Source organism: Bradyrhizobium sp. AUGA SZCCT0176, from assembly GCF_018130145.1.
Classification (GTDB): Bacteria; Pseudomonadota; Alphaproteobacteria; order Rhizobiales; family Xanthobacteraceae; genus Bradyrhizobium.
On sequence record NZ_JAFCMB010000003.1, the window covers coordinates 286183 to 343853 of the forward strand.

Annotated in this window: 50 protein-coding genes and 2 pseudogenes (2 of these 52 only partly in view); 20 read left to right on the forward strand and 32 right to left on the reverse strand. The window is 58.8% G+C overall.

Going from position 1 to position 57671, the window contains the following annotated elements:
* The 6 genes and pseudogenes from JQ600_RS09590 to JQ600_RS09615 all read right to left on the reverse strand — a co-directional run.
* Positions 1 to 501 carry the 5' portion of a TetR/AcrR family transcriptional regulator gene (locus JQ600_RS09590; RefSeq protein ID WP_249135779.1) on the reverse strand. The gene continues 132 nt to the left of window position 1, outside the view, so the window shows 501 of its 633 coding nt (coding positions 1-501); it begins with the start codon at positions 499 to 501; its stop codon lies beyond the left edge, outside the window.
* Between the two features lie 397 nt (positions 502 to 898).
* A complete protein-coding gene (locus tag JQ600_RS09595) occupies positions 899 to 1606 on the reverse strand; it encodes an SDR family NAD(P)-dependent oxidoreductase (protein ID WP_212263016.1) in 708 nt (235 codons plus the stop codon).
* A 643-nt stretch (positions 1607 to 2249) separates the two neighbouring features.
* Positions 2250 to 2441 (reverse strand): annotated as a pseudogene (locus JQ600_RS37555) (sodium:solute symporter family transporter); the annotation flags it as partial.
* Between the two features lie 441 nt (positions 2442 to 2882).
* A complete protein-coding gene (locus JQ600_RS09605) occupies positions 2883 to 3143 on the reverse strand; it encodes a hypothetical protein (protein WP_212489834.1) in 261 nt (86 codons plus the stop codon).
* Between the two features lie 82 nt (positions 3144 to 3225).
* Positions 3226 to 3459, reverse strand: a complete 234-nt coding sequence (locus JQ600_RS09610; protein WP_212489835.1) for a 4-oxalocrotonate tautomerase family protein — start codon at positions 3457 to 3459, stop codon at positions 3226 to 3228.
* 385 nt (positions 3460 to 3844) lie between these two features.
* Entirely contained in the window at positions 3845 to 4768 is a 924-nt protein-coding gene (locus tag JQ600_RS09615; RefSeq protein ID WP_212489836.1) for a LysR family transcriptional regulator, read from the reverse strand.
* A 120-nt stretch (positions 4769 to 4888) separates the two neighbouring features.
* On the opposite strand from JQ600_RS09615, the gene JQ600_RS09620 reads away from it, so the two are divergent.
* The gene (locus JQ600_RS09620; protein WP_212489837.1) at positions 4889 to 5878 is read left to right on the forward strand and encodes a nitronate monooxygenase family protein; all 990 of its coding nucleotides are present in this window, start codon (positions 4889 to 4891) and stop codon (positions 5876 to 5878) included.
* Positions 5879 to 6345: 467 nt separating this feature from the next.
* Here JQ600_RS09620 and JQ600_RS09625 read toward each other — a convergent pair whose 3' ends face one another.
* From JQ600_RS09625 to JQ600_RS09670, 10 genes are all read right to left on the reverse strand, one after another.
* A complete protein-coding gene (locus tag JQ600_RS09625; RefSeq protein ID WP_212489838.1) occupies positions 6346 to 7983 on the reverse strand; it encodes an HD domain-containing phosphohydrolase in 1638 nt (545 codons plus the stop codon).
* 923 nt (positions 7984 to 8906) lie between these two features.
* Entirely contained in the window at positions 8907 to 9311 is a 405-nt protein-coding gene (locus JQ600_RS09630) for a helix-turn-helix domain-containing protein (protein ID WP_212489839.1), read from the reverse strand.
* 1098 nt (positions 9312 to 10409) lie between these two features.
* Positions 10410 to 11498, reverse strand: coding sequence for a TRAP transporter substrate-binding protein (locus JQ600_RS09635; RefSeq protein ID WP_212489840.1), 1089 nt, complete (start codon positions 11496 to 11498; stop codon positions 10410 to 10412).
* A gap of 156 nt (positions 11499 to 11654) precedes the next feature.
* Positions 11655 to 12749: a mandelate racemase/muconate lactonizing enzyme family protein gene (locus JQ600_RS09640; protein ID WP_212263022.1), complete on the reverse strand. Its 1095-nt coding sequence runs from the start codon at positions 12747 to 12749 to the stop codon at positions 11655 to 11657.
* 111 nt (positions 12750 to 12860) lie between these two features.
* Entirely contained in the window at positions 12861 to 13346 is a 486-nt protein-coding gene (locus JQ600_RS09645; RefSeq protein ID WP_249135780.1) for a cupin domain-containing protein, read from the reverse strand.
* Positions 13347 to 13716: 370 nt separating this feature from the next.
* Entirely contained in the window at positions 13717 to 14427 is a 711-nt protein-coding gene (locus JQ600_RS09650) for an SDR family NAD(P)-dependent oxidoreductase (protein ID WP_212263023.1), read from the reverse strand.
* 151 nt (positions 14428 to 14578) lie between these two features.
* The gene (locus JQ600_RS09655; protein ID WP_212263024.1) at positions 14579 to 15514 is read right to left on the reverse strand and encodes a LysR family transcriptional regulator; all 936 of its coding nucleotides are present in this window, start codon (positions 15512 to 15514) and stop codon (positions 14579 to 14581) included.
* A gap of 394 nt (positions 15515 to 15908) precedes the next feature.
* Positions 15909 to 16277 (reverse strand): nuclear transport factor 2 family protein, encoded by a 369-nt coding sequence (locus JQ600_RS09660; RefSeq protein WP_212263025.1) that lies wholly within the window; start codon positions 16275 to 16277, stop codon positions 15909 to 15911.
* A gap of 91 nt (positions 16278 to 16368) precedes the next feature.
* Positions 16369 to 16998, reverse strand: a complete 630-nt coding sequence (gene wrbA / locus JQ600_RS09665) for an NAD(P)H:quinone oxidoreductase (RefSeq protein WP_212263026.1) — start codon at positions 16996 to 16998, stop codon at positions 16369 to 16371.
* 74 nt (positions 16999 to 17072) lie between these two features.
* Positions 17073 to 18035, reverse strand: a complete 963-nt coding sequence (locus tag JQ600_RS09670) for an enoyl-CoA hydratase/isomerase family protein (RefSeq protein ID WP_212489841.1) — start codon at positions 18033 to 18035, stop codon at positions 17073 to 17075.
* A gap of 466 nt (positions 18036 to 18501) precedes the next feature.
* Here JQ600_RS09670 and JQ600_RS09675 point away from each other — a divergent pair, with 466 nt between their 5' ends.
* The 3 genes from JQ600_RS09675 to JQ600_RS09685 all read left to right on the forward strand — a co-directional run bounded on the left by JQ600_RS09675 (position 18502) and on the right by JQ600_RS09685 (position 21806).
* Positions 18502 to 19422: a ketopantoate reductase family protein gene (locus JQ600_RS09675; protein WP_212489842.1), complete on the forward strand. Its 921-nt coding sequence runs from the start codon at positions 18502 to 18504 to the stop codon at positions 19420 to 19422.
* Positions 19423 to 19912: 490 nt separating this feature from the next.
* On the forward strand, positions 19913 to 20572 hold the full coding sequence (locus tag JQ600_RS09680) for a DsbA family oxidoreductase (protein WP_212263029.1): 660 nt from the start codon (positions 19913 to 19915) through the stop codon (positions 20570 to 20572).
* Positions 20573 to 20774: 202 nt separating this feature from the next.
* Complete coding sequence (locus tag JQ600_RS09685; protein ID WP_212263030.1) at positions 20775 to 21806, forward strand: alpha/beta fold hydrolase; 1032 nt, start codon at positions 20775 to 20777, stop codon at positions 21804 to 21806.
* A 165-nt stretch (positions 21807 to 21971) separates the two neighbouring features.
* On the opposite strand, the gene JQ600_RS09690 is transcribed toward JQ600_RS09685, so the two are convergent.
* Positions 21972 to 23153 carry a c-type cytochrome gene (locus JQ600_RS09690; RefSeq protein ID WP_312017250.1) on the reverse strand — a complete coding sequence of 394 codons (1182 nt, stop codon included), beginning with the start codon at positions 23151 to 23153 and terminating at the stop codon, positions 21972 to 21974.
* A 111-nt stretch (positions 23154 to 23264) separates the two neighbouring features.
* A complete protein-coding gene (locus JQ600_RS09695) occupies positions 23265 to 24971 on the reverse strand; it encodes a PQQ-dependent dehydrogenase, methanol/ethanol family (protein ID WP_249135781.1) in 1707 nt (568 codons plus the stop codon).
* Positions 24972 to 25295: 324 nt separating this feature from the next.
* On the opposite strand from JQ600_RS09695, the gene pqqA reads away from it, so the two are divergent.
* From pqqA to JQ600_RS09710, 3 genes are all read left to right on the forward strand, one after another.
* Complete coding sequence (pqqA, locus tag JQ600_RS09700; protein WP_212263241.1) at positions 25296 to 25376, forward strand: pyrroloquinoline quinone precursor peptide PqqA; 81 nt, start codon at positions 25296 to 25298, stop codon at positions 25374 to 25376.
* 653 nt (positions 25377 to 26029) lie between these two features.
* Positions 26030 to 26842, forward strand: a complete 813-nt coding sequence (locus tag JQ600_RS37560) for an alpha/beta fold hydrolase (RefSeq protein ID WP_409410652.1) — start codon at positions 26030 to 26032, stop codon at positions 26840 to 26842.
* 24 nt (positions 26843 to 26866) lie between these two features.
* The gene (locus tag JQ600_RS09710; protein ID WP_212263033.1) at positions 26867 to 27574 is read left to right on the forward strand and encodes a LuxR family transcriptional regulator; all 708 of its coding nucleotides are present in this window, start codon (positions 26867 to 26869) and stop codon (positions 27572 to 27574) included.
* On the opposite strand, the gene JQ600_RS09715 is transcribed toward JQ600_RS09710, so the two are convergent.
* From JQ600_RS09715 to JQ600_RS09725, 3 genes are read right to left on the reverse strand one after another with little or no spacing between them, the layout of a single operon-like run.
* Positions 27455 to 28870, reverse strand: a complete 1416-nt coding sequence (locus tag JQ600_RS09715; RefSeq protein WP_212489844.1) for a diaminobutyrate--2-oxoglutarate transaminase — start codon at positions 28868 to 28870, stop codon at positions 27455 to 27457. The genes JQ600_RS09710 and JQ600_RS09715 overlap by 120 nt on opposite strands.
* Positions 28867 to 29064 carry a hypothetical protein gene (locus JQ600_RS09720; protein WP_212489845.1) on the reverse strand — a complete coding sequence of 66 codons (198 nt, stop codon included), beginning with the start codon at positions 29062 to 29064 and terminating at the stop codon, positions 28867 to 28869. Before JQ600_RS09720 ends, JQ600_RS09715 begins: the two co-directional genes overlap by 4 nt.
* Entirely contained in the window at positions 29061 to 29687 is a 627-nt protein-coding gene (locus JQ600_RS09725) for an acyl-homoserine-lactone synthase (RefSeq protein ID WP_212489846.1), read from the reverse strand. Before JQ600_RS09725 ends, JQ600_RS09720 begins: the two co-directional genes overlap by 4 nt.
* A 215-nt stretch (positions 29688 to 29902) precedes the next feature.
* Between JQ600_RS09725 and JQ600_RS09730 the strand changes: the two genes are divergently transcribed.
* The 3 genes from JQ600_RS09730 to JQ600_RS09740 are packed head-to-tail and all read left to right on the forward strand — an operon-like array spanning position 29903 to position 32651.
* The gene (locus JQ600_RS09730; RefSeq protein WP_212489847.1) at positions 29903 to 30319 is read left to right on the forward strand and encodes a hypothetical protein; all 417 of its coding nucleotides are present in this window, start codon (positions 29903 to 29905) and stop codon (positions 30317 to 30319) included.
* A 10-nt stretch (positions 30320 to 30329) separates the two neighbouring features.
* On the forward strand, positions 30330 to 31634 hold the full coding sequence (locus JQ600_RS09735; RefSeq protein ID WP_212489848.1) for a hypothetical protein: 1305 nt from the start codon (positions 30330 to 30332) through the stop codon (positions 31632 to 31634).
* A 30-nt stretch (positions 31635 to 31664) separates the two neighbouring features.
* Positions 31665 to 32651 carry a DUF3616 domain-containing protein gene (locus tag JQ600_RS09740; RefSeq protein ID WP_212489849.1) on the forward strand — a complete coding sequence of 329 codons (987 nt, stop codon included), beginning with the start codon at positions 31665 to 31667 and terminating at the stop codon, positions 32649 to 32651.
* On the opposite strand, the gene JQ600_RS09745 is transcribed toward JQ600_RS09740, so the two are convergent.
* The 4 genes from JQ600_RS09745 to JQ600_RS09760 form a co-directional block, all read right to left on the reverse strand.
* Complete coding sequence (locus JQ600_RS09745; protein WP_212489850.1) at positions 32652 to 32852, reverse strand: hypothetical protein; 201 nt, start codon at positions 32850 to 32852, stop codon at positions 32652 to 32654.
* Positions 32853 to 32997: 145 nt separating this feature from the next.
* Positions 32998 to 34932, reverse strand: a complete 1935-nt coding sequence (locus JQ600_RS09750) for a hypothetical protein (protein ID WP_212489851.1) — start codon at positions 34930 to 34932, stop codon at positions 32998 to 33000.
* Between the two features lie 55 nt (positions 34933 to 34987).
* A complete protein-coding gene (locus JQ600_RS09755) occupies positions 34988 to 36355 on the reverse strand; it encodes a DUF2272 domain-containing protein (protein ID WP_212489852.1) in 1368 nt (455 codons plus the stop codon).
* A gap of 23 nt (positions 36356 to 36378) precedes the next feature.
* Entirely contained in the window at positions 36379 to 37452 is a 1074-nt protein-coding gene (locus tag JQ600_RS09760; protein ID WP_212489853.1) for a hypothetical protein, read from the reverse strand.
* Between the two features lie 299 nt (positions 37453 to 37751).
* Here JQ600_RS09760 and JQ600_RS09765 point away from each other — a divergent pair, with 299 nt between their 5' ends.
* A complete protein-coding gene (locus JQ600_RS09765; protein WP_212263044.1) occupies positions 37752 to 39551 on the forward strand; it encodes a RelA/SpoT domain-containing protein in 1800 nt (599 codons plus the stop codon).
* A 441-nt stretch (positions 39552 to 39992) separates the two neighbouring features.
* On the opposite strand, the gene JQ600_RS09770 is transcribed toward JQ600_RS09765, so the two are convergent.
* Positions 39993 to 42626 (reverse strand): P-loop NTPase fold protein, encoded by a 2634-nt coding sequence (locus tag JQ600_RS09770; RefSeq protein WP_212489854.1) that lies wholly within the window; start codon positions 42624 to 42626, stop codon positions 39993 to 39995.
* Between the two features lie 203 nt (positions 42627 to 42829).
* Entirely contained in the window at positions 42830 to 43117 is a 288-nt protein-coding gene (locus tag JQ600_RS09775) for a helix-turn-helix transcriptional regulator (RefSeq protein WP_312017251.1), read from the reverse strand.
* Positions 43118 to 43596: 479 nt separating this feature from the next.
* Here JQ600_RS09775 and JQ600_RS09780 point away from each other — a divergent pair, with 479 nt between their 5' ends.
* The 9 genes and pseudogenes from JQ600_RS09780 (at position 43597) to JQ600_RS09820 (ending at position 51092) form a co-directional block, all read left to right on the forward strand.
* Complete coding sequence (locus JQ600_RS09780; protein WP_212489855.1) at positions 43597 to 44055, forward strand: hypothetical protein; 459 nt, start codon at positions 43597 to 43599, stop codon at positions 44053 to 44055.
* Positions 44052 to 44204, forward strand: coding sequence for a hypothetical protein (locus JQ600_RS09785; protein WP_212489856.1), 153 nt, complete (start codon positions 44052 to 44054; stop codon positions 44202 to 44204). Before JQ600_RS09780 ends, JQ600_RS09785 begins: the two co-directional genes overlap by 4 nt.
* Before the next feature lie 92 nt (positions 44205 to 44296).
* Positions 44297 to 46417 (forward strand): AAA family ATPase, encoded by a 2121-nt coding sequence (locus JQ600_RS09790; protein ID WP_212489857.1) that lies wholly within the window; start codon positions 44297 to 44299, stop codon positions 46415 to 46417.
* Between the two features lie 456 nt (positions 46418 to 46873).
* Positions 46874 to 47230, forward strand: a complete 357-nt coding sequence (locus JQ600_RS09795; RefSeq protein WP_212489858.1) for a winged helix-turn-helix domain-containing protein — start codon at positions 46874 to 46876, stop codon at positions 47228 to 47230.
* A 60-nt stretch (positions 47231 to 47290) separates the two neighbouring features.
* On the forward strand, positions 47291 to 48076 hold the full coding sequence (gene modA, locus JQ600_RS09800; protein ID WP_212489859.1) for a molybdate ABC transporter substrate-binding protein: 786 nt from the start codon (positions 47291 to 47293) through the stop codon (positions 48074 to 48076).
* Between the two features lie 4 nt (positions 48077 to 48080).
* Positions 48081 to 48746 (forward strand): molybdate ABC transporter permease subunit, encoded by a 666-nt coding sequence (gene modB, locus JQ600_RS09805; RefSeq protein ID WP_212489860.1) that lies wholly within the window; start codon positions 48081 to 48083, stop codon positions 48744 to 48746.
* Between the two features lie 13 nt (positions 48747 to 48759).
* Positions 48760 to 49479, forward strand: coding sequence for an ABC transporter ATP-binding protein (locus tag JQ600_RS09810; RefSeq protein WP_212489861.1), 720 nt, complete (start codon positions 48760 to 48762; stop codon positions 49477 to 49479).
* Positions 49472 to 50308 (forward strand): xanthine dehydrogenase, encoded by an 837-nt coding sequence (locus tag JQ600_RS09815; protein WP_212489862.1) that lies wholly within the window; start codon positions 49472 to 49474, stop codon positions 50306 to 50308. Before JQ600_RS09810 ends, JQ600_RS09815 begins: the two co-directional genes overlap by 8 nt.
* Positions 50292 to 51092, forward strand: a pseudogene (locus JQ600_RS09820) (sulfite exporter TauE/SafE family protein). The gene JQ600_RS09815 and the pseudogene JQ600_RS09820 overlap by 17 nt, the downstream one beginning before the upstream one ends.
* Before the next feature lie 211 nt (positions 51093 to 51303).
* Here the strand turns inward: JQ600_RS09820 and JQ600_RS09825 are convergent.
* The 5 genes from JQ600_RS09825 to JQ600_RS36795 all read right to left on the reverse strand — a co-directional run.
* On the reverse strand, positions 51304 to 51978 hold the full coding sequence (locus JQ600_RS09825) for a hypothetical protein (RefSeq protein ID WP_212489863.1): 675 nt from the start codon (positions 51976 to 51978) through the stop codon (positions 51304 to 51306).
* Between the two features lie 454 nt (positions 51979 to 52432).
* Complete coding sequence (locus tag JQ600_RS09830) at positions 52433 to 53014, reverse strand: hypothetical protein (protein ID WP_212489864.1); 582 nt, start codon at positions 53012 to 53014, stop codon at positions 52433 to 52435.
* The gene (locus JQ600_RS09835; protein WP_212489865.1) at positions 53011 to 53508 is read right to left on the reverse strand and encodes a hypothetical protein; all 498 of its coding nucleotides are present in this window, start codon (positions 53506 to 53508) and stop codon (positions 53011 to 53013) included. Before JQ600_RS09835 ends, JQ600_RS09830 begins: the two co-directional genes overlap by 4 nt.
* A gap of 32 nt (positions 53509 to 53540) precedes the next feature.
* Positions 53541 to 56978: a tetratricopeptide repeat protein gene (locus JQ600_RS09840; RefSeq protein ID WP_212489866.1), complete on the reverse strand. Its 3438-nt coding sequence runs from the start codon at positions 56976 to 56978 to the stop codon at positions 53541 to 53543.
* 17 nt (positions 56979 to 56995) lie between these two features.
* Positions 56996 to 57671 carry the 3' portion of an alpha/beta hydrolase gene (locus JQ600_RS36795; protein WP_212489867.1) on the reverse strand. Its footprint extends 533 nt past the window's final position, so only the last 676 of its 1209 coding nucleotides appear in the window; its start codon lies beyond the right edge, outside the window — the gene reads right to left on this strand; the stop codon is at positions 56996 to 56998.

Sequence of the window (57671 nt, forward strand, 5' to 3'; positions counted from 1 at the left end):
GTGCGATGCAATCTCACCCTGCTCTTGAGCTTCGCGCAAGCATGTCGCTGTACGGTTCTGCCAGTCCTCGAAGACCGCGGTAAGTTGCCGACGGTAGTTCTCGGGTAGAGCCCCCATCTCTTGTCCCAAATTGCCGACCAGACAGCCGCGCGTGAAGGAATATCGCTTCATTCCAGCCTTTGATTCGGCAGTAAAATCCCGAAGACGCTGCAGCGGACGGCTCTTGCCGTTAAGCAGGAACCGATCCAGCCTGCGCGCGAAGTACTCTGCATAGGAGCGAATAAGCTCCGCGCCGAAGATCTCCTTGGATCCGAAGTAATGGTAGAATGACCCCTTCGGTACCGCGACGCTCTGGAGTATCTCCTCGATACCAGTAGCAGAGAAGCCCTTTTCCGTTAATGCGATCACTCCGGCGCGCATCAAGGCATCACGCGTGGCGCTGTAACCCGCTCCGACTTTTGGAGGGCGGCCCCGACGGCGAATAGGCTGAGAAGTCGTCATGATGATTTCATAGACCGATCGGCTAGAAAATGCAAGCCCGGGTGATTTCGGTCCGCTATAGCGAGATGACCGTCGGCGCGGAAAGCGGCCTGTGGCGGAACCTACGGTGCCTTGCGGCGAGACTATCATGCATCGAAGCCGCTGGAAGCGCGTCCGCGACACTCGATACGAATTGATTGGTTGCCGAACCATCATCGCCACTTGTGCGACTCCTACTAAAGACTTGCGGAAAACATGACCACAGGAGATCGGCGAATTTGGTCCCCCGCAGCGCCGAAAAACTGTCGAAGCGGAAAGCAGCTAGTTAGACGCACACATCTCAACCTTTACGCCGCAGCGAGCTTTGCCGAAGGAGGCCCTGAACGCAGGATGGTCCGAGCCGGATTCAGCGAAATGTTCAGAAGCCTACGTTCCGCCCGCCGTCTACGTGCAGTATCTCCCCCGTTACGAACGGAGCTGTTTCGAGATACATGATCGCTCCCGCAATGTCCGACACGTCCCCTATCCTGCCGACCGGGTGCAGTGTGGCGAGCAACGCGTGTCTCTCTTCGGGATGCATCGGTGTCTTGATAACTCCCGGGGCGACCGCATTCACCCGAATACCTCTCGATGCGTATTCAATCGCAAGAGAGGTGGTCGCGTAGTTCAATCCGCCCTTTGTCAAGGCTGCAAGAACAGCGGGTAGCTTCGAACTGGGTTGGTCGGCGAGACTAGCCGTGATGTTGACAACGTGGCCACTGCCTCGCTTCAGCATATGCTCGATCGCCCGCTGAGTGAGATAGAAGAAACCCGCGAGGTTAGTACCAAGCACCCGGTTGTAATCTTCGGCCGAGTAGTCGGTGAAAGGCCTTGCAACGAAAACACCGGCGTTGTTCACGAGCGTGTCGATCCGGCCAAACTTGGCAACGGCTTCTGCGACGACCAGGTCCGCGGTTTTCGGATCGGCGATGTCACCGATTATTGTAAGCACGTCCGGATCCCCCGAAGGCTTTATCGATCGTGACGTGGCAACGACGCGATAGCCCTTCCTGCGAAATTCCTTGACCACCTCGGCGCCGATGCCCTGCGACGCGCCGGTTACGATGATAACTTTGTCTTCGGCCATCGGCACCCCGTCATTCCGCTCCTCGGGATTGCGTCTGTTTACCCGCTACCCATGTAGGCCGGCGTAGACGCGGTCAGGTCCACCGACAATAGCCGCCGGCCGGGAGACACTCTTTCGCAACGCGGATGAATGCTGGTCCAATCGGATGGGGCGCCGCTTGCCAGGGCGAGATGAATGTGACTTGAGGAGGGCGTTCCAAGCTCCAGCGAAGCGCGGAGCTAACGGCTGCAGGCTGGGGAAGAACTTGTTCGTGTATCCGTGGACGTTAGACGACTCGCCAGACTTGGTTTCGCTCTTCGACCTAGAAACTACCCAGCAGACGGCGAGCGTGAGGGGGACCGTGAAGAGTGCCGGCGAGTCGTAAAAATCGCAGGACCCAAGTTCAACACTTTGGACCAAATTGTTGACCCCGTCGCAGTCAAAGCAACGGAAGAAATCAGGCCGAACGCGCCTCCGACGATCGCGCCACGTGTCGTGAGCCCGTCCCAGTAAATAGCCAATACCAACTGGGGAAAGTTCGAGCTGACTGCGATGGCCGTGGCGAGCGCAAGGAATTAGGCGACATTTTGTCCTTCGAACGCGAGTGCAAGCATTATTCCGAGCAGGCCCAACGCCATCGCAGCGATTCGCGAGACGTGAAGTCTCATGCCCTCGTTGAGTTGCCGACCAGGCCGGCGACGAGATCACTAGTGGCCGACGAGGCACCCGCTATAACCAATCCGGATGCAACTGCCAGGATGGTGGCGAATGCAACAGCCGAGATAAAGCCGGCCAAAATGCTTCCGCCGACGGCCCTCGCTAGATGGATCGGTGCTAGGTTATTTCCGCCATAGAGCGCACCGCTGGTGGTAGCATAGGCTGGATCGCCACCTGTGGGCCCATCTCAATCATGCTGCGCGTTCTCCTCTTCGTCCCCGGACGCGTAACCACCACGCATCAAGGCCCGCACAACATTCAGGATCACGGACGCAAACCGTGTGAAGATGTTTCACCTTGATGCGACATTGCGACGAATAGGTTCGCGCTTCACAATCAAATCACTGGTGCGGACGTCGATCAGTTGTGCGGGCGGGGACGGGACGCAATTGCCATGTGGATCGTCAACGACGATGTGAGTCCCCATGACGCCCGTCAATGTCGAGTCGGGATTTCCCCACATCACGCGACCTGCTTCGTGATGATTATGTGCAGAGCAGCATCACGATCACGAACAACGAGCAGATAATACCAAGCCCGATGCTCAGAACAAACAACGCGTCTTCCACCTGAGCTGACATCAATTCGTCCATTCGTCCACGCCCTCACCATGTGCGGGCATTTCCATAAGAGACGGAGGAAGAGGTCGGCCGCGTTCCTTGAAACGTTCGACCAGCTGATCCTTCGTGTGTGAAGGACCGGCATCGGTGATCCGTCCTTGCCGCAGGAGCGCGATGCTCCCACACGCAATAATGAACAAGACCGCAAAGAACTGCCCGATCAGACACGTCGCATAGAAAACCGAGACGCGCGCGGCCCTTTCGTCATTGCCGATGCGCAATTTCGCCTTGATCGATCCTTGGAACGAGTACTCAGGTAAGTAGCTTGCGCTCGCTTGGCAGCAACTGCTGCAAAGCGCCTGGCTACTTTTTTGCCGCTGCCCGCCGGCGATATTCGGGTGCAGGCAATCCGCCCCAGCCCCAGTTCTCCAATTCGACTTCTTCGACAATGACGAACGTCGATTCGAGGGGCTTGTGAAGAACGTCAAGCAGGAGGTTACTTGCTCCAGCGATCAGAGCGGCCTTTTCCTCGGCCGTTACTCGGTCACGTCCGGCACCAGACCCCTCCCGCGTAACTCGGATTGTGACGATCGGCATTGGGGCGCTCCTTCATGACCGGCGCTTTGAATCACTGTCCAAATACCTGCGCACACACTGCGTAACGTTTGTTCCAGCTCGCAGGTGCTGCCGGAGGCTTGCCTGAAGCCAACAACTGCAACGTAACACCAAGACACGAAGGCCAAAATGTCTGCCGTTAGGAAGTCACTCTTCCTGTAGACGGAAGAATGGCGCTCGTAGATGCCGGCGCGTGCCTGCGAAGCACAAGTCGACGCGGCCGGAGGATTCGCAACGCGGCGATTCGCGGTGAGGCATGATTAGCGTGCCCGGCGATGAAGGGAATTTGCAGGACGCGGCTGGTCGCTATCCAACGCGGATGCTCGCGTGTCCGGGGTGGACAGCTAAGGATTCGCGCCCGTCCCGATCAAGCTTTGCTTGCTTTTCTTAGCGAGGCTGTCTCGCTTCCTGGCGATAGAGACAGTTGCAACGCTCGCTCCATGAAGCATTGCAGCGCGGACGATACGAATGCATCGCGACGGTGGATGAAAACCGTCATGGCCTTTCCGGATTCTCCGCGAAGGGCGTGCCCGCGTACCTGGCCCGCCTCAGCAAAGGATTTGATGACGGCCCTGGGAAGAAGCGAAATTCCAAGTGACGCTGCAACGCAGCCGATGATGCCGTCCAGAGTCCCCATCTCCATCCACCTGATATCGACAGTTCCATGCTGAGCAAGAAGTTCCTGGATCCGGCGGCGATACGAACATCCGGCGCGGAAGACAATGACCTTTCGCCCGGCCGTTTGCGATAGATATTTCTTGAGCTGAAGGCGCGTTTGAACAGAAGGCGGCGTTACAAGGACGAGTTCTTCCTCCAATATCGGAATCGAGACAATATCCTCATGGACAAGGGGGCCACAAACGAACGCACCGTCGAGCTTTCGCGCCAGCACCAGGTCAATCAATGCTGACGTGGGCCCGGTCTCGATCTTAATATCAACATCCGGATACTGGGCAGCGTAGCTCCTCAGGATCGGCGGCAAGCGCAAAGCTGCCGTGGTTTCCATCGATCCTATCCGGAGATCACCCCGTGGCCCGGCTTCGGTAACGGCCTTCCTCGCCTCGGTGAGAAGATCCGCTATCCTTGTTGCGTATGGCAAAAGCGTGTTGCCGACGGACGTCAACACGACGCCCTTCTTGGAGCGGTAGAAAAGCCGAACGCCGAGTTTCATCTCCAGGGCCCGGATATGGGAAGTGACGTTGGACTGCACCGTGTTCAGCTCGGATGCGGCCCGCCCTATCCCACCAGCCACCGCCACCGCTGAAAAGAAAGCCAAATCGGTGCTATCCATTTTGGTCATCTCCAATTCAGATGAAGATCATCTAATCTTATCACTTTTTCGCTGTCAATTCACCTTCTACGATTGCGCATCCTGAGGCGCGGTCACCGCCATTTTCGAAAGAGAAGATAAATGAGCATTCAGACAAGGCTTACAGAGTTCTTTGCCATCGAGCATCCGATCATCCTTGCTCCAATGACGCCGGCAGCGGGCGCCGAGCTCGCCGAAGCCGTAACCGAAGCCGGCGCATTAGGCCTGCTAGGCGGTGGATATGCGGAGCGTGAGCAGTTTACGCGTGAATCCGCCAAGGTCCGACGGAAGGATATCGGCGCGGGGTTCATCACATGGGCGCTGGCGAAAGATCCAGGTCTCCTGGATGTCGCCCTCGAACAACACCCGCGCGCGATGATGTTGTCCTTTGCCGATCCCGCGCCGTTCGCGCGACGGATCAAGGACGCCGGCGTTCCCCTAATCTGCCAAGTGCACAACTTGGATCAGGCCCTTCGAGCTGCCGAGGTCGGCGCGGACGTGGTCGTTGCACAAGGAACGGAAGCAGGTGGCCATGGAATGATTGCAAGATCGACGATGCCGTTCGTACCCACGGTCGTTGATGCACTTGCGAGTCGCGCACCCAAAGTCATGGTTGCCGCCGCTGGTGGCATCTCGGACGGACGCGGCTTGGCCGCGGCGCTGATGCTAGGAGCAGACGGTGTGCTGATGGGTAGCCGGTTCTGGGCGACCCAGGAGGCCCTGATACATCCGAAGGCAAAGGCTAAAGTGGTCGCTGCCTCGGGCGACGAAACCGTTCGCACGAGCGTCTACGACATCGTGCGACGGCGAGAATGGCCATCCGGATACACCGGCCGCCTTCTCCGCAATGAATTCATCGAGAAATGGCACGGACGGGAGGCGGAACTCGAAGCGATGAAAAACGAAGAACTCGCTAGAGTCGAAACCGCTTGGGAAGCAGGCGACTACGATACGGCGAACGTAACCGTCGGGGAATCAATCGGACTGATCCAGGACATCCCACGAGCCGGAGAATTGGTGAAGCGCATTGCAGCCGAGGCCGAGTTCGCGCTCTCCCGCTATTCGCCAGGCTCTTTAGTCGTCGCTGCCTGACGAGGAGACCTTACAGGGGAGCCTGGACGCCGCCGAGGCCGCCATTGATGACAGATCTCCCACGCCGCCGCAGCTATGCGGCGGCGTGCGTTTTATGGGTCCCTCGAATGCCTTTGGGGAACGGCCTAACCTTCGCCCGCTCCATCCTGACAACCGCCGAGGTGATCGCAGCCTCGCCGAAAGCATCCCGTTCAAAAGAACGAACCCCAATGATTGTGCTCTCGAAGACGCCTGTTGCAAGGTGGACAAACCCATCCGGAGCGCTCCGTCGTGAGTGGGACTTTGATAGCGACATCGGCGCCCTTGTCCAGAGCACTCGCCTGCGTCTGCGCTGCTGATCTCGTTTTATTACGCGATTGCGGCACGATCTTCTTTTCTTACTTGCGCAATATCCTGATGACCCTCTCTTCCCTGAACTAGTTCGGCTGGTTGTCTGCCGTTCTTCCGCGGCCTGCCTGCCAGAACGATTACAAAAGCCCTAACGTTGAAGCCTTGAGAGTTGCGGCCGCGCGCGTTGAACAGTCCAACTTCCTGAAGATGCTCTCCACGTGAGTACGCACGGTGCTCGGACTTAGCCCAAGCACCCGCGCCGTCTCTTTATTGCTCGCTCCATAACTGACGTGACGCAGCACCTCTAACTCACGTTTGGAGAGAGATGCACGGTGCCCTTTCCGTTGGCCTGCCGTGCTCCTTGGGTTTAGACTTTCGGTAACAAGTTGACTAATCTCTGGATCAAAGCGTCCAAGCTGCGCTTCGCCTCTAATGTGCGCGGATGCCGATTCAGCCGATATTGCGGCTCGCCATGGTCGGTCGGAACGAAGCGCGACCCAAGCCGCTGCGACCGCTACAATGTGGCCCTCCACGGGAATCGATTGGCGAGCGCTCCCGCGAAAATATCCCGAGCCGTCGGCACGCTCATAGGTAAACGAGGCAATCTCCGCTGCCCGGTTAAGCCTATCAATCTGCTTGCCAGCGCGCAGCGTCCAATACGGAGCAAGACGGACCTTCTCCCACGCGGCTTCCGACAGCGGTCCCGGCACATTCCAGATATCGTTTGGCGTCGAGGCGCGACCTATCCCATGGATCAGGCCCGCGTGGTATACGTTGGCTACTTTGTCGGGGGCCAATCCGAGCCGCACGGAACAATCGGCCGCTGCGTTCGCCACCCGTCTTGAAAAGCCTGTCATCCAGGGAAGTTTGAGGTCAATAATATCGGCCACCAACTCGACGCTTGTCGCTTTTTTCATTTCTTCCGTTAGCAACATGTCATGTAGTTTAGCGCTTGGTTCTTGCTTAATCGCGGTCAACCAACGCTCCGCGTTCATCGTAACGTTGCGAACAAGCGCGAGCGGGTAGTTTACGCCAGCTCGGCGGGCAATCATTTGTAACGCTCGATCGATGCCATATACTCGGCTGAAGATTTCCAGATCCCCAGCTAACGAGACCATGAATACTGACGGCGGAATACGCTCTGCCTCCAGACGGTTAGGCATTCCACTCCCATCATAAGCTTCCCAGAGATGGAAAAGTGTTTGTTCTGTCGCCTCGTCAAGGTTCAGCATTCGCGCAACCTCTCTCGAGACTTCGCAATGAATCTGTGCAAGCGGAACCATGGTTCTGTCCATGCCACCCTTCTCTTGGACGAGCGCAGACCATTCGGGCCGAGCCGAAAGCATGGCCTCCCGCCCGGACACGTCGTCCCCGAAGAGCGCTGCAAATCCGTTGGCTGTTGCTGTGCAACCCGACCACCGAAGTAGCGCTGCTTGCCGAACCGCTCTGCGTTCGGCAGTGCTGCACTTTTCGGAGACGGCGATCTGGTCAGAAATCCACGCCGCGCGTATCGAGTGATCGATGGGCTGCCCCATGCTAAGGTCGCCCACAAAAGACAGCGCCCTTACAACGTCGAATACGCGGATCGAAGAGGCTGTATTCAATCCAATCAACAACGCTTGGTGGCTGTATTGCCTGGCGCCGCTCCTTCCCGCGTCTCGTTGATGTTCACATACGACATAATTTTCTCCTTGAGAAACGTGCGTTGCGGCGCCGTCGTTGGCGTTTGAGTTCAAAGGATCTCCAACAGCCAGTGCGAGGACCATCGTCGACATCGCGAAGGTCACCGACGTCGGACTTGGCTTAGCCCTCTGCGCATCAGCGCCCGGGCTTGGGGCGCAGTCGTCGATCCAGATACTTCCCATTATCGAGGTGGTATCTCGAACGTATGGCCACGGGACCATCTTGCCAACGTGATGGTCCACGATCCTTTGAGAAATGACGTTTCCTGCCGGTAACCAGAGCCCGACCCGACGTAAGGGACGAGAATTGCGGGAGCCAACCGGCATCAACGACACAGCTCGCTACGAATCTAACGGTCAGGGCTCCAGTCGGACGGCAAGAACGAGGATTGCTCGAACAGCTGATCAGAGCGGTGCCTCGCTGTCGTTCAACGATCTGGTACCATCGATTTCGTACCGACCGGCTCTATGGCCGCTCTATGCACTCAGCTAAAGGCGTAAATCACAATCGCGACGGCTGAATGCAATCACGTGCTTTTACAGCTGAAACCGAACTAGCGATCAACATTCCGCACTCTCAGCGGCGGAAGTGACCTCCATAGGTCACTGGAATGGCGACTTCCTCCCTTGACTTGCCGGGGTCTGTGACCCCGGCTCTTTTTTTGAGGCAGACAATTCCAACCGTGAACGATGCACGTTTCTTCCGAACACGGCGATGTTACTGAACAGGGTCTGCCGCACGACCGATGCGCCGGTTGCGACAACCGCGGCGCGACTACGCGTGCGACTCTCTTTACCTCAAGACTGTTCGTTGCGACGGCTATGTGTTTGGAGAACACGTCGCCGGCGTCCTTCGGGAGGTACTCTTCCGCACGTCGATCGAACTGTTCAACATCTCCAGTTTGAAGCGAGGGATCGGCAATGTCGACGAAGACACCGACTTTGGGCTTAGAGACGCGCTCCTCTTGACGAGTCTTCAAGAGGTAGGAGCACCTGGAATCTAATCCAGGGCCTTATCAGAACGCATTGTTTCTTCGCGCGCCGCTTTCCGTCAATCTTCCTGTCTCGGCCGCGCTTGCAGCTTGGCTTTTTAGCTTTTCGGCGACTTTGACGACCGCTTGGATTGCGGCTACGAGTTCCATGCCAAGCTCCGTGAGCGCATACTCGACGGAAGGAGGCGACGTCGGCATCACGCTTCGAACGACGACGCGTTCGGCTTCCAGATCGCGAAGGCGCCCGCTCAGCACCTTCGCGGAAATCGACGAAAGGTCGGTTCGCAACTCGCCAAACCGACGTGGTCCAGCGCTCAAATGCCAGATGATATTCGGCGTCCAGGCCCCACGAAGCAGCGACATGCATTCTGTCAACGCGCAGGATGGCGCCGGCGGCGGCGTCCTGTTCTTTCGCATTTTGAGCACCATGGTCGGCCTCTTCCGGTAACCAGATGGAAACCTGAGAGTCGATGTAACCCCAGGTCATGGGATTTCCAAGAGCGATTTTTCTACCAATCAATCGACAGGTCGTGACGTGTGGAATTGCCAGAGACGATATGGCTCGGAAAGTGCTAGGTCCACCAGCCGTGGCGCGAGACGTAATAAGGTGCGTTGGGCGCGGCCGAGCCGCGGGTCGGCATGTGAGCCTCAATGTTGCATTCCATGGAACACTGTCTGCCGAGCGGCGAGCCTTCATCCGTCGCCCGGTAGGGTGTAAATCATTCTCGGGAAGATGCTGCTCCTGATAGTGTGGTCTGAGGCGGGCGCGACACGAACGTCTCAAGCCGTTTGAATAGTTGTATGGAATTACAAATCGATAGGGTTATGCGCGTCATGGACAACGGGAAGAGACTTGCACTCAACGTGCAGATGCTGTTTGACAGGCTGCTTACGCGTTTCTGGCTACAAGCCTTGCGGTCGACTTGCTTCGCGTCCCGCCGGCTTGGACACGACACGCAGCCGGCCAACACGATCTGCGATTGTCTTGTGTAAGCGCCACGGGTTATCCGCGCGTCTCTAGGTAGACTGACGAGGATGATAACGTCGCCGAACGACGTTTTTCGAGAATTGTTCGAACCGCGCAAAGATTTCTCTTAGCGGTTCGCGTTTGTTCTGGCTTGGGGGGGTGACGCGCTCGACAAGGAGCGAGCATCACTCTGAACACCAGCCGTGTCTCAAGTTAGACCGGCAGGTGGTTTGAAGCTTTCGAGATCACAGGCATACAGCTCTCGATCGTGACGATGGAGGCCTCAGTCGTTGGTTAAATCGCGCACTCGGTCTTCGTTGACCAGCGTTCGTTCATGCAAATCATTACCTTGAGGCGTGACCGAGACTCTTTGACCTGCTAAATCGATGCAAGCATGGTGAACTTCGACGAACGCCGGGTTTGATAATCCGCAGATCGAGGCATCCAAGGTCGATTTCGGATCCTAACAATTGACGGTCGTCGTACAACGAGCAACCTAGTCTTAATGTGAGGCCAGGCTACTCTGCCGATCGGATCATAAGTAGGCTTGGGACTTGTGATCAATTGCGTGTGCGTGATCGGATCTGGAAGCCGTCAAAGCTCGATTCGGCGACCTGCCACCAAGCATATTGATCGCTACGAAACATCGCCATTTGCTCGTAAAGCTTCTTGAAGTTCGGATTGCTGGCGGACGTTTCCGTATAAACCTCGTTCGCGGCCCGCAATGAAGCCTCCATGATTGACTGTGGAAATGGGCGCAGCTGCGTGCCGCTTGCAATCAATCGCTTCAGAGCGGGCGGATTGTAAGCATCGTAACGTGCCAGCATGGTCTCATTCGCCAACGACGATGCCGACTTGATGATCGATCGGTAACCTGCCGGCAGAGAATCCCATTTCTGAAGATTGACGAGGTTGTGGAGCGCTGGCCCGCCCTCCCACCAGCCGGGAAAATAGTAATGCTTCGCGACCTTCTGGAAACCAAGCTTTTCATCGTCGTAGGGACCGATCCACTCCGCAGCGTCGATGGTCCCCTTCTCTAGCGATGGGTAAATATCGCCGGCCGCCAGCTGTTGGGGCACGACGCCAAGTTTGGTCAAGACCCGCCCCGCAAAACCGCCAATGCGCATCTTTAGCCCACTCAAATCTGATGGTTCCTTAAGTTCCCTTCGGAACCAGCCGCCCATCTGACAGCCGGTGTTGCCAGCCAAGAGCGCAATTACGTTGTAAGGTTTCAAAAATTCGTTGAAGAGTTCGGAGCCGCCGCCAACCTGGAGCCACGCCGTTTGCATGCGGCTGTTTAGTCCGAACGGAACCGACGTGCCGAATGCGAAAGTCGGATCCTTACCGATGTAGTAATAGGTAGCGGTGTGTGCCATCTCCACGGTGCCATTGGATACTGCGTCCAGTGCCTGCAAGCCCGGAATGATTTCGCCGGCGGCGAATATCTGAATCTGGAATTTGTTGTCGGTGGCTTCGGCAACGGCTTTGACGAAGACTTCCGATGCACCAAAGATGGTGTCGAGCGATTTCGGGAAGCTCGAGGTCAGCCGCCATTTGAGTTCGGGGGTGGACTGGGCCAAGGCTGGGGAGCTCACGGTTGCGGCCGCGACGCCGAGACTAGCCGCCTTGAAGAAATCGCGCCTCTTCATTAACTGCTCCTTGCTGCTTGGATGCGGATGGGATTTCGCGAACGATGTGTCGCGCCTAGCCACCGTAACGGATTGGTACAGTTCAGCGCCCCAGGATAGACGGAGCACTCGTAGTCGGGACTGGGCCGGCGGCGACGCCGTTGGCCGGAAGGTCGGTTAGGCAACGCGATACCGGGTGAGCACGGCAATATCCGGTTCGATCCCGAGCCCGGGTCCCCGCGGCACGGCGATCCTGCCATCCTTCAGGTTGATCATCGCGGCGAACGGCGACGCCTCGAGATCCACGTACACCCGCTCTATCTGGACTGCGTAGGGAAGTGTTGCCGCAAGGTGCAGGGTGGCTGCGAAACCTGGACCGAAATACGGGGAATGCGGCGCGACCGTTACATTGTGCGCATCTGCCAGCACGAAGACCTTCTGCATTTCGGTGATGCCGCCGATCTTCGTAACGCTCGGCTGGACGTAGCTCACCGCATCCTTTGAGAGCATCGTCGAGAATTCGCGGACCGATCCAACGTTTTCACCCGCCGCGATCGCGATGCCGGATTCGCGATTGAGTTCGGCAAGAGCGGAGAAATTTTCTGGCGGCCAAATCGGCTCCTCCAGCCACATGATGTTGCAATCGGCCATCTGCCGCGCCATGGCTTTGGCCTGTTGGAGTGTCCAGGGACAGTTGGTGTCGACGGTGAGCGCAACATCGGGGCCGATTGCCGCGCGCGCTGCACGAATGGGCGCCATCTCGATCTCATGAAGTTTGACCGCCGCATAGCCCTTGTCTACGGCTCGGGCCGAGATTTCGGCAACGATATCGGGTCCGCGATAAGGCAACAGGCTGGCGTAGGCCTCGAATGCGAGACGTCGAGCGCCGCCGAGCAGCTCGTGAATGGAAAGGTTGTTGGCCTTGCCCCAAATATCCCACAACGCGATTTCGATTCCCGCCAGAGAATAGTTCACCGTGCCATTGCGTCCGAAAAGATGAAGCTTGTAGCGGACCTCGTCGAGCATCGCCGAAAACCCCGCGACCTCGCGTCCGATCAGATGCGGACTAACGATGTCGGCAATGGTCGTTCTGGTAGCGGGAATGATCCCATACCCCCAGGCTTCTCCCCATCCCACCAGACCGTTGTCGGTTTCGATCCTTACGACCAGCATGTCGTAAGATGTCCATGGCTTGTCACCAAACCCTTGGCTGGAGGCTCCGGCATCGAAGGGAATCTTCAGCACAATTGGTTCGATCGTTTTAATTTTCATGAAAAGGGCTTCTCAGAAGTGGAGCAGCAGCTTGGAAAGGGCGTGGGTCAGCAGCACCGACTTCAGCGCGTGAAGAAGGTTTGCGGGCATCGGAGCCTGTTGCGCGCGAAGCTATTTCTTACGCGGATCGTTCGCCGGATCGATGTAGTGGAGGCCCAGCGGCCCGATGGCGCTAACCTGGGATACATACTCCCCGGATTTCGCCCAGTGAAAATGCGGAGTGTTGCCCGGCAATACAATGACACTGCCCGGAGCATAGGCTTTCAGGGCGGCGGGATCGTATTTGTCCCCGATGCCGATGTAGAACACCCCAGAAATTACGGTGTAGATGCGATCCTCGGGATGGCTGTGCGGCATGATCTTAGCGTCCGCCGGTACCTTCACTCGAACCACGAACGGAGCCGGCTTCTGTGGGTCTCCGACGACGATGGCAAGGCGCACTGTTTCGGGAAACGCGGGGAACGACTTCCACTGGATGTTCTCCGACAGCACGGCGTCGAACTCCTTCGGAGAAATCCCCTGCGCCTGCACTGGGGCGATCGACGAAATACAGATCAATGCTTGAGCGAATAATGCAAAACCCACTGCGCGTTTCATATGAAGGTTCCTCTTCAAGTGTATGGTGGCAGCCCTAGCACGTTTGTAGCTATCCACCGTGCTTCGACCCCGCTGCCCGCAAAGAATCTGGTTACCGCCAAGTAACGTGAAACGATGGTTTATTGGGATTATCATCACGCGTCTTTTTTGTGCGAACGCTAAACCAATGCGAGCGGACACAAAGGTGAGGCGGCCAAGATGGGAACGGTGTCATGTCACGGCCGACACACTAATCTCGTTGGCAAAGCCGTGATGGAACAATGCTCATTTGTTTGATCTTCCGTTCCTCGAGGAGCCGCTGCCGGATGGCCGGACTCGAGACGCGTCGCCTCTCGGGCCGGCCCTCTCCGCAAGACTGAATCCGGCTCATTCAATGGCCGGCGCTTTGACCACCATCGACGTGAAGGATCTCGCCCGTAACGAAACCTGCGGCCTCGAGGTAGAGGACCGCATCCATGATGTCGCGAACGTCACCCATGCGCTTGACGGGATGGAGCCCGGAGAGAAACTCGTGGGTGTCCGGAGAATGCATCGGGGTCTTGATTACGCCAGGCGAAACGGCGTTCACCCGAATTCCCTTGGATGCGTATTCGATGGCGAGCGCCTTGGTGGCCGAATTGATGCCGCCCTTCGTCAGATTAGCCAGCACAGTGGGAACAGTGGAGATCGCCTGATCCGTCAGGCTGGTGGTGATGCTGACGATATGTCCGGATCCCTGCTTCAACATTTCGGCAGCAGCCCGCTGGGTCATATGGAAGAAGCCCGCGACATTGGTCGCAATCTTCGTCGCGAAGTCCTCAGCTGTGTACTCCGTGAAGGGCTTGGCGATAAAAATGCCGGCATTGTTCACGAGCGTATCAAGCCGCCCAAACCGCGAGATGGCCTGCTTTACGGCACGATCAGCTGTCGCAGGATCACCAATATCGCCCGGCACAGCAAGAATGTCGGGGTCGCCGCTCTGCTTAATTGAGCGGGACGTTGCCACGACTCGGTAGTTGCGATCGCGGTAAGCTTTGACCAGACCGGCGCCGATACCTTGCGATGCGCCAGTTATGATGGCGACCTTCTGCTCATTACTCATGTGTTTTTGCCCTATGATTTCTCCGGACGACGCGATTGCGTCCCGGCGGTCGTGTGGACCCGTCTCACCATTTAGGGGGTTTGGTGTGCTAACTGAATTGCCGCTGTTCGGCAGGTACTCTTCCTGCAGTCGGAAGAATTGAGGATAGCCCTCACGTCCTCAGAGCGTCGGCCTCCGCAGAGAGCCTCGCGAACTCGGCTCGCAGGCGCGGGACTGCAAAGTCCACAAAGGCGCGAACCTTTGGCACTGACATTCGGCCTTGTGGAGTGATCAGGTGAACCGGAAGCGGGAGATTTTCGGCATTACGCAGCACGATCTTTAGCGATCCCTCCTGCACACGCTCGGCTACGTGGTAGGTGTAAAGCCGCGTAACGCCATGACCGTCGACCGCCGATGCGAGTGCAGCGCGAACGCTGTTAACGACAAGCCTCGGTTTGAAGTGAATTGAACGGGCGATCGAGCTACCGGTGGCCGGCGGAAAGATCCAAGCGTCATGCCCGAAATGCGTTGTGGTGATGATGCGGTGCTTTAGCAGGTCGGCGGGTTCCGCAATGCGGGGATGCTCGGCCAGATATCTCGGCGAGGCAACGATGACCCGCTTCACATCTCCTCCAATACGCACGGCGACCATCGAGGAGTCGGGAAGTTCTGCGACGCGCAGGGCGATATCGATTCCTTCCTCGACGAGATTGGAGTAGCGGTCGAGCAGGATGAGATTTACTGAAACGGCGGGATAGGCGTCCAGGTAGGCATCGATGACCGGTCGCAAGATTTCTTCACCGCTGATTGGCGGTGCAGTGATGGTCAGTGTCCCCCGTGGGGCGCTGCGCTCACTTGCAGCACAAAGGTCGGCCTCTTCGAGATCCAATAGGACACGCCGGCATGCCGAAGCATAGCGCTCGCCTGCGTCGCTGAGCTTGATGGTGCGGGTGGTGCGGTGAAGAAGTTCGGCCCCGACATGACGCTCCAGAAAGGCAATGGCGCGACTGACGGCAGCCGGCGACCGTCTGAGCCGGCGCCCCGCGCCAGCCAGGCTGCCCTCATCCAGGGCCGCCACGAACACCTTCATTGCTTCAATGCGATCCATGCACATTCTTCAAAAACGTGGAATACCGATAATACATCGGATATTTTGGTGTTCTGAGCAAGGATGGATGCCCGTCAATTCAGTCTAAGCTCACGTTGGCACCTTTTGGCTGACCTACCTCGCCCTGCGCAGCCCAGCCAGACTACCGTCAGAGCCCATGGTGCTGCTGCACCTATATGCGATGTCCACGCTCCGGGTCAGGATCGCCATTCGGCGGTCATGGGGAAAGACAACCATTCTGGCATCATATAGCGAGGTCCGCTTTAGCCCAGAAAGTCTCGTATTCCGGCTTTCAATTGGCTCCAGCTCATTCCCGCAATCCGGCCTACGCCGGCTTTTTTGCGCTACCATGATAGAAGCTGCCGGTGCAGCGTTCTCGCGACAGGCCTGTCCATCATTCCTCGACGTGGGTCAGGCTCTTCGTAATCACGCGCCATTCGCCGGTTTGGCGAATGAAGGAAAGGAAATTGAAGTAGTTGAATCCCAGCATACGGACATGCAGTTTAGCCGACGCTATATTTGAGGCCACATCCAGCGATATCAGCTCCATCTGGACGCGCTCACCGAGCTTTTCCGGGGACTCGCGAGAAGCGACGCCATCCAGATAGGCCTCGACAGTCTTGTAATAGGGTTGCTGATGGATTTCGCCTACCACGACAGCACGCGAGTCAAACACCGAACGCAGCATTTCAACGTCGCCTCGGAACAAACCATCAAAATAGCGGCCTACAAGCGCGGCGATATTCCTGTGATCTTCGATCATGTCTGCTCGCCCATTCAATACGTTGCGTCTGCGACGAAGGTGAAGAAGCCGAGGGAAGAGTGCCCCCGCCCCGGCTTCTGATGCACTGACCCTACTTTGCGGCCATCGCCGCCTGAAGCGCGCCACGTTTGAGGGCAGCGGCGATCTCCGCAATATGGCGCCCCTGAAAACGCCCGCCGGCCAATTCGTTTTCGCTCGGCTTGCGTGATCCGTCGGCAGCGGCAAGTGTTGACGCTCCATAAGGAGTACCGCCCGTTACTTCGTCCATTTTCACAAGGCCGGCGTACGAGTAGGGCAGACCGACAGTAATGAGGCCGTGGTGCATCAGTGAAGTAAGGACGGAGAAGATTGTGGTCTCCATACCGCCGTGCTGGCTGGCTGTTGAGGTGAACGCGCCGCCGACCTTGCCAATCAGTTTTCCCTCCGCCCACAGTCCGCCCGTCTGATCCAGGAAATTAGCGAGCTGCGACGACATCCGACCGAAACGGGTAGGTGTCCCCACGATGATGGCATCGTAGTCGGCCAATTCCTCAGGCCTTGCGACTTGCGCGATTTGGTCAAGCTTGGCTCCTGCCTTGGCTGCGACTTCGGACGACATGAGCTCAGGGACCCGCTTCAGGCTGACTTGGGCGCCGGTCGAGCGTGCTCCCTCGGCAACGGCTTGTGCGAGTGCTTCGGTGTGGCCGTAGGTTGAATAGTAGAGAACGAGAACTTTGATCAAGGGTCGGTCCTTTCGTTGAACATGTTGGGGTGACGCGCCGAATAGGCGCGAAAGAGATTTGAATCTGGTCAGCATCACTTTTGTCCGAGCGTTCCCGTGTAATGGCCGAGTCTTCCCTCGACATCCGCGCTCGTCTGCAGCCCGAGTTGCATTAGCCGCTTGATCTTCTGTTGCGCTTGAGGACGTTGCACCGACGCGATGAACGCGTCCCAGCCCGAGGCTATTTCTGGATCGGCCGGCAGACTTGCGGCGTCAACCAGACGCTTGGTATCCGCAATCGCTTGCTTGTCGAACGTGGCGATACGCTTAGCGAGCGACTCCACAAATTTATCCAGGTCGGCATCAGGTAACGATCGATTGACGTAACCGTACCGCTCCGCTAGTTCGCCGCCGATGTCGTCGGCGCCCAAGAGTACCTCGAGGGCTCGTCCGCGGCCCATCAAACGCGGGAGGCGAGCCATCGGTCCACCGCCGGGAACGAGCGCGGCGCCAACTTCCCATTGTGACAGGATCGCCTTCTCGCGACTGGCAAAGCGCATGTCGCTTGCAAGAGCGAGTTCGCTTCCCACCCCTGTCGCCCGCCCGCGGATCGAGACAATGGAAACCACCGGGGCGCGGCTCAAGCGAATGAGCATGTCCGGGAGGGGATGCAAGCCCGTCGGGCCCGGTGCCATCCCCGTAGATTCGGCCAGATCGGGAATGAAGTTGTAATGGGTCAGGAAGAACCCGGGCACGGCGCTCTCGAACACGACCACTTTGACCTGCGGATCAGTTTCGATAGCCGTGATGACCTTATTCAGTTGCGGTATGGTTTCAGGCCCGAAGATATTGAATGGAGGGTTGTCGAGAATGACGCGCCAGTAGGCCGGCGTGCGGCGTTCGAGCCGAACCTGCGGTTTGTGTACCGTGTTGCGATCGACGTTTTCCGCCCGTATCGTCTCAGTACTTGGCTTCAAACCTTGCGGACCCGCGAAAAGCGGAGCGGCGACTACAGCGGTTGCTACGATAATGACGGCGGCACCCAAGTGCTTGCTCATGATTTGCCTCGGAGATTTCTACGGCTGGCGCGATTGCCGCCGGTGGCCCGCAGCGGGACCGATCTCATCAACGTAATGGCTTGCACTGATCGGCTGAATATCTGCTGCCCGGCATAGACTCTTTCGGCAGGCGGAAGAGTAACGGTAGCGCTTCATCGACGCTCTTCGCCGCCCAGAGTTCACCCCTGAGCTACAGGGAGCGCGGGCGCTTCCGCCTTTGAAACATTGCGCTCCGCGCCTCTCACCCAGCAGTGCCGCGCTGGAGTTGCCCACCATCGTGAGCATGACACCATCGCAGGTTTGGCGAGGGAGGGCACGGTGGCCGGTTCCGGCGATGAGCGAGAGAGCTTCAAAGGATTTGCTCAGGAGACAGCCCCTCCATGCGCCTCAGCCTTGCGCAACCATCTTTTAGGCTGATACACGCCGTGTGGTTCAAACGTTTGCGTGGGCGGCTTGAGGTTTGGTAATGCGAATAGCTGTCATTGGGTCGGGTGGAGTAGGTGGTATTTTCGGCGCGAAGCTGGCGCACGGAGGGGCGGACGTCACGTTTTTGGCGCGAGGAGCACACCTTACCGCAATACGTGAGCAAGGCATCCAGATAGAGGGGGGCCCCGAACCAATCCGAGTTAGTCCTGTCAAAGCAACTGACGATCCGTCATTGATTGGCACCGTCGACCTGGTTCTCTTTGCCGTGAAGCTCTGGGATACGGAAAAAGTGCTCAACCAAATCCGACCGGTCGTCGCGCCTAAGACCACAATTATCTCCTTCCAGAATGGTGTCCTGAAAGACACTTATCTCCGGGCGCACTACGATCCCGGCCAGATCATGGGAGGAGTCGGTTACGTCGCGACGACGATTGATCGTCCCGGCGTAATCCGGCAGACCGGACCCATGCAGCGGCTCATATTCGGAGAATTTGATGGCCAACGCTCGGCCCGCGGCGAGGCGTTTCTAAGTGCGTGTCTAAGCGGCGGCATCAACGCCGAATTCTCGTCCGACATTCTCCGCGAAATCTGGGAAAAATTCGTGTTCCTTGTTGGCCTCTCGGGCACTACTACCACGATGGGGGTCCCTATCGGTCCCATTCGTGAGAACCCACAGACTCGCTCCTTCCTACTCGATGTCATGAAGGAAGTTGTCGCTGTAGGGCGAGCTAACGGCGTTGCGCTGGCGGAGGATTACGCAGAGCGTCGGCTGGAATTGGCGGACAATGTCGCGGCAGACATGACATCATCTATGCACCACGATCTACAACGCGGCAACGCCCTGGAAGTCCGCTGGTTGTCCGGAGGCGTGGTAGAACTTGGCGAACGGGTAGGTGTACCAACTCCGCTAAATCGCGCCATCGCAGACATCCTCGCCCTACGCCAGGCGGGATCAAAATGATAGGCGCCGGCATCACAAAGCCTAACATCTCGTGAAGCAGCTTAATCAGAAGACGACTTCTCGACTGACCGCGGCGGCGATGGCATGGCGCTCTCAAGACCTACCGAGGTGCCAAACGATTTCAGGATTGAGCGCTTTGCACCCGAGCAGAGCACTGATGAATGGATAAATCCGATATAGGCGCATGAACACAAGCTGCGTCGCAATTCCAAGTCTGTCGGGGGGCTGCTCCAGTTCGAGGGTCCGCTTGATGCGGCTTTCCCGTCCGGGTCAGCTTGGCCTAGGCGGCAATTCATGGAACTGAAACGCTCGCAATTGTTCCGCACGCAGGAAGAGTAACTGCCGGATAGCGGCAATTCTGCTTTGGCTTCTACCACGCTACGAAACAGGAACTTGGTACGATCCTGAACGCGGCAGCTGGGCCCGGTACCCAGCTCATGTGCGACGGGTGCACCACCTTCCCGCTTGCCTATTGTAGAAGGGACAACGCATGATCTCACGACCTCAGCACCTGACCTTGCAGGTCGTTTCCGATTTCGTTTGCCCATGGTGCTTTATTGGGAAACGCAGCTTAGACCAAGCAGTAACGATCCTGACAGCTCGGGGCGTAAACGTAGAACTCGAATGGTTGCCATTCCAACTCAATCCAGACCTGCCCGCGGACGGGATGGACAGGAAAGCGTTCCGCACCGGTCGCTTCGGCAGTTGGGAGAATGCTCTGGCTATGGACGGCCGTGCGGTCGAGGCTGGCCGCAAGGTTGGAGCTGACTTCCACTATGAACGCCAAACTCGCACGTCGAGTACTTTGGCAGCCCATCGCCTAGTCCGATTGGCGCTCGTGGAGGGTGGCCCGGCCCTTCAGAACGGAGTCGTTGAGGCCCTATTTGTAGCGTATTTTACGGACGGTCAAGACGTCGGAAATCACGCCGTGCTCGCTCACATCGCAAAAAACGCGGGCATGTCGAGCGACGCGGTGGGCCGGTCGATTTACCTTCAAGACGAAATCCGGGAGCTCGAGGCGATTGTCCGCTTATCCGGCTTAAACGGCGTCCCGAGTTACCTCCTCGGCAATAATCTTCTCTTCAGCGGCTCGCAAAATGTTGAAGGATATGTGAAGAGCCTCGCCGCCGCCGCGGGCCAGACGGTCTAGTCATCGTCGCGACAAACCGTTCTGGGCAGAGCCTCCGCAGAGACGATATGTCCGGACCCGCCATCGGACCCTACTTCCCTTCGGTAACCCGGACCCACCAGCGTCATCTCTGCCGCGGCAGCTTCTATGCGGTTGATGATGCGGCCGCTGACTTCGAACAGGCGTAAGAACCACCCGCAGACGATTACGATAGGAAGATCACATGCCCGATCTCTTTGATGCAAAACGCAGACGATTCCTGCAGGCGGCGGGCGTGAGCACGGCGGGATTGGCCACATTAGGACTCGGAATCGCTCCACTCGCCGGAGCCGAGATGGCGGCCGTTCCGGCCGCCTCATCGACCGGTGCGATGGGTCCGATCAAACAAGTCCGCACAGACGTTCTGGACATCGGCTACTACGAGGCCGGTCCACACGACGGCCAGGTGGTGGTGCTCCTGCATGGCTACCCTTACGACATCCACAGTTACATTGAGGTTGCCCCCATTCTCGAAGCTCAGGGCTACCGCGTCATCGTACCCTATCTTCGCGGGCACGGATCCACTTGCTTTCTCAAGTCCGCAACAATGCGCGTGGGTCAACAAGGGGCCCTCGGCGCCGATGTGATTGCCTTGATGGATGCCCTTGGAATTCCGACTGCCATCTTCGCCGGTTACGGCTGGGGCGGGCGCGCCGCTTGCGTTGCAGCCGCCATTTGGCCTGAGCGTTGCAAGGGTTTGATCTCCGTCAACGGCTATCTCATTCAGGATATCGGGCTCGCGATGAACACGACTCCACCCAAGGAGTCCGGTCTTTTGTATCAGACTGAGCATGGCCGGGCGGAACTGGCTGCCGACCGGCGATCCGTCGCCTATGCAATTTGGACACGCAACTCGCCCTCCTGGCGCTTTGATCAAGCAACATTCGAACGAACGGCTGGAGCGTTCGACAATCCGGATCACGTCGACATAGTGATCCACTCGCACCGCCATCAAGTCGGCTTGGCGCCGGGCTGCCCTACTTACGATGCGATTGAGCGGCTGCTTGCGGGCCAGCCTGCTATTACCGTTCCGACGATTACGCTGGATGGCGAGGCCGACGGCAATTTTCCGGCAAGCGACGGGTCTGCAATGGCGGAGAAATTTCGTGGCCCCCGTGTACACCGGAGAATTCCCAACGCTGGTCACAACCTTCCGCAGGAAGCCCCAGGCACTTTTGCACGAGCGGTTGTCGCGCTAATGAAGGCAGTGTCATGACCCTGGTCTTAGGCTCGTGGCAGAATACCGAAACGACCTTTTCATCGACCAGAAACCAAGAGCCGAGCAGAAAGAACAGCCTTCGGCGCTGCTGATGGGATACACCACGCCTATCCAATCCATCTACGGACGCTGGAAAGCCAAGTGGTCGGCATCTGTGCCGGGTCAATTAGATTGAGCATTCGGTGTTTGGAGGCTCATTAGGTAGGCATAGACATTCTCGAGCTGCTCATCGCTGAACACGCCCTTCCAAGCTGGCATTCCCTTGGCGGGCCGCCCTTCCTGAACAGCGGTCCAAAATCTTGAGTGAGTGTCTTCGCCATAGCGCTTTTTAAGCAACCGAAGATCGATGCGGCGCTCGCTCTGCACTGCGTCGGGACCATGACAATGTGCGCAGGTTCCGTTGAAGATCTCTCTTCCAGAACTCAAGGCCTCCGGCATCGCTACGGCACCTGAAACCGCCACATTGGCGGGCTGGACCGATGTCTCCGCCCCTGTGAGCTTTGTCGCAGGTCGGGGTTGGCCTAGCTGGATTGGCTCTTCGCCCGGAAGACCATACATTTTGCTGAGATCAGCAATTCTCCGCTCCAGTGAAGGCAGCGCCACGTCGACTTGATCCCGCAACTCTTTCGAAGATTTGGCAAACCCGATAGCGACCGGCCATGACAGGCCCGGTCCTTCAGTGGACTGGACCCGGTAGCGTCCATCATAGCGCGTTCTGTTCAGCCAGCCAGCGATCGGTCCCCAAATAAACGCTACATCCACCTTGCCCTCGGCCAGGGCTTCCATGCCTTCTTCAGGCGTAATAACGGTCATCTTCTCGATATCGTCACGTAGTGCAAGGAGGTCTTGCGGCGTCGTTTGAAATTGCACAGCGACGCGCCTGCCCGTCAGGTCATCAAGGCTTCGGATCCCTCGTTCCCTGTTGGTGACTACAGCATAGCTCAGCGTGCTGAACCTTTTTGAGAACACAACCGACGGGCCCATGAAATCGTCTGTCAGGGGAAGCCCAATGAAGGCGTCGCACTGCTTACCAAGGAGTGTGACGCGCACGGTGCGCTTCCCGAAATAGGATTTGTACCAGTCATAGCTCACCGGCCGGCCCAACGCGTGTCCTAATGCCCGACCGATCTCAACGTAAAAACCTGGCTGGTTCGGCTCGCTGCTGGAGAACGGAAGATTTGTTGGGTCGGCGCATAGGCGCAGCGGCTTGACCTCGTCTGCACTGGTCCGCAAGACGGGTACGACGAGCATCAAAAGGATCGCGATAGTAAATATGCTCGCGTACCGGCGAGCGCAGCATTCGGAGCGAGGAGCGCCGGCGTCAGCAGGCTTGGCTTCGAGCATCCTAAACTCTCCTGATCAGAGCACGGGCCGCACACGGGACCGCCGGCACGTATTTGATCGGCGTGTCATGAGCGACCGCAGCCGCTCATGACATTCACGTGCCTTTGAGGCTTATTGAACCGAAAACACGAACAAAGCGCCGCCCTCGGGAGCCGCGGCCGTCATTTTCTTCCCGACTTCTCCTAGGAACGCAGGTATCGCCGCGGTGCGCCCGACGACAACGGCCACGTACTGCTTGCCATCGACCGAATACGTTACTGGACCCGCTCCAATGCCCGAGCCGAGGTTCTTCTTCCAGAGAATCTTGCCAGTCTTTGCATCAATGGCCCGGAAGTCTCCGCGCAGATCACCGGAGAACACTAGGTTGCCGCCGGTAGTAAGCGTCCCGCCGTTGAACGGGAGCTCTTCTCTAATACCCCAGACCTTCTTGTTCGCCACCGGGTCCCAAGCCACGAGTTCACCGAGGAAGCCGCCCGCGCCTTCCTTGGTGATGAATTCGGCGCCCAGATAGAAGACACCGCGTTTGTAGCCGACGTCGCTGACCGTGAAGTCCATGCACATGTTGTTGGTCGGAATATACACCAGGCCCGTTTCGGGATTGAACGACATCGGCTGCCAGTTCTTGCCTCCGATCAAGTTGGGGCAAATATCCTTTGCGGGACGGCCCGGTCCCGGCCGCTTGTCCGGATTCTCAACGGCGCGCATCGTTGCGATGTCCCACTTCTCGGCCCAATTTGCGAAAGTATATTTTTCCGCTGACAACAACTTGCCGGTTTCGCGATTGGCGACGAAGAAAAAGCCGTTGCGGTCCGCCTTCATAACGGTCGGGACCGTACTGCCACCTATCGTGAGATCTGCAAGGATATTTTCGTTTACGCCATCATAATCCCAGGCGTCCGCTGGCGTCCCTTGAATGTGCCATTTGATCTTGCCCGTGTTCGGATCGAGAGCGAGAGTCGAGGAAGTATAGAGGTTCGTCAGCTTACCGAAATCACTATTGCCGGTGGAACGAGCAGCAGTGTTCCAAGGACCGGGATTGCTGGTGCCCCAATAGACAGTGTCGGACTTGGGATCGTAAGAGCCGACCAGCCACGCCGCGCCGCCGCCTTTCAGCCCTGTATCTCCCTTCCATGTATCGCTGCCGGGCTCTCCCGGTGCAGGCACAGTGAAGGTCTGCCAGACCTGCTTGCCAGTATTGAGATCATACGCTTGAAGCGCACCGCGCACCCCGTACTCGCCGCCGCCGAAGCCTGTGATCACCTTATCGCGAACGATTAGTGGAGGCGAGGTGATAACTGAACCCTGCTTGTAGTCGACGACCGTCGACGTCCACAGTTCCTTACCGGTTACAGCATCAAGCGCGGTCAGCTTGCCGTCGAGTCTTCCGATAACAATCTTGCCCTCAGCGAAGGATACGCCACGGTTGTTGACGTCGCAGCAGGCGTACTGCAACACATCGTCCGGAACATCCGGCTCATAGGTCCATTTACGAGCTCCCGACGCTGCATCGAGCGCATAAACGTATTTCGGCCCCCACGACGTGGTGACATACAGCGTATTGCCGATTACGACCGGAGAAGATTCGTTCGATCGTAGTGAGCCGAGAGAGAACGAATAAACTAACGACAATTTTCCCGCGTTCGCCGAATTGATCTGCTTGAGGGGACTGAAGCGTGTGTTCGCATAATCGTGACCTGCAATAGCCCATTGTTCGGTATTGGCCACCGCCCGGACAACAGAATCATTTGCGCTTGCACCGGCAACCATGCAGGCAGCGACAGAGGCGGCAGCAAACAAAACCCTGCTTCTTAGCTTCATGTATTTCTCCAAGGGTGACATCACGTGTCGCATGCAGGCGCTTGTGTCGTTCAAGCAACGGCACGTGGCGCTTTCATCGGCTTCATGACGCTAGATAAAGAATTGGCAGGCGAAAAATGATTAATACAGATTACGTTTCATCTGGTTCTCAGATGACATGGTCAGCGGCACAGGTCTGATATCGCTGGGCAGCAGGCGCACGGCGTCAATCTGCAGAAGTAACAGCCGGATGTGAGCTCTCTAGCGTGATCTCTTGCGTTACATCGAACGCGGTCTTACGTTTGCTCCGCGCGAGCATCGCGCCATCGTCCATGGGAGAACCGAATGACTTGGAAAGCCCCGAAGATCGTCGAAGTGCAAGTTGGCATGGAAATCAATATGTACGCCTGCGCCTCGAGGCATTAGCGCATAAAAGCGACTACCCGGCACGAAGCAATCTCTCGCTTCGCGCCGGGCAGAGTCGCTCATTCCATTGCGGCTTCAGCAACGTTTCTATGGCTGATCGTCGACGGCACCTACGGATTTATTAGAGTTGGAGCCTTGTTCATGCTTCCTTGGCGGGCGACGGCCTCAAAGAACCTAAGATCAGTGGCATCCATAAGCGGTCCAATCTGAAGATAGATCGAGGCAATGGTCCTCGGCGGCTTCTGCGATCTACTTGGAGTCGATCGTTGCACAAGGAGGTCACCCAAAAAAATGATTAGTTCTGATTACAGGTATCTGAATTGCAGATTGGCGCAAAAGCCCGGCGCTGGAACGGCTTAGCGAGAACGGGCAAGGGGAAACGGTGTTGATGGCGAGGGTGGCGGCTGGCGCCTTGACCATGCCTCCGCATCGTCCATACGGATCAAGCGGCGGCTACCTGCGCGCGTGCGCGAACGGAAGGCTCGCGAGGTTCAGACCCGCATAGATGATAAAATGTGTTGACCCGGAAAATCATTGGTGCATCAATGCGGGAATATTTAATTCGAAATGCCTCTAAGTTGTGTGAGTTCATTCAATGATTTTCATTTGCCATCCTGCGCATGCGTGGGACTCGTCCCGTTCAGTAGACACCCATGCGGTCGCGTAAGCGCGCGATCGGGAGCCTACGTTTGAGCGTCCTGGAGGGCTCTTCGGGCAGAGTCGGAGCGCTGTTGATCCACGGAAACTCTTCTTCGAAAGAGGTCTTTGCACGACAGTTTCGCGCGTTGGAAAGTGCAGGCCTCGGCGTCGTTGCGCCCGATCTCCCCGGCCACGGCGAATCTGACCGATCCAACATGCCGCGAAAGACTTACAGTTTCCCAGGCTATGCGGCGCTGCTGCACGGCCTCATGACCAGACTTGGTTATCGATCGTACCACATCGTTGGTTGGTCGCTGGGAGGCCACATCGGGCTCGAGATGCTCGCTCGATATAGCGAAGTCAGGTCCCTTATGCTGACCGGCACTCCTCCCGTACGCCTCAATCCGGAAGGGGTGAGTGCAGGTTTCAGATGGACGCCGTCGACTGCCTTGGCGGGACGTTGGAGGTTTTCGTCCGACGACTGTCAGCGGTACGTCCGCGCCATGATGGGGTCAAATCGGGCTGTGCAAGAGCACCTGCGAGCCGCTGCCAGAACGGACGGCAATGCGCGGTACTGGATGGTGCGGAACGGGATGGCCGGGGTTGGCTCGGATGAAGTTGAAACCGTTTGCACCGACAGGCGTCCCATAGCGATTGTCCAAGGTGCAACGGACCCCTTCGTAAAGATCGAATACATCGACGGTCTCAATTACCGAAACATTTGGAAGGGAAGGCCCGTGTTGCTCGACGCTGGCCACGCGCCACATTGGCAAGTGCCCGCGACGTTCAATCGGCATATGAGGGAGTTTCTGAACTACGCTGGTTAATTCCGAATGGAGCTGGGGGGCACCATGATCACGACTATAGAGGAATTCATCGATAAGACTCGGGATGCGAGCAGCGCATCCCAGCTGAAGGACCTGTTCCTCGCTACGATACGCGAGGAGGGATACGAAAACGCGGTGTTCGCGAGGGCGCAGAACAAACGACTGATCTCGATCCCTTGGAGCGAGTTTCCGCTGGGGTATCTCGACACTTACAGGGCGGAGCAATGGGACCGCATCGATCCCGTAGTGCAGCACATCCATACGGCGCGCGGACCATTCAGTTGGTCCGAAACGTGCGACCCCGGCCAGGTCAACCGAGCACAACGCAATTTCTTCGAGGAGTGTCGGGAATTGGGCGTGCATTCGGGAATCACGATCCCAATGCGCGGACCCGCTCGCGAAACCGACTTGATCAGCCTCAGCTTCCGGCAGAATGGAACGCCGGCCGTCGACAAGACCGCTCATATCTACATGGTGTGCGTGCAGTATTGGCTCAAATACTGCGAACTAATCGACCGACGCGAGCTGCCGGCGGTAGCTTTGACCGCGCAGGAGATCGAGTGTCTCAAGTGGTGCAAGGAAGGAAAGACGAACTGGGAAATCGGGGAAATTCTAGGCATCTCCCAGAAGACGGTCGAATTCCATGTCGGCAACACCATGAAGAAGCTCGGGGCCGGCAATCGCATTACTGCCGTGATCATGGGGATCAAGCACGGCATCGTGTCGCTCTAGAAGCGGTACCGCTTCGTCCGATCCGAGACTCGCATCAATGAGATGACCGAGGCGCTTCAACGTTGAGGCGAAGAGTTCGACTTCGATGTTGAGCGGTGCCATGATCTTGAGCACTTCGTCGTGAGGCCCGCAGCACTCGATCACGATACGATCCAGCGCGGCAAGGCGTGCGGTTCGAGCCGCATGCGATGGGTCAACGAATTTCAATCCCTGCATCATGCCGAGCCCCTTCGCCGTCAAGCGACCGGGATGTTGAACAGATAGGGAGTGGCACCACTCGGTCAACACGCGCGCGCGTCGGTCGATGCCCTCAGCGAAGTCATTCGTCCACAGATCCAAGGCGGCAGCAGCAGTCGCGAACGCGAGTGAGTTTCCACGGAATGTTCCGTTGTGCTCGCCCGGCGACCAGACGTCGTACTTCGGCCGCATCAACAACAGAGACATCGGAAGCCCGTATCCGCCGATGGATTTCGCAAGGCATACGATATCAGGAACGATACCGGCTCGCTCGAAGCTGAAGAACGGCCCGGTGCGTCCGCAGCCCGTCTGCACTTCGTCGACGATCAACAGCGCTCCCATACGCTTCGCTGCGGAGGCAAGGCCAGTCAACCATTCGGTCGACGCTACATTGAGACCTCCCTCTCCCTGGACGGTCTCGACCAGAAACGCTGCGACGGGTTCGATCCCTCCCGAGGGGTCCATCGCCATCCTCTCAAACCGAGCAATTTCGGCGAGACCGGCTCCGGAGTATCCATCGTAAGGCAGTCTTATGACGCCACCCAGGAGCCCCCGCGCGGACGCCCTGCACGAAGCCGATCCAGTGGCGGCCAGCGATCCCATTGACACCCCGTGGAACGCATTGGTGAACGCGACGACGGAAGACCTCCCGGTCGCCTTGCGGGCGAGCTTTATCGCTGCTTCGACACAATTGGTGCCGGTCGGCCCTGGGAACTGCATGCGATAGCGCAACCCGCGGGGAGTGAGGATCGTCTCTTCAAACTTCGACATGAAGCGGAGCTTGACTTCCGTATGGAAGTCGAGCCCCGCGGATATCCCGTCAGACAGCAGATAATCCACCGCCGCGCAGCGCAGATGCGGATGGTTGTGTCCGTAATTGAGTGCGCCGCATGCCGACAGCATGTCGACATAAGTATCGCCTTCGGCATCCGTGATGATTGCTCCCCTAGCCGTTTTGAGAAGTGCCGGCAAATGCCGGCAATAGGCTCGAACTTGCGATTCGTGCTCGGCAAAGAAGTCGCGGTGGTCGCAACCTGCCAACGGTCGCTCGGCACTCATGCGTTCGCCCTCCGGAGTCGATTGGCATCTTCCGCTTCCGCGATGGACTGTAACCTGTCGCGCAGCGCGAGGATGTCAGGAACCAGCGAATGATACCCGGCATCAATTGCCACGCGCCCAAGATAGGTCAGGGCATCCGCCATGTTCCGCGCGGTATCTTCATCCACCAAGGGGCGACTTATTTTCCCGCTCATGCGGCGTGCCTTTCGGCGGACGTATCCGGATCGGGAGCCAGAACGTCCCTTCCAATGCCAAACTTTTGGCAATGCAGGGCCGGTCGAATGCTCGGAGTCGGCACGAGAAAGGCACGCTCCATCTCCCCTTCGACGAGATGCGCCGGGCCCAGCCAATCGATTCCTGATTGGATAAAATGGGCGAGCAGATGTTCACGCGTAACGCCGATCATAGCGAGACCGTCATTGCGATGCAGGAACTCTTGAATGGCGCACAAGAGTTCGGGAAAGATCGTGCGCCGGATAGTTGGCTCGACCGTCTTGTCAACGCACACACGCGTAACCTCGAAGACCCTCGACGACGAAGGAAGATCGCCTCGCTTGACGAGATATGGCCAATAGCTGCGCAGCATGTAGGGGCCAGTAGTGCGCAACAACCGCGCGACACCTCTCACCACGCGTTCATCGTCGCGCCAAACCAAATAGGTTGCGGCTGGTGTGTCGAACTCGTCGAACTCGAGGCCACCCCACGACGAGTGGTCTAGCTTCCTTCGCTTAACGAAGACCTCGTATCGCAGCCTGGCCTGGGACGCCAACGCATCCTGAAAATGATGCGCGGTCGCTATGGAGAACGCTTCGATCATGGGTTGTCGCTCCAATGAACGGTGCCACATCGGAGCAAATGGAGACGTCGCGGTGTACTGGGAGATACCCTAAGGCCTGCTCCAAAATTGTGTCAAACGGCGCCAAGCCGAAGTCGCGCGCGGCATTGGTCCCGACCCCGGATGTTCCCTAGTATACTTGCCTCCGTTTTGAGCCTCTCCTTCCGTGGATCGAGACTGATCGGCGGGGGATGCGCGTGGCGAAGGGAAAGAAAGCCAAGCCGGCCAAGAAGCAGAAATTGGCAATGACCGCCGATTTCGCGGGAATGGCCGGTTCGTTCATATCGCGGGACGAGATCTACCATCGTCTTGAGTGGTATTTCGACCATAGCCATAACCCCAAAGGCCCGCATGCGATCGATCCGAATACGCCTATCGACGCCTTTTTTCAGGGAATGGATCCCTCCACGGCACGCAAGGTCCTCTGGGTCAACATCAACAAGATCAGTTCGACCTATGTTCCGGCGTGGAAGAGCGCGCTTTTTCACGGTGTCCAATTTCCGTGGACGTCGAAGCCGAACGTAGCGATCGGCTTGCGTGACATCCAGTCGTTCGGCAATCTGATCGATTCGGCCGTGTTGACCTACGAGCACTTCGGCTGGCACGTGAGCTAAGGAGCGGAGCATGAGGTTCGCCGTCTCGACAGCGCTTGCGATCGTTATTATGACGCCCTCGGTTGGTGCGGCGGAGACGCTGTCTGCCACCAAGTACGACAAGAACAAGGACGGCGTCCTGGACGAGAACGAAGCCCTTGTGTGGCGCCTCCACGTCCAGGATCCGATGCTTGCGAAATACGATGTGAATCTGAACGGCAGGCTCGACCCGGCGGAGCTCGAACGACTCAGGGCCGACAGCGCGACCAGCTTTTCGGACCGCTCCCGTTCTGTGGCCAACGACGTTCTGTTCTTCAAGAACCGGAAGATCGCCGACATCGACAAGGTCGCTTCGTCGCGCCCGCCGCCTGCGGTCCCTGCTGAGGTCAAGCCTCCGAAAGGCGGTTGCGAGAACCAGCAGCGGCTATTCGTACGGAGAGACCGCCTCGACACCTACCAGTATAGAGAGGGGACCTTCATCACCGGCTTCGTGCCGAAATCCAAGGCGAAGGGCGCTTCTGCGAGCTTCACGCATGACGATTTGGATCGCTCCAATTCCGCCACCATCAACGGACGTGTTTCTTACGTGATCTCGCAGAACGATCCCATGAGCCCATGTTTCACGGGCCTTCCGGACGATCCATACGCAAAGCATGATTTCAAGGCCCCCTCCTTGTTCGGAACCACCGTAGCGCTTTGGACCGATGCTCAAGGGACCATCAATTCGCCCAGAACAAAGAACGAAAAGAGCGCTCTGAAGGCCGGCATCGACGCGCAAGCGGCCATTGCGGGAGGTCCGTTCTTCGATCTGCAATATTTGATCGCAAGTCCCTATGCGCAGACCGACTTCCGCGGAGAAGCGAGAATCTACGGTGTGACCGCGGCTTGGGAGCCGTTCGCACCGAACGCGCGTCTGGGCGGCACGATCGGAGCACCCGCCACGAAATATCTCGACTGGTTCTGGCAACTGCGGGCCGAAGCTGACGTCAAGAGGGTCGATGTCGTCGGCGCTACCGCCCTCACGCGCGGCGATTATGCGTGGACCGGGGCGGTCGCTCGTCTCCATCTGACTCCGTTTCCGGACCGGAGCGTCTACGACCCCTTCGGAGAATCCTTGTTTCCCGATCTAGTCGGTCGATTCTATGCCGATATCACGGTGAATTATCACCGCGAGTTCAATCGCGGCATAGAAGCTTTGCTGTGGGGGGCCGAGGTCGGGTTCAACATCACGCCGGACGGCACGGCGTCGATTTCGGTCAGCTATACCGATGGACTCGACAAGGATACCCTGATCAAGCAGCGCCAGTACCTGGTCGCACTCAATTACAAGCTTTGAACGTTCTCACGACGCGACAGGAGTGCCAACATGAAGAATGGGTTCACTTACGCGATTTGCGCGGCGACGAGCCTCCTGAGCGGAGCGGCAACCGCGGCGGACTCCACTATCACCACTTATCGCGAGATGTGCGATGCCTCCGCGTCCGTGGCCTTGGACGCGGATCACTTCGTCGTAGCCGATGACGAGATGAACGTGCTGCGCGTGTACCGGAGAGGACAACCCTCCTCCGTTGCACAAGTGGACCTGTCTAAGTTCCTAGATACCAAGCCGGACAAGGAATCAGACTTGGAGGGGGCTGCACGCGTCGGCAACACCATCTTCTGGATTTCCTCGCATGGGACGAATAGCGAAGGAAAGGTTCAGGATCGTCGTCGTAGATTTTTTGCGACCGAGCTCGTGCCGGGATCCTCGCCGCCTACCGTACGTCCCGTCGGAAAACCCTATTCCAAGTTGGTCGAGGATCTCTCCAAACTTACCCAGTACAAGCTCGGGGAAGCCGCCACCAAACCTCCCAAGACTGTGGGCGCTCTCAATATCGAAGGCCTCGCCGATGGCGGCGACGGGAGGCTTCTGATCGGGTTTCGCAACCCTTTGCCCGGCAACAAGGCACTTATCATTCCGCTCAAGAATCCAACCGTATTGGTCGACGAGAAGCCGGAAGTCCGTGAGAAGGCGGAAGCCAGCTTCGGAAATCCCATCGAACTGGATTTGAAGGGTCGAGGCATCCGAAGCATCGAGCGTGTAGGAAGCACTTATTTGATCGTCGCGGGGCCGATCGATGGCAAAGGAGACTTCAAGCTGTTTCGTTGGTCCGGAAAAGAGTCCGGCGAAGATCTTGAGCTTGTCGATACGCCTTCCTTGAAGGGCCTCTCTCCGGAGGCCATGTTCGCGATCTCGGAAACGGGAGAGGTTCAGATCTTGAGCGACGACGGAACATTTCCGGTTGGCGGCGGCGAATGCAAGGACGTTCCCCGCACCGAACAGTCGTTCAGAAGCGTTATCTTGAAGCCCTGACTACTCAGCGGTCCCACGACGGGTGTTCTGGCCGGACGAACCGCCGGGCTCTTGCGGAGGGGGCGCCACCTGCTCCCGCATGGCCGACACATAGCTCCGATAGCCGGGCATGGCCTCGCCGGCCACCACCTCGGGCGAGGCCGCAACCTGCTTCTGATGCTCGACGAGCTGTTCAATGATTTTGCGGGCGACGAACATCATCTAATTAACCTTTTGGTCATCTAATATATTGTCATTCCTAGTGTATTTTTCAAGTTCTAAGGTTCCGTTGCGTACCCCTCGGATACCAGAGATTTGCGGCGCCTTTAGGGTATATCCCCCGAATACAACCTCGCCGTGACCTGCGTCATGCTGTCCGATTTGACGCTTGCAGTGCAAGATCGTCCTGGCCGAGTACATCCGAATATTTGCTGGTGACGTCCTTTAGACACACCGGCGCATGGTTCGCGTAGCGCCAGGCAACGGCGCTTCGGTCCTCCCGCCCGTCCAGGGTCCGATCGACAACCGGCACTCCTGAAAGGGTAAGACGGACGGCGTGGCAGTCCATCGGGCAGGCGATCTCGATCGGATCCGTCCGGTCGTCGTCGCGCCAAAGCGCAATGATACGGTCGTCGGATTTCTTGGACGGGTGCTTGCCTATGCGATGTTGGCGAGTCATGAGCCCGCGGGAAGTTAGCGTGAGCACCGCAGACCCGGGGTCCTCCGCCAGGATGGTGGCGTACCTCGCCGGCCAGCGCGCCTTCAATTGCGGAGCATCCATAAGAAGCGCGAAGACGATGCTCGGTCCGATGGCTCTTATCAGTTCCTGACAGGGATCGACCCTTGCGAGGTCCTCGCAGATCATGGCCGAGATGACGGAGGATTGTCTAATTACCGCAAAATCAACGCGCCGGCTCAAGAGGTCGATATCTTCGGCCCAGGATATCGATGGGCTCAATCGTCCCTCCAGACCGTAGGCCAACACTTCGTCTCTATCCAGCGTCCATCTGTGATGCTTTTCGCGGGTGGACCAGAAGCCTACTCGCTCCGCAGTGTCGTCGCTTCCGCCGCTGCCGTTGGATCGCTGGAAGACCGCGACGCGAACGAAATTTCCCTCTCGATCCCCGTCGCCGGATACGCCAGCGACGAATAGCTCCAACTCAGGCAGCGCCTCCGGAAGTTCGCTTCTGAGATGATCCCAAGTGCCCTCGTCGAGGGCCAATTCGGGGAAAACTATGCCATGGATCGCGTCCGCCTCGGATTTCGCCTCGCCCGCAAGGGCCTTCACGAAATCCAACAGCTTATCCTTGGTGACATCCTGAAGCCACGTCTGCTCGACACCGAAGAACGCCCACCGTTTTCCACCTTCCCCGGCATACCCGTGCTGAGGTTCGAATGCGGAGGCGGGTATGGTGAAGGGAAACGGAACAAGCAGCAGGTTCATGTGCCGTTCGTCCGGCGGCGCGTCGGCAAAGAGGTATGGTGTCCACGCAGCCCGAGCAATGCCCCTCGGCGGCAGGAGGGCCAAATGGTGGGACATCGATCGCAGCGTGCAACCGACCGCAGTCGTACGGGCCTTCGGTAGAACTGCAACTACGTCGGGAGAAGCAACTGAGATGGTGCTCACGGGACTGTATGACAGATAGGGCATGCGCGTCGGCCCTTTGGACTGGACAGCCTGCTCCATCGTGCGAGCCGCCGCAGCGAAGAATGTCTGCTCGACGGGAGCGAAGAACCACGGCTGTGAATTGCCCTCGGCCGATGGTTTGTACCGGACGAACCCCATATCCTTTGCGGCCTCGTCCGCGGCCATCATGAGAAGAAGGGCATCCCACCACCAGTCGGGCGGAACCGACTTCGCCGGAATAAACTCGAAAACATTCCGGGGCCCCGCGACGGACCAAACGGCATTCCAAGCCTCGTAAAGATCCTTGAGCCCTTCACCGTCGGTGGCGAGCCATTTCGCGAACACATTGGGATCTTTTGCGGAGAAGTGCGATATCGGCGTGAATGTACGCCAAACCGCAGATATCCTGCGCGCGCGGCTGATGAAATCGCCGTCAACTTTGATTTGCCGAGCGGCCCGCCCGCTCCTGCCCGGCACATCCGCGATGACGTGGTGATATGCCCCGCTATACTGCAGCGCGTAACCGGCGGCCGCGAAGACGTCTGCCGGAATCATCGGAGGCGTGGCGTAATCCGCCGCTCTCGATCCGTCTATGCCTGGCCAGGCGTAATACGGTTGCTCCTCCTCGGTTCGTTTCGGGAATATACGCTTCAGACAGTTCGCAAGTGTTTCCATCTAATATGTTCGCATTCCAATCGCGCCACGCCGTCCGAATCTCATTTTATGCGTCTCAAAGCCTGCAGCGCATTATTGCGAACAGATTTTCCCCTCCCTGATTGGTTGGGCGCAGGAAACCGCCATCGTTCAGCCCTATGGGCCGCTTTGTAACCGAGTTGCCCACATTTCCGCCGACCACCTGCACCTCATTGCTACCCACCTCGACGACGACGTCGCAATGTCCGGGATAATCGCCGCCATTCTGATGGTGATAGTCGATCCCCTCTCGTCTGGCCCAACAGATGAGATCCCCCACTTGCGGCTTCCACTCCCGCAGCTGGTAGCCATAGAAGCTCGCTTGTGGCCGCGCCTGCAGCAAATCCTTGATCGCACGGAAAATGTAGACCGAGTGCTGCGGGCTGTAGCTGAAACGGGTGCCAGCGCCGGCAGTGCGCATGACCCATGAAATAAAGGCGGCCGACCACGGCACGCTGTGATCGAGACCGGTGAGCGTATCGTTGTTGACACCGTCCTTCCAATATTTGCCGACGTACTTGTAGTAGGGATCCTCGCCTTCCTTGTGCCCGACCCGGGTGGCGTTTCCGCCGATATCGTAGGTCTGCCCGCCGAACCTTTGCCATTCGGCCAATGCGATGGCCGCCGCGCGGGCGCCGAAGCCGCTCGGCGTCGCCGCATCGACCGCAAGCAAATCGACCACGTGGGAAGACTCGGTTTCGGACAGATCAAGCTCGAGATTGGCGTTGGCGCGACTGGACATCTGGTCGAGAGCCGGAGATTGCGTTGGCCTGGTCCAGACTGCCTTGGTCTTACTCAACCAGAAGCGCCGATCGTCAATCCCCGTTTGGCCTCCATTGATCGCGTACGTGACACCAACGATATCGTCGTCATCCGCAAGTTCGTTGCAGGACTTACCGTGATACCCGCTCGCACCCCACTCCGCTGCGGCGATCTCAAGACAATGATCCCGATGGAATGCGAGGTCGGGATTCGTTTCGAGGTCGTCGATGCCCAGGTCGCGGCCGAATTTGGCATAGGCCGCCCGGCCGGTCATCTGTATCAAGCCACGTCCACGGTACTTGAAGCCATCACCTGGGTTCACGTTTCCGAGCCGACCACCGTAGACGTAATTGCCCAATTTCTCTTCATTGTGCGCGTACTGCTGTGCGAATTCCAACGTCGGAAAGCGACGCGGCCATACAGCCATCAAGCGCGAAGGAGAATACCAAAGGCTCTCTATTTGGATCTTGAAGCCGCCTGTTTCCTGTAGCATCTGCGCGAAGAAATGCGCCAATCTCAGTCCGTTGGCAGATATCTTGTATTTCGAGAGGATGTCGTTCGCGCTTGGCGAGCTGAAAGCGGCCGCATATTCCTCCTTCATCGAAGGCGCCAGGGACTGAACCTGAGCAAAAGTTATTTTCATGACAACATCTCCTCGGGGAACCGCTACACGTCCTGATTGGCTTGAGCTCTTGAACTCGGAGTCGCGGCTTCTGCGCTCGGGCTCGGCACCGGCGCTTCGCCGGCAGTGTCGGCTGTCGCTCCGCCGGCAGTGTTAGGCGCCGCTTCGCTGGCCGTGTTGGGCTGCACTTCGTCGGTCCGGGTGCCGTCGTCGACCGGGGGCTCGGGCGGTGCAGATGGCAGCTCGGGAGCAGGCGGAGGCGTCGGAAGCGGCGACGGCGTCGTGAACGCCCCCACGATGCGATCCATCGCTGCGAACACGAGATCCGCGCTGTAGCCGGCCACGAAGGCAAGGGCGAACGGGGAAAGTGATGCGGTAACGGATCCGGTCGAGGGCTGGAGCAGCCACCCGGCTGCCAAGCCGGACAACGCGCCGATCGGGACCCTCAACGAATATTTTCTCTTCAGCGCAGACGTTTCCTCGCCGGCCACGGTCTCGTCCGAGAGGCGCCTGAGTACGAATGCTATGGCGCCCAGCATTCCGTAGAGCACCGGCAGCAGGAAGCCACCGACGAACGATGTGGCGAGCTCAAGCTGGACTTGAGCCACGACTTCGGGCCTGTCCTTTTCTCCTTTGTATTCGCTTGTGCCCAGTCCGATGACGCCAAGGAAGCTCGCTACCTTGCGCGGGAATCCCATTAGATAGTCGGCGACGTGAAGGTACGTAGCTTGCTTTCCGGCCAGCTCCGAATTCTTGGCTTGGGCCGCGGCCTGTGCCGCGGTCTGTACCGTACCGCCGGCGACGGCCGCAGCAGCGACCCCGGCTCCGGCCCCGGCCGGCATCACGTCCGCGGCCTCGATGCTCTTGTTTACTTCCAGCAACCCCTTCTGCACTGCTACGAATGACGAGAAGTACAGCTGTAGCAACAGCAGTGCCGTGAGGATCCCGTAGAAGAAGCGCCGATAATAACCCCTGGCCTCTTCCGGCGACTTGATCTTGGAGTTAAGCGCGCCGTAGGCCGCCCAGAAAAGCGACTGCGTCTCCGGGCTTGCTTGCGTCAGACCGTTGGTGGTCTGCACCGCGATGATCGGTGCGGATATCTGTGTGGGAATCTCCACGCCGCGCTCCGATAGCTTCCTCATCGAGGCGCGAGCCGTCCCGACAGGATCCGGAGTAGCGGCTGTTTTGTTGGCGGACCAGAAACTCATAACTACTGTCCGTGAATTGATTTTTCCCGGCCGACAGTGCCTCAGGACGCCCCCGGGCACTCCTAGGGGGTTCACTAGGTAAATCGGGTCTCACTGGACAAGCGCAGGTCGGATCGGGCTTTCGACCAAGCGGAGGCCTAGGGTATCTACGAGTTGCATGGCGACGGAAATCTCGCCTGTGGTTCTCGAAAGCTGCGGAGATGTGGTCGATGAAGTTCAGGATTTGGGTCAACGGGAAGCGGGCCGAGAGAAGACTGAGCCGAAAAGTGACCGGCCGATTGCAAAAGCTTCCCTACGGACACTCTCTCTACTTCGATCTGTCGGGCCCACACGAAACCTATAGGACAGGCGAGTTGTTGGCGGCCCATGCTGTCGAAGAGCGCATTGTAAGTGCGTTCGGATTGATGTCGGATGCCGCGGCCAGAAAAACGAAAAAGCGCTCCCCCATAACGATCAAAAGGGAAGGCAAGCAGCTAATCATCGTGGACGGATCATCCACGTTCCTCAACGCACTTTTTTCCAAATGGCCCGACGTCCCATGCGTGGTGGAGGTAGCCTCCCAAGTAAGTACGCTGCCCGCGACCACGAAAGACGTGGCACCGACACTCGAGGCCGCCCGCGCCGCCGTCGAGCGACATATGACTTACAACAGGGATAACTATCTAGAACTTCTAGAAGCTGTAACCGAGGCGATAGAGAAGATCGACGAGGACCCGAGATTGACCACCATTGCCGATCATTACTCCCGCTCCCGCAAACAGGGCGTGCAAAAGGAATTTAAGGAACCCGGCAAGATTGTGCTGAAGTATTACGAAGCGGTCCAAAAGAACCCAAAGTTCAAGGTCGAGGACATCATCGATATCGTAGGAGCAACAGTGATCGTCTACTATCCTGACCAGATTGAGATGTTTCTGGACAGGTTTCAGTTAGAGGCAAAGATTAGGGGCCTCAGTCTGGAGCCCTATCGCGATGCCGACACGGGTCGGGAAACTCTTACCAAGGTGCATCGCGAAAAGGGCTACCACGCCACGCATGTCAAGATTCGGTCGGAAGCGGTCGACAAGGCGGGGTTGCGAATTGAGCTGCAGATAAAGACCATGCTGCACGACGCATGGGGTGCGAAGATGCACGACCTCACGTACAAACCTACAGGCGAATTGGATCCACGCCTAAAGACACTGATGGAAAGCTTCGGCGACAGCCTGCAAGCCATCGAGGTCCAAAGTCAGACTTTGCGCGATGCGATCCAAGTTCGCGTTGACCTCATGCGAACACTGACGCGGACCGCTCGGCAGCAGCTGATGGCCAGGTTGAACGAACAGGATGTGGTCGAAGCGGCGAGGAAAACCTATCGCGCGGTATTGGACAGGATCAAGTCGGGGTCGGAGCGTCTCGCTGTGTGTCCCGCTCTCGACGAAGAACTGAGGGAAATACTGAAATCGATCCGCGAACTCGAAGAAAGTGGCGTCACGTCAATGGAGCGTTTGAAGCTCTATACCTTCCTCGCTTCATTCCGAGAGGACAGAATTCTCGACAGAACGATCGATGACGCGTTAAACAAATGGTCCTCGGAGAACAAGGATGAGATCCACGGAATTTTTGTGAGGGCTGCCGCGCTTCACCAGACCAACAGGGTCGCGGATGCAATCGGGCTGATCAAAAGCTTTTTCGGAGGCCATCCGATAAACGCCCCGACGGCCGTTCTCGCGTGCAATCTAGCCAACTACATCATCGAGACGAATCTGGAGCGGCCCGGCATTGACCCGTCGGCGCGCGACCAGGTCCGAGATCTGCTTTCCAGAATCGAACCATTTACGGAAGAGATGGAGGCGAGCGCCCACCTGGATACGAAAGGCGCTTTCCTCATTGTTTTTGGAGAAGATGGGGAGATCGATGAAGGTCTACGTCTGATCGACGAGGCCACGAAGATGGCTGAACCTAACGATCAAGGGATGGGTTATTTCGAACTGTACAAGTCGTACGGCTGGAAGCGAAAGCTTAGGCTTTAGGCTTCCCAAGGGAAAATCGGACGGCGCATTTGCGGATCTTTCGTTGGATTGGATCGACGGCGTTTAACTCTAAGCGGGTACAACTGCAAGCTTCGAATCGGCGACCTACCTCAATGTGGAGGTGGAAACTGTAAGTGTCAACGCGTTGCCAATGACTTAACTGCCGCGTCCACGGATGGTTTCAGCCCAAAATGCCGCAGCGGGGCCATCGAGCCCACGAGTTTCCGAGGTTCGGATCGTCACGATTTTTAGTATCATGATACCTCCATCTTATTCGTTGCGACGCCGCCGGTTCGAGCGTCCCTAGACGTCATTTGACGCCGCCGAGGACAGCGAGCTGCTCGCTCGAGAATTGGAGGTCGGATCTTCGAACCGATCCGACCCAACGCTCCGTCGGATTGGGACCTCCATCGCCGAACGGGACATGCGCCGTCACCATCGCTAGAGCACTTGCCGCACGATCAGGGCATAGTCGCTCCTGCTCTCTTCTTCGCTAGAGGCGACCGCCTCCGTTTGAAATGCCTTCAACAACTCGTCCATCCGCGCTCCTTCATCCTGAAGGTTCGGGTAGCGAAGCTGCATAAGCAATCGGGCAAGCTGCAGCTTGAATAGAAAGGCCTTTATCGAACGAGGACTCGGTCGTCGCTTCATTGCGCGGAAATAATAGGGCATGAAGCCGCGAAGCTTCTCGACCTCTTCGTCTGAGAACCTCACGTCACCCGTTTCGAAGGGCGCTTCAGAAGGCTTCGGCGCAGGCTCGATTGGATTTCGCGCCAGAGCGTCGAGATCCCTTTGGGACACTTCCTTCTTCTGTCGCGCGTTCTCCAACGCTTTGATCGCGTCCGGCCGCTGCGCCAGCCTTTGCTCCTCGGTCATGGATGCGATTTCGCGATTGGTCGTATCGATGCGTTCATTCTTCGATCTCGCCTGTCGCTGCTCCTCGAGACCCATCGGACGGTAATCGCCCATACGCATCCTGTCTGCCGTTCGGGGCTGATGTATGGACGGACCATCTTCGTCAATTCGACGTATCAGCTTGCCGGCCGCAACCTCATCATGGAGCCTTTGCGCGGAGGCCTCCTGTTCGGTCGCCTCACGCAGGTTGCGCTCCCCCTCCTTAACTAGCTTGTCAGTCTCGGCTCGACGTAGTTCTTCGCTTTCCTTGCGGAGTTGCTCGTTCTCGTAGCTGGCCAGCTTAGTGACCAGTTCCTCGACGTTCTTGTCCGACAGATGGGAGAACCGCAAATGGCACGCGAAGAGCTTCTCGATCTGCTCCGACACGATGTCATTCTTCACATCCGCCAGCGGAGCGCCACTCGATCCTTTGGCTCGATCCGCGATCATCGTCTCATAGCGGGATGCGATGGCATGATTGAGAACGTCCTCGTCGACGAGCATCAATACCTGCAGTCTGCTGTTTATCTCGTCGTCGTCCAGAAGGAGACGGACGTTCTCGATGACGCTCAACATCTCGGTCGGCGTGCAGCGGTCCAGATCGTCGACGACCAGAAGAACCTTATCCGGCCTGCGCTCTCGAGCAAATTTCGGAAGGATCACCAGAAACAGGGCGAACACCATCCAAATCATGAGGACCAGCCAATGCGTCGCGTCGACTGACGAGTGTCCTGAAGGGGCTTCCCACGAAAGCCCTAGGTATCGCGCAATCGTCGACAGGTCGAAGGGGGAACCCCGCCAGAGGGCAACCGCCCACGTTGCCGTGACGAGCGCGACGCAAGCGATGGGAACGGCCAGCTTGCGCCAAGTCAACGAGGGACCTCGCTCCTTGGTCCATCCTTTCATGAGGAAGCGGACGTCGTCCCCGATCAAGGCGAGCATCCCGAGGTTCTCGTCGCGACCTACCAGCCGAAGGTTGCGATGAAACAATTGCCTGACCTTGCTGCCGGCGCCCATCCAGATCGCCGCAAGATATATGAGCGCGGAGATACCGACTGCAGAAGCCAACAGCGAGAGCAATTGCAATTTCGCCTGGATGGGAACGAGAGCAAACGCGACAGCGACAAGCGAGGCCAACAGCGCTATGAACCCATTCCGATCGGTGGCTACGCGCAGGGCGATCGCCCAGCGTTCCAGCGGACCGGCAGTAGCTGCGACTGCGGTCGCCAGACTCTTGTACAGGTAGACCCAGGCTTCCGGCGGGCTCCTGTACTTCCAGGCGTTATGAACGACGACCCTGTAGCGCAAATCGGCATAAGCTTCGCCTTTCGGTACCACCACGTTCTTCCGATACTCGGCCGGGTCCTCCAAAAGCGGCTTCAGAGGTCTCAACAACGTCGTCTTGCCGCTGCCCCACTTGCCGAACAATGCGAAGCTGAATTCGCCTTCCGATACCCGCAGGATCGTGGCAAGGGCCTTCGCGTAATCTTCGACGTTGAGGGCTAACTCTTCGAGCCTGGCTTCGCGCGTCATCCTGACGTGGCGCCGCGCTGCGAGAGAACCCGCGACCGGCTCCGGCGGCTGCGGAGCATCCACTACCGGACCCGACGGCGGCTGTTCGAGCTCCGCGGGGGCCTCGTCGCCGCCGTCCGAGAAATGGACAGTCATGCCCTTCTTGGCTTCCTGAAGTTCTCTCACTCTTTTGGAGATGCCGGTGTCCTTATCTTCCAGGAGCGAGCGAAGTAGCCCATTTGCCGAAAGAGGTTCGCCAGAAGGGGAACCTCTGAGAACCTGCCGAAACCCCGGACCGAGGGTAACGTTGAAGCCGGCCTCCTGGTCGTATTCGTCCGGCGTTTCGGCCGGCAACGGGGGTCGCTTGGAAAAGAAGCCGTCCAACATTTCCTCCAAGTCGACGTCCGTCAGCCCGGAAGACGACAGTGCGGATCTCAAGTCGTCCAGCTCTTCCGATTTCTCGACCGTGGTACGCAGATAGAGGAACGTGGTGAGCACGAAGGACGTTGACGACAGTTCGTCGACGTGCGCCTTCTTGTACTTGAGACATCTTACCGTCTCGGCGATCAAGCGCTCCGTGAGACCGGTGAAACGCATCCCGGAAATCTGCGCCTTGCCGAGAATTGTGCGCGTCACTGTGACAAAGTTCGGTCCGCCCAGGTCGACCATGATCCACTCCGGTTTCGATTCAAACGCTACCTGAAGGCGATCGCGAATGCCAAGGAGTCCGTCGGCAAGCGAGACACCGGGATTAGTGGCATATTAGTTTGCCGGTCTGCGGGGGGTCCGTAAGCCCCGGGAAGTCCCTAGGGAGTTGCGGCGCTTTCTCCTCACCGCGACCAATGGCCAGCGCCGCGCGGGCGCGCGAGCCGTCAGCGCGACTTGTTGGGAGATTTTTTCCGAGCGCGGTTTAGCCTGACGCCCTCACCTGACTTGCCGCTTGCGAAGGTGAACTCGACATCCATATCTTTCTCCAGGTGCCGGCGTAGTTTGATCAGGACTTCCTTTCGGCGAGGATCGAGCTTTTCCCGTTCGTCGACTTCGATCAATGAGATTGTCTTCCTTGAAATGCCGGAGCTTTCCGCAAGCGCCGCTTGATCGAAGCCAAGGAGAGCTCTTGCCGCGCGTATCAATGCTGGCGTGAGCAAGTCTTCATCCACGTCGAAAGCCTCGGTTAGCACTAACTGGAGCCGTGTCGTGGCGTACGACGCCGGCTTGCCGAACAGTTAGATTTCTACCAATCGTCTTACCCTTACGTTAACCATGTCAAATTTTCAGTAGCTGTACGCTACCGATATCGTTTCTGCTGTGCTATGTGATAAATCACATTAAATCGGAGCGGACGTGAACTACAAGCAATACACCTCGAACGCGACCTGGCCGTTGGCTTCTTCTGAGGCGGGCGCTGTCGAGATGCGCCGTAACCGAGGGGCATTCCAAATTCTTTCAAAACCGAGGGTCGATGGCCAACGGTCCGAGTTTGCTCGCTTCCTGGGCTGGGTCCACCAGATCGAATAGTCCGCTGAGCGAGATCACGGCGAGCACAGCCCTTGGCCCGCCCCTGAGACCGGTCATCAGAATTTCAAAACTTAATTATTGGCGCGCTGGACGTCTCGTGCGCGAACGACGGAATTCGTCCATGGACAACATCCCAAAAAACGATTCCGGCCACGGGCCCGGAGACCCCTGGCCGGCCGCCCTGTCCTATTGGCGGGACTTGCGTGCTGAGGAGTTCGACCAGGAAAGGATGAAGGAGGTGGCGACTTTCGTAGCCACCATTTCCTCAACGATCCCGGAATGGCGTCGCGCAGCGAAAGGCGACGCCGCGGCCGCTATCGGACTCGTCCTTCCATGTAAACCGCCGGAACGCATCGGCATCAAGGTCGACATGCCGATGACGACGCTCCTCAGTTGCGCGTTCGATAACGCTGCTGCAGCGTTCGTACTCTCGCACAAGCTGCGCACGATGCCGTTGGATCATTTGCACCGTACGCGTCTAGCGACGTCGTGGCTCGTGCACAATCTCTGGCTCGGCCGTCGGAGCTTTGCTCGGCGCGCCTTTCCTCCGAACCCGTTCGACGAAGGAGAGGCGCCGTGATCGTTCAACCCATGTCCGATCTTCATTCGGACTGCCCCGGTTTCGGCGGCTACCCCATCGGTCGGACCCGCCTGATCTCGAATCCTTCCGGATACGCAGGAGAGACCACCGGCTTCGACCCCAACATGACCGTCGAGCTGGGCAAATGAACCACTCTCTCGCCTCTAACGAAGTCGCTTCTGCCGAGGGCGGATGCCACATACCAACTCGGTCCTTGGGAAGGATCGCGTCGCGCGCCGGCATGGGCCCGCTCGAGCTGGCCACCTACCGGCGCCATTGGCGACAGTCGATTCAATTCCATCACCAGATCGAAGAAGCTGCTGCGTTTGGCCGGCGTGCCGGCCGCGGGTTCGGCGCACTCCGAAATCGCTCGGACGGGGCGCTGGACTTTGATTCCGAGGAGGAGGCTGATCAAAGCTCCGCAAACCGCTCGACCGATCGTCCACCAGACGCGGGCCGTGTAGCCGTGGAACTCCAGCTTTCGCGATACTTCGACGAACGGAGCGACCTACTCACGGCGGTGTTGAAGGGTGCTCCGACGATCTTGGTCGATGTCGCCGATCCGCGGGCATTGAGTCGTGTCTCGCAAGCCTGGCAGGATCTTTTTTTCCAGGGTCGACGTAAGGTCGATATTGTACAACAGGGATTTCGGCGTCGCCAAGAACTCGACGTACTATTCATGACGGTGGGCGAGCCCCCCAAGGGCGCGACCGTCGACGAACGAGAAAAGGCCGCCTTGCATGGCCTGTCTCTAGGCCTTCCCTTTTTTGGCATTTCGCCGCTTGCAAGGTCTCATCTTCCGAGCTGTCTCATCAAAGCCGCATCAACGAAGTTCGACTTCCCGCGCATCGACGCCACGACGATCGAGCGGACGATCCGCATCGTTACGGCACGCCGCTGTGAGATCGCATTGGATTGCTCGATCGGCTCCGGTGCCACGGTCGAAGACCTGATCGTCGCCATCCGTTTCGACCGTACTCCCGAACAATGCATCGGGGAGCTTGGTCGCCTCGCCGATCTGAAGCATGCGAAAGCGGGCGCCCGCGGACTTGTTCTCTCCCAGCTTCACGGATTGGGGGAGGCTCGCGCATGGGCAAAAGACAGTATCGCCGACATACAAGCATGGAAGCAGGGGCGCATTCCGTGGAGTGCTGCTTCGTCCGCAATCGCGCTCGAAGGACCTCCCGGCTGCGGCAAGACGACGTTCGCCTCCGTGTACTGCGCCGAGGCGGGTCTGCACATGGTCGGCGACGCGAACATGGCTGCGTGGCAGTCGAGCGGCGAAGGCCATCTCGGTCATTTGCTTCGAGCCATGAAAAAAAGCTTCGAGGAAGCCCGCGCAAACGCACCAGCTTGCATCATCATTGATGAGTGCGACAGCGTCGGTGCTCGAAGCTCGATGTCGCATTCGCATCGGGACTATTCTGTCCAGGTGGTCAATGCGCTGTTGGCCGAGATAGACGGCATTAAAGGCCGTGAGGGCGTCGTAATAATCGGGTGTAGTAACGATCTGTCTCGTTGCGACCCTGCGCTGTTGAGAGCCGGCCGCCTGGAGAAGATCATCAGAATCGGTTTTCCGGACGTTGCCGAACTCGAGCGCATGTTTCGGGTTCGACTGCAGAAAGATCTGCGGGACGACGACCTGATGCCTTTGGCTGAACTAGCGATCGGCATGGTCGGCGCCGACGTCGAACGTATCGTGAAGGATGCGCGGCGCGCCACGCGCAACGCAGGCGACCGGGCGATAACACTCGATGACCTTAAGAAGGCGCTCCTCGGTGAAGACGATCGCTCCGAGCGGGAAATCTGGGTTGCTTGTGTCCACGAGGCGGCCCATATCGTCGTCGACGTCCTGCACTTCGGGCCTGAGGGCGTGTTCGCTTCCGTCGCCGCGACGGCAACGCGCGGCGGCATGGTCGCGCGGCCACGGCCCGGGCGCCTGCTGCATACCGCCGACGACTACGGTCGGCGGCTTCAGGCGATCTTGGCCGGACGTGTCGGAGAAACTTTGATTTTCGACAGACCGTCGCATGGAGCGGGTGGAAAAGGCGGCGATATCGACCAGGCAACCCAACTCGCATGCGCCATGATTGGCTCACTCGGCCTGGCGGGGCCGACCCCGCTGATCTTTCGCGCACCGGCGAGCGAAACCGAAAGGTTGCTCGGCTTTCCCGACGTCCGAAGAGCGGTCAATGCGGAGCTTCAGAGACAAGCCGAGGCGTGTCGCCTACTTCTTGAAGACCATCGCGACGCCATGCTGTCGGTCGCGCAGCGGCTGCGTGAATGCGGTCGCATCGACGGAGCGGAGGTCGCCGACCGGATCTCGGCATGCTCCCATACGGCGATTCGCGTCTCGGCTTGACCGGTTGCAAACAAGCCAAGGCGCTTATGCATTTGGGGTCGGATGGCTCTCGCCTTGATGAATTCGATGGGTCGATCCCACGCGACAAGTGAACCGCGAAGGGCACTCTCGCCTACCATATTATTTCGTCTCTTGGACCGTTACTCGGCGGCGGTGGCGCCGGCAGATTCCGTGGGCGTACAGGCAGCAGCACCAGGGCAATTAGCTAGTGCCAAGAGACTGCGAAACCGATGAAACCACGACCACTCCACGCGCCAGCGGACTGGTCTGCACACCGAATGCGAACGGGGTGGAGCGCCGGTGCGATCCGGACGGCACCCCTATGAGCCAATCCGGTAGGCGAAGTTCCCCGGCGCAAAAGTTACCAGCGGCAGCGTACCGCGCGCGGTGGTCAAAATACCACCGGCTTGGGCCGCGCCGACTGTAGAGGCCAGCGGTTTCGGATAGGATGAGCGGATGACCGACGCCCCCAAAATCGAACTGCGCATCAGCCTCGATCCAGAAACCCTTCTGGGGCCCGGCAAGGCCGCTCTGCTGCAAGCCATCGACGAGACCGGGTCGATCGCTGCCGCCGGCCGCCGCATGGGTATGAGCTACAAACGCGCTTGGTACTTGATCGACACCATGAACGCGTACTTCACCGAGCCGGTGGTCGTGTCCGCCAAGGGCGGCAATTCGCGCGGCGGCGCCCAACTGACGTCCACCGGGCGCAAGGTGCTGGAATCCTACCGGCGGATGGAGAAAAAGACCCGCTCGGCGATCGCCGGCGATCTCGCGAAACTCGCCGTTCTGGCGGTCAAAAAATCCCGTTGACCCCTTACCTCAGAGGAATATGGTTCCCGATATAGCCATGTTGCTATATCGGGGGTTGTCATGAAGTATCGGTTGCCGAGGCTCGCTGCGTTCGCGCTGGCGACCGTCCTTTCCCTAGCCCACGCGTCCGCCCAGAACGCACCTGCGATCGCCGCCGCGTCGGACCTGAAATTCGCGCTGGATGCCGTCGCCGCCCAGTTCAAGTCCGACACCGGAAAGGACCTCAAGGTCACCTACGGCTCGTCGGGGAATTTCGCGCGCCAGCTCGAGCAGGACGCGCCGTTCGAGATGTTCCTGTCCGCTGACGAGGGCTTCGTCTTCAAACTCGCCGATTCCGGCAAGACGCTGGACCGCGGGGCGCTTTATGCCGAAGGCCGCATCGTACTGTTCGCCCCGACCGGATCATCGTTGAAGCCTGACGCCGACTTCTCCGACCTGAAGGCGGCCTTAGCCGACGGCCGCATCCAGAAATTTGCGATCGCCAATCCGGAGCACGCGCCCTACGGGGTCGCTGCGCAGCAGGCGCTGGAGTCGAAGGGGCTGTGGGACACCGTAAAGCCCAAGATGGTGCTGGGCGAAAACGTCTCGCAGGCGGCGCAGTTCGCCACCTCCGGATCCGCGCAGGGCGGCATCTTCGCCTACTCGCTGGCGCTATCTCCGGAGGTGAGCAAGCTTGGCACCTACACCCTCGTCCCTGCCGCGTGGCACAAGCCGCTGCGCCAGCGGATGGTGCTGATGAAGAACGCCGGCGACACCGTAAAGCCCTTCTACGAATACATGCAGTCGCCGCCGGCCCGCGCGGTGCTGCGCAAGTTTGGCTTCGGGCTGCCCGGCGAAGTCAGTTGAACCAATGGACTGGCCGGCGCTCACGCTCTCTCTCCGGCTCAGTGCGCTGACCGTACTCTTCTTGCTGCCGGTCGGTATCTTCCTCGGCCGCGGCCTGGCCTTCCACCGCTTCCGGGGGCGGGGCCTCTGCGAATCCCTGCTGGCGCTGCCGCTGGTGCTGCCGCCGACGGTGATCGGGTTCTATCTGCTGGTGACATTCGGCAGCGGATCGCCGCTCGGGCAAGGTTGGCGCGCGGTCTTCGGACATCCGCTGGCCTTCAGCTTCGAAGGCCTGCTGCTCGCTTCGATCCTGATCAACCTACCTTTTGCGGTCCAGCCGATGCAGCGCGGCTTCGAGGCGATACCTACCGACGTGCGCGAGGCCGCGGCGGTCACGGGCATGCCGCCCTGGCGCGTGCTCTGGCTGATCGATCTCCCGCTGGCCTGGCCAGGTATCGTGACCGGCCTGGTGCTCGCGTTCGCGCACACGCTCGGGGAATTCGGCGTCGTTCTGATGGTCGGCGGCTCCATTCCCGGCGAAACCCGTACCATCGCCATCGCGATCTACGACCGCGTTCAGGCCTTCGACACCGCCGCGGCCGGCGCCATGTCGGCGCTACTTCTTCTGATCTCCCTCGCGGCGCTCGGTGTCACCTACGCCCTCTCTGCGCGGGTCGGCCGTCGTGTCTGATTCCGGGGGACTGATGGTGAGCGTTCGGCAGTCAGGCCCCATTCCTCTCGCCGTCGATCTTTCGTGCGCAGCGGGAGAAATGCTGGCTCTCGTCGGCCCGTCCGGAGCCGGGAAGACGACCGTGCTGCGTACGATCGCGGGCCTCTACCAGCCTGCCGAAGGCTGCGTGATCAGCGGCGGCACCACCTGGTTCGACAGCGCGAAGTCGGTCGACCTTCCGCCGCATCTTCGCGGGGTCGGCCTGGTCTTCCAGTCGTACGCGCTATTTCCGCACATGTCGGCGCTGCGCAATCTGACGGTCGCCCTGGCGCACCGACCGCCCGGCGAACGGGTTGAACGCGCCCGGGCACTTCTTCGCCTCGTTCACCTCGACGGGCTGGAGGAACGCCGGCCCGGCGCACTTTCCGGCGGCCAGCAGCAGCGCCTGGCCGTCGCCCGCGCGCTGGCCCGTGAGCCGGATGTCCTGTTGCTGGACGAGCCGTTCTCCGCCGTCGACCGCCGGACCCGGCGCGGCCTCCACGATGAACTGCGCGAACTGCGGAAATCCGTTTCGGTGCCGACGATCCTCGTCACGCACGATCTCGACGAGGCCGCGGCGCTCGCCGACCGTCTGTGCGTGCTCGACGCCGGCAAGACCTTGCAGACCGGCCGTCCCGCCGATGTGCTGGGTGCGCCCGCAAGCCGGCGGGTGCGAGAAGCCTTGGACTTCCCCTCGGGGGAGACAGATGGCTGAACAGGTCAGACCGCCGGTTTTGATCCGCGGAACGGGGGATGTCGGTTCGGCCGTCGCCGTCCTGCTCTTCCGCCGCGGTTACCCCGTAATGTTGCATGACGACGCAGCTCCGGTCGCCCCACGCCGTGGCATGGCCTTCACCGACGCGGTGTTCGACGGCGGGGCGACGCTCGACGGGGTCAGCGCGCAACGCTTCGACCGCCCGGCCGACTTGAGCGAAGCGATGATAGCAGGCCACGTCATCCCGGTTACCGTCCTGCCTTTCACTGAGGTGCTGCGAGTCTCGAATTGGTTCGCACTCGTCGACGCCCGTCTGCGCAAGCGATCCATTCCGGATCGGCAGCGCGGGATGGCGCCGCTCACGATAGGACTGGGCCCGAACTTCATCGCCGGCGAGCTGGTGGATATCGCGATCGAAACGGCCTGGGGCGAACGCCTGGGCGACTTCGTCAGCACCGGAGCGACGCTGCCGCTGGCAGGCGAGCCGCGATCTCTCGGCGGAGTCGGCCGCGCCCGGTTTATCTACGCGCCGGTGGCCGGACGCTTCGAGACCATGGCGCGCATCGGCGAAAGCATAGCTGCGGGCCAAATTGTCGGACGTATCGGATCGGTTGAACTGTCCGCCCCACTGTCCGGGGTTATCCGGGGCCTTACCCGAAGCGGCGTTTCCGTCGCCCAAAACACGAAAATCATCGAGGTCGATCCGCGCGGCGATCCTTCGAATGCTTTTGGCATCGGCGAACGGCCGCGCCGGATCGCGGAGGGCGTGTGCCGTGCAATCGGCGACATCCGGTCGACAGCAGGAGCGACGCATGACCCCGGCAATTGAGACCCAACGTAACCCCGTGTCCGCCTTCCTCGGCGGCGCCGTCATCGGCACCCTCGGCGGGTTGATCGGGCTGGGTGGCGCCGAATTCCGGCTGCCGCTGCTTATCGGCATGTTCCGCTTCCCGGCGCTTGAGGCGGTGATCCTCAACAAGACCATGAGCCTGATCGTGGTTGCGACCGCGCTGCTGTTCCGGTCGCGGGCCGTGCCGTTCGCCGACGTCGCTGCGAACTGGCCGATCATCGTCAACCTGCTGGCGGGCAGCCTGATCGGCGCATGGATGGGGGCTGCATGGGCGACGCGCCTCAAGTCGGAGACCCTCTACCGGGTCATTGCCACGATGCTGGTGTTGATCGCCATCATCCTGATCCTGGGCCATGACGCGACCGTCGGTTAGACCTGGCTGACGGGCGCAGCCCAAGCCGTCGCCGGTGTCGTCGCCGGCTTCATCATCGGCGTCGTGGCCTCACTGCTCGGCGTCGCTGGCGGCGAACTGTTGATCCCGACGTTGGTGCTGCTGTTCGGCGCCGACATCAAGCTCGCGGGCAGCCTGTCGCTCGCCGTCAGCCTGCCTACGATGCTGGTCGGGTTCACGCGCTATACCCGCGATCAGAGCTTCATAGTCGTCGGGCGGAACAAGATTTTCCTGCTGGTGATGGCGGCGGGATCGATCGGGGGCACGTTCATCGGCGGCCAGTTGTTGGGATTGGTGCCGGCCGGCACGCTATTGCCGCTGCTCGCCGTCATCCTGCTGGCCTTGGCCTACAAGGTTTGGCAGCACAAATAGCGGCGACGTCTCCGTGGGATCGGGGTTCAATCCCAGTCGCAGCGTCGTGCATGTCGGCGCGCTAACGTCCTCCCTTCGACGCCATGCTGTCGGTCGCGCAGCGGCTGCGTGAATGCGGTCGTATCGACGGAGCGGAGGTCGCCGACCGGATCTCGGCATGCTCCCTTGCCGCACGCGGCATGCCGGCCTGAACCCGTCAGATCGTGGGCGGTCAGCCGCGTTGGCGCTTAGCCTTCTTGGGCGGCGGCTCCGTCGGAGGAACGCGGCTGGGAAAGTACCAGCCACCTTGCTTGCTGATCGGCGCGCCCCTCCCTGTCCAACGGCGGAGGTACGCGTCCCAGATTCGCCACTCCGGATCTTCCTCACGAACGAAAAAGCGTCCCTTGAAACCTAGGTCGATAATCGGATGCCCCATCGCGATGCGGAACTCCGTTCGGTCGATCCCCAACTCGACGAAGCAATCTTCAAGCGTGTTGTTGTTGTCGACCGCGTCGTTCATAGCCGACAGCGAGACACCAGCCCGCATGGCCCGCCTCAACAACCCCAGGACTTCGTTATCGCTTTCTTCGTAGTAGAACTTCAGGCGCATCCTGCCACGAATTAGATAGCAGGCCTTCATTCCGGGCTCGCGGTCTTCGGCGCGCTCGACGGCAGCGTACTTGGGAACGTCTCGAATATCCGGAGGCAAGCGCTTGCCATCCTCAGAGAAACGGGGAGCAGATGCCAACTGCACCGCGTCCGCGACGCGCCCGAAGCCGAACTTTTCAATCCAGTCCGCGAACGCATCGCTCCAGCCCGGGCCGAGGGGGTCGTTACCCCACGCCTTGTGCTCCCACATTCGGCGCAATTGTTGCGCCGCTGCCGAGGACTCCGAATTTGAGCGCATCGCTCGCCCACCTGTGGAAAACCGGTTTGATTCGTGTGCGATTCTACAAGCGGGCGACTCCCACGATCTAGCTATGCCCAAGCACCGATTGGCAAAAAAATATCTGTTTCCACGATGCTGTGAGGCTTGCGCTCGATCGGTGAACACCGGGGAAACTTGATTCGGCGTAACGGCGTTTTCGCGAGCTGGGCGCAAACTTCACTAGAGGATTTAATGCGTCGCAAGGTCGGCCGAGACGATCAGCGCGCCATAGCCCTAGTCGCATTTTTTCGACGCTACAATCTATCTGCCCCAGCCGCGCTTAACTGAACCCAAGCATCGCCGAGAGTATCGCGGCCGCTGCCAGAAGGCTGGTCGTGCTGCGACTGTCCATCATGGTGCATCAATCTCCACACCGTTGTCAGTGCGTTCTGCGAATGTTCGATTGCTCCAGGCCCCCGCGGGGGCTACCTCGTCAGTTCGAAGTGTCCCAGCGTCTGTCGGCTGGTGAAGTAGTTCCGCTTAGTCGATTATGCCCGACATCCGATAGCTTCAGGATTGCGGATCCTTCATACGAGGGGCCGGCATCGAGACTGACCTTCTTTGGCACTACACGATAGACGTAGTAAAGCGTCGGCCTTCCGGATTCGGGATCGCGCCTGGCGAGCGCGATCAAAGTCTCCGAGTCCGAATCCCTAGAATAGACCTCCATGCTTATCCGCAGGAAATCCTGCTTGATCTGCGCTCTCGCGGGCACGACCCCGCTCGTGTCGGTGCCCTGCCAGTGAATCTTCATCTTCCATGCGCCGTTCAGATCGGGAAAAATCAGGTTGTTGAGTACCGGAAACAGTGACCAAATGCGCTTCCAGCCGACGTACACCAAGAACAAGATGATCAGGTTCAACGCTGTGCCACCGGACACCGCAATACTCACGCTCGACCTGAGCGTCGGCTCGTCACCAAATCTCCAAACGATGGCTACTATGAGCGCAACGCAAACGCCGTAGCACACGGCGATCGCTCCGATCACGCGAGTAATGGGTAGAACGCTGATCAATTCAATTCCTCGAAAAACACTTCCTTGCCGCCACAAAACACTGCGATGCCAAACCCCTCGCTGGCTATTCCCGACAACATGACTTTAGGAATTGCGGAACCGAATAGAGCTGCCAGATATCGTCCACCAAAGCGCTTTGACCTGTCTATCTCGGCCCCGGAAATGATCGGCGGAGAGAAGTACTGCGCCACTTTTGTCAATCGCCACGCCGTCGAGATGACATGGAATCCATCATGGTGCTCGCTGCGCCGCGATGCAATCTCCACCAATCGAGATACCAAGTCCTGTCCGTCAAATGCGGTCGTGACTTTAGACAGCGGCACGAAGGGAAGCACTTCCGGGTAGTCGCATACGACAATTCCAATACCGGAAAAGTCGCAGGTTCTGCGCCGCATCACGTCACGAAGAGTGTCTCGCAATCGCTCGACATGAAGCATTTCGCTTCGGTTGTAAAACTCAGACCGCGCCGGGCCTTTCCGAGAAACGAGGGCCATTCCGATGCATCCTCAAATTGGACCCACGGCCGTCAGTCACCATAGTAGACGAATGGCGCCCAGACGACCGGCCGGCGCTTCGCCGCGTCCGCGTCAAGGATAAACTCTCGCTTTGTCTCAGATAAAGCAATGGCTGGCGGTTTCTTATCCTTCACCTTGCGGAAGAAGCGCTCGACGAACTCGGCGGTACTGCCATCGAGTACCGGCCAAAGCGTCAAAATGGTGCTCGCGCTTCCGCCGGCGTAGAGCGCGAAGGGTAAACCCAAGATGCCTTCGCCCGACACCCACTTGCCCACACCTGTCTCGCAAGCGGAAATGAAGACCAAGTCGCTTCTGAAGTCGAACGCAGACAGCTCGGACGCTCGCAGGTATCCGTCCTCCTTGTCGTCCAGATTTGCCTGTGACAACACAATGCCGCTCAGATCGGGATTCTGCTGATCGAGATACCCATGAGTCGAAAACAACACGTACCGATAGCGCTGTAGCCCACCGTCGCCCTGGAGCCGCCTAACTGTGGCCTCCGACGCCTCGGCGCCTGAAAACAGGTTGTCGCCGGCCTTCAGACCAAACAGCGACGCAAGCTCGCTCAACTCTTTCGCCGACCCCGGCAGGGTCTGCCAGGTTGGCTGACCGGCCATGCCCTCGGTCGGACCACGCAGGGCGTCGATGCCGGAAATCGGCTTCTCCAATGGAGGCTTTACTGAGTATGTCGGGTCTCCGATCGCCAACATCGGAGATCTCTCAATCTGAGCGTAGCGCCTCAGGCGTTCCCTCGAAAGGTTCATTAGGGAAATCGACTGGATGGACGAAATGTCGTGACTCTCGGCGAGAAAGGCCCCTTCGACTTTGAACGTGTCCAACGGAACCAAAGCAAGCGGGCCGTCTGGCGAGACGTACCATCGGCGTGCTTTCAGAATTTCGGCCGGGAGCGCCTTGAAAAGCCAAGACGAAAGCTCCTGTCTGATCTCCTCTATGTCTCCTACCAGTTTGGCATTATCGACTGCACCGGATTCGGCGAGCTGCATGCGGAACGAACCGTCTTGTAATTTCCAGACGAGATATCTGGGCGTGCCCGGCGGCGGGTAACGCAGCCCGGCAACCCCGTCCGGCTTGGCCAAGGCGGCCCGATAGGCCTCAAGTGTCGCCGACAGATTGGCGTAGGGAGGAAGTACTACGGTGCCCCGCTGGCCTTTACCGTCGATCCAGATCAGCAGCAGATCGGGATCACCTTGCACGAAATCAAGAATTACACCGTCCTCGGTCAAGAGGGCGACGGCATCCTTTGCATCCGCCAACTTGAAGTCGACTGCTTCTCGATACAGGGGATGCTTCGAACGAAGCGAGGCATCGAGCTTGGCAAAATCCGAGGCTAGTCCGCTGCGCTGCGCTTCCATATCCGAGCGCTGCGCGACGTCAGCTACCGTTGGAATGCGGCCGTCGAGTGCCGCTATCCTGAATTCGAGGTCGGATAAAGCAGCCCGTTCCGCCACCGGCAGAATGCTTCGTGCCGCACCGCGTGTCGAGGAAGTCTCGATGAGCGTGCGAGCCTTCGAAAGTTCCGCGACCTTCAACGCACCGTCAAAGTTTCCCAGGCGAGCTTCGAGGATTGCAAGAGACTTGTAGGCCGGCGTGATTGTCGAAAAGAAGGTTCTGCGCAGAGCGTCCGAAAGCCCACCCTCGGCTCGAAGCGTCTCGGCCGCGTCGACAATGCGGACGTAAAGAGACCTCGCTTCCTCGAAGTCGCCGTTCGCGAACAAGACGCCAGCGAGCCCGCGCATCGAAATCACCGTTGTGGCGTTGCGAGGCCCGAGGACCTGCGTACGATTAGCCACCACCTTCTCGAATTGCTGCCGCGCTTCGACCCGCTGGCCTGCGTCGCCGAGCGTGGAAGCAAGGTTATGCAGGCTCTTTATCGTTTCCGGATGCGTTTCCTTGAACAATCGGAATCTGATCGCGTATACGTCACGATGGGTAGCTATCGCTTCCGGGTAACGACCCAACGCCGCCAGAATGGCGCCCTGATTGCTTCGTGACAGCAGGGTAAGATGATTTTCCGGTCCCAATACGGCCGTTCGCACGCGAACTGCCTCCGTAATTGCGTCCATCGCCTCGGCGTAGCGGCCTGCGCTTCGCAAGGCCAACGCCAGATTGTTCTGAACGCTAAGGCGAGCCGGATGCGTTACCGGGAGCTTGTTGACCAGCCCAGCGGCGGAGTAGCGGTAGATTTCAATGGCCTCGTCGTTTCTACCGATATCGGATAGTACCGCTGCGATGTTGTGCAATGTAGCGATGGTATCGATATTGTCGTCCCCGACCTGACTTCTCGTGTTCCGCAGTATCCGCTGATACATCGACAAAGCTTCGCCATATCGACCGGACTGATAAAGCAATCCGGCGTACTGGTGTCCGATGTTCATCGTCGCGGGTTTGGTCTCCCCGATCGAATCCAATGCCAGCGAATAAGCCCGCTTCTCGGTGTCGAGCCCCTCGGAGACGCGTCCGCTGCGGGACAGGGCGTCGGCCAGGTCAGCCATCGCCTCTATCGTTCTGACGTTCTTCTCCCCAAGCCGGGCAGTGAGGGATTGCGTTATTTCGCGTGATTCTTTCAAAGCATCGTCGAACTTCGATTTGTCGATGAGCTGCCTCACCATTATCGTGCGCGTAACGAGCGTGTCAGGATGGTCGGCACCTAGTACCTGGATTCGCAGCCGCAGCGCTTCCGACAACAGATCGTCGGCTTCCTGGGTACGTCCGAGTCGCCGCAGGACGAAGCCGAGGTTGTGCTCGCTTTCCAGCGTCTCCGGATGGCTCTTCGAAAGCAACTTCACCCGTCCTTCGTAGACCGGCTTCAACACGTCTTGCGCAGCGGCAAACTTAGTTTGACGAAGCAGCGCTGTTGCGAGCGTGTTGCCAAACCGCAATTTGTCACGCGCAAAGTCCTCTGAGAGCTCATCGGCCTTGACGATCACGGCGCGCATGATCTTTTCAGCGTCTGCCGCTGCCGAGGTAGACATGACCAGTGCTATCCTGTCCTTCACGCGAAGCGCTCGCAAACTGTCAGGACCATCCGCTTCGGCCGCCGCTCTCAGCGCCCGTTCGAGGGCTTCCGTGGGGGAACCGTCGCCGGACACGGCCACTTTGGCGACCAGGAATAGGGTGTCGGCTATGTCCTGATTCGAAAGTCCACTGGATGCATCCAGTGCGGCCTGAGCAGGAGCCACCGCGTCGTGGAATCGGCCCTGCCCCAAAAGGTTTTCGGCACGGATTGTGGCAACGCTTCGGCGCTCCGTTTGGGAAAGCCTGGCTGACGTAGGAATACCGTTTAAAGTCGAAAGCGACTGTTCATAGGCGCCTTTTTCCAAGAGTTGACGGGCCTGCTGCAGCGTATCGTCTGCACTTTGCTGCCCATAGCCGTTCGACGCCATCAGCGTGAAGACCGTAGCTAAGACCCGTCGTTGCAAGTGAAACATGTTGCCTCGCAATCACGTCACTTGAGCACCCACCAGGTTGAAGGTGGCGCGCCCGCTTTGGGTAGGCTTCGCTGGTCTGCGTTGAAGCGCAGATTCAGTGTATCTGCGATGTCTCCGAGCACCTTGGTGCTATCCACTACATAAGAATGCCCGAAAGCACGGATGATCGGCGCAACCGCCGAAGCGTCTATGGTCTCGAATCCACTGAAAGTCAGGACGCCATCGGTCGTCTCGCCGACACGGCGATAATCGTGAACGACCTTCGAGGCCCGGAGCGCGACGTCCGAACTGGAAGCGTAGATCGTCCGATGCACGTCAATCGCAGCCAAGCCCGGCAAGATCTTGTCCTTGAAGATCTCCGCATTGATGTCGGGCGCCGCTAACAACAGCTCCTTGAGATTGGGAATATTCTTCCCGTTCGCCGCACGATCCTTCAGCACGGTCGTGACGAGGCGGTTACCCATGCTATGGGCGATCAAGAAAACATCCGATGCACCCAGGCCGGCGATCTTGTCCAAGAAATCGTCAAATGCCTTTTCGGATAACTGCACGGTTTCTTCGTCGTGCCAGTACCCCTTCGTCGTAGCGACGGAGGGCCAGCTGTAGAAGACTGCGGTGCCTGGAAAAGAGAGATCGTGTGCGAGTTGCGCGGTTCGCAAAGCAGCGTCTGCGAAACTCACGTTGTACCCGTGC

Bases quoted from the DNA above. Each gene is read 5' to 3' on its own strand.
- JQ600_RS09740 (WP_212489849.1), top strand. From the start codon at position 31,665: ATGAAGAATGGGTTCACTTACGCGATTTGCGCGGCGACGAGCCTCCTG.
- JQ600_RS09725 (WP_212489846.1), bottom strand. From the start codon at position 29,687: ATGATCGAAGCGTTCTCCATAGCGACCGCGCATCATTTTCAGGATGCG.
- JQ600_RS09715 (WP_212489844.1), bottom strand. From the start codon at position 28,870: ATGAGTGCCGAGCGACCGTTGGCAGGTTGCGACCACCGCGACTTCTTT.
- JQ600_RS09685 (WP_212263030.1), top strand. From the start codon at position 20,775: ATGCCCGATCTCTTTGATGCAAAACGCAGACGATTCCTGCAGGCGGCG.
- JQ600_RS09675 (WP_212489842.1), top strand. From the start codon at position 18,502: ATGCGAATAGCTGTCATTGGGTCGGGTGGAGTAGGTGGTATTTTCGGC.
- JQ600_RS09655 (WP_212263024.1), bottom strand. From the start codon at position 15,514: ATGGATCGCATTGAAGCAATGAAGGTGTTCGTGGCGGCCCTGGATGAG.
- JQ600_RS09695 (WP_249135781.1), bottom strand. From the start codon at position 24,971: ATGAAGCTAAGAAGCAGGGTTTTGTTTGCTGCCGCCTCTGTCGCTGCC.
- JQ600_RS09815 (WP_212489862.1), top strand. From the start codon at position 49,472: ATGGCTGAACAGGTCAGACCGCCGGTTTTGATCCGCGGAACGGGGGAT.
- JQ600_RS09810 (WP_212489861.1), top strand. From the start codon at position 48,760: ATGGTGAGCGTTCGGCAGTCAGGCCCCATTCCTCTCGCCGTCGATCTT.
- JQ600_RS09645 (WP_249135780.1), bottom strand. From the start codon at position 13,346: ATGAAACGCGCAGTGGGTTTTGCATTATTCGCTCAAGCATTGATCTGT.
- JQ600_RS09640 (WP_212263022.1), bottom strand. From the start codon at position 12,749: ATGAAAATTAAAACGATCGAACCAATTGTGCTGAAGATTCCCTTCGAT.
- JQ600_RS09745 (WP_212489850.1), bottom strand. From the start codon at position 32,852: ATGATGTTCGTCGCCCGCAAAATCATTGAACAGCTCGTCGAGCATCAG.
- JQ600_RS09825 (WP_212489863.1), bottom strand. From the start codon at position 51,978: ATGCGCTCAAATTCGGAGTCCTCGGCAGCGGCGCAACAATTGCGCCGA.
- JQ600_RS09595 (WP_212263016.1), bottom strand. From the start codon at position 1,606: ATGGCCGAAGACAAAGTTATCATCGTAACCGGCGCGTCGCAGGGCATC.
- JQ600_RS09650 (WP_212263023.1), bottom strand. From the start codon at position 14,427: ATGAGTAATGAGCAGAAGGTCGCCATCATAACTGGCGCATCGCAAGGT.
- JQ600_RS37560 (WP_409410652.1), top strand. From the start codon at position 26,030: ATGCGGTCGCGTAAGCGCGCGATCGGGAGCCTACGTTTGAGCGTCCTG.
- JQ600_RS09795 (WP_212489858.1), top strand. From the start codon at position 46,874: ATGACCGACGCCCCCAAAATCGAACTGCGCATCAGCCTCGATCCAGAA.
- JQ600_RS09765 (WP_212263044.1), top strand. From the start codon at position 37,752: ATGAAGTTCAGGATTTGGGTCAACGGGAAGCGGGCCGAGAGAAGACTG.
- JQ600_RS09835 (WP_212489865.1), bottom strand. From the start codon at position 53,508: ATGGCCCTCGTTTCTCGGAAAGGCCCGGCGCGGTCTGAGTTTTACAAC.
- JQ600_RS09750 (WP_212489851.1), bottom strand. From the start codon at position 34,932: ATGGAAACACTTGCGAACTGTCTGAAGCGTATATTCCCGAAACGAACC.
- JQ600_RS09770 (WP_212489854.1), bottom strand. From the start codon at position 42,626: ATGGTCGACCTGGGCGGACCGAACTTTGTCACAGTGACGCGCACAATT.
- JQ600_RS09630 (WP_212489839.1), bottom strand. From the start codon at position 9,311: ATGGTGCTCAAAATGCGAAAGAACAGGACGCCGCCGCCGGCGCCATCC.
- JQ600_RS09615 (WP_212489836.1), bottom strand. From the start codon at position 4,768: ATGGATAGCACCGATTTGGCTTTCTTTTCAGCGGTGGCGGTGGCTGGT.
- JQ600_RS09635 (WP_212489840.1), bottom strand. From the start codon at position 11,498: ATGAAGAGGCGCGATTTCTTCAAGGCGGCTAGTCTCGGCGTCGCGGCC.
- JQ600_RS09780 (WP_212489855.1), top strand. From the start codon at position 43,597: ATGGACAACATCCCAAAAAACGATTCCGGCCACGGGCCCGGAGACCCC.
- JQ600_RS09660 (WP_212263025.1), bottom strand. From the start codon at position 16,277: ATGATCGAAGATCACAGGAATATCGCCGCGCTTGTAGGCCGCTATTTT.
- JQ600_RS09840 (WP_212489866.1), bottom strand. From the start codon at position 56,978: ATGTTTCACTTGCAACGACGGGTCTTAGCTACGGTCTTCACGCTGATG.
- JQ600_RS09720 (WP_212489845.1), bottom strand. From the start codon at position 29,064: ATGAGCGGGAAAATAAGTCGCCCCTTGGTGGATGAAGATACCGCGCGG.
- JQ600_RS09690 (WP_312017250.1), bottom strand. From the start codon at position 23,153: ATGCTCGAAGCCAAGCCTGCTGACGCCGGCGCTCCTCGCTCCGAATGC.
- JQ600_RS09670 (WP_212489841.1), bottom strand. From the start codon at position 18,035: ATGAGCAAGCACTTGGGTGCCGCCGTCATTATCGTAGCAACCGCTGTA.
- JQ600_RS09620 (WP_212489837.1), top strand. From the start codon at position 4,889: ATGAGCATTCAGACAAGGCTTACAGAGTTCTTTGCCATCGAGCATCCG.
- JQ600_RS09680 (WP_212263029.1), top strand. From the start codon at position 19,913: ATGATCTCACGACCTCAGCACCTGACCTTGCAGGTCGTTTCCGATTTC.
- JQ600_RS09710 (WP_212263033.1), top strand. From the start codon at position 26,867: ATGATCACGACTATAGAGGAATTCATCGATAAGACTCGGGATGCGAGC.
- modB (WP_212489860.1), top strand. From the start codon at position 48,081: ATGGACTGGCCGGCGCTCACGCTCTCTCTCCGGCTCAGTGCGCTGACC.
- JQ600_RS09625 (WP_212489838.1), bottom strand. From the start codon at position 7,983: ATGTCGACGATGGTCCTCGCACTGGCTGTTGGAGATCCTTTGAACTCA.
- JQ600_RS09755 (WP_212489852.1), bottom strand. From the start codon at position 36,355: ATGAAAATAACTTTTGCTCAGGTTCAGTCCCTGGCGCCTTCGATGAAG.
- pqqA (WP_212263241.1), top strand. From the start codon at position 25,296: ATGACTTGGAAAGCCCCGAAGATCGTCGAAGTGCAAGTTGGCATGGAA.
- JQ600_RS09735 (WP_212489848.1), top strand. From the start codon at position 30,330: ATGAGGTTCGCCGTCTCGACAGCGCTTGCGATCGTTATTATGACGCCC.
- JQ600_RS09610 (WP_212489835.1), bottom strand. From the start codon at position 3,459: ATGCCGATCGTCACAATCCGAGTTACGCGGGAGGGGTCTGGTGCCGGA.
- JQ600_RS09790 (WP_212489857.1), top strand. From the start codon at position 44,297: ATGGGCCCGCTCGAGCTGGCCACCTACCGGCGCCATTGGCGACAGTCG.
- modA (WP_212489859.1), top strand. From the start codon at position 47,291: ATGAAGTATCGGTTGCCGAGGCTCGCTGCGTTCGCGCTGGCGACCGTC.